Origin of the sequence: Parasedimentitalea maritima, assembly GCF_005771405.1 — a bacterium.
GTDB lineage: Bacteria > Pseudomonadota > Alphaproteobacteria > Rhodobacterales > Rhodobacteraceae > Parasedimentitalea > Parasedimentitalea maritima.
This window is the reverse complement of record NZ_VAUA01000011.1, coordinates 165788-220352: the sequence shown is the minus strand read 5'-3', so window position 1 is coordinate 220352 and position 54565 is coordinate 165788. Positions and strand designations below refer to the sequence as shown.

Below are 54565 nucleotides of genomic sequence, written 5' to 3'. Positions count from 1 at the left end.
TCTGCGTATCGCAGTATCCGCAGCTTACGTTGAATCTCGCGTTGATCCTTGTTCATGAACATCTCCTTCTTCCCAAATCTGGGAGGTTAAAGGAAATGTCCCGCGAGTAACGGCATTTCTACAGGTTCATCTTGGCGATTAAGACAATTTAAGAGACTTGTTTTTCTCTGTATACTTTGGCCCGACGGTATACTCTGGCAGGTCGAGCGAAGCATCCGGCATAGACGTCGTGAAAATAATCTGATGTTCACATTCTGTTCGTTTGCTTAGTTTGAGTATTAGACGTTGGAAATTTTTACTCCGAGATTCTGTCATACCTTTGTCTTCAATGTTGTCCATCAACAGGAATTTTGGATATTTCATCCTTGAATCCCTGCAAGACGCGAAAAGAATTGCAAGATGAAATGCATTCTTGATAACGGTTCGGGAGCTAGCTGAATAACCACGCTTTTCATTTACTACCACTTCGTTATCCCCGAAATGGAAATTCACCGATTCTTGAGTAACTGCTTCAATGTCGCTTTGTAGAAATGCCGTTACTCGCGGCAGAACGCCTGCGCGCGGCTGGATTGCGCCCAGCAATTGTTGATGTCGATGTCCATCACGGCAACGGAACTCAGGGCATTTTTTATGAACGCGACGATGTGCTGACAGCATCAATTCATGCCGATCCAGATCGGTTCTATCCGTTCTTTTGGGGACATGCGCAGGAACGCGGCGAGGGTCGTGGACTTGGTTGTAATCTCAATCTGCCTTTGGCGCGCGGTACCGATGACGAGGGTTTTCTAAAGGCGCTTGGAACCGCGCTTGAGCGGGTGTCGATGCATGGTGCGGATGTACTGGTTGTTGCATTGGGGCTGGACGCCTCGGTTGATGATCCTTTTCAAGGGTTGGCGGTGACGCAAGACGGTTTTGCCCGCATTGGGGCTGCATTGGCGGGTCATGGTCTACCAGTGCTGTTTGTGCAAGAAGGTGGCTATCTCAGTGATAGTCTGGGGATCAATCTGACGCGTGTTTTGGACGGATACCAAACCACTGTTTAAGGTTTCAGGACGTGAAAGGATAACACATGGCATTTGCCCTGTTGGATGAACAGATTACCCAATTGGTCGCGTTGCGCCGTGCCTTGCACCAAAAGCCTGAAGTGTCGGGAGAAGAAGAACAAACAGCAGCCCGCATTGTGCAAGAGCTTGAGCGGGCAGGGGCTGACCACATCTGGACTGGGCTTGGTGGTCACGGAGTTGCTGCGGCGTTGATTGGGGCGCAAGGCGGTCCAACTGTCATGATACGTTGTGAGCTGGATGGTTTGCCCATTCAGGAGGTGTCAGATGTGCTTTATCAATCAAAGGTTGAGGGTAAGGGACACCTTTGCGGTCATGACGGGCACATGGCGATGGTACTCGGCGTAGCCTTGGCCTTGGCAAAGCGCCCTAAACGAGGGCGGGTGATCCTGCTGTTTCAGCCAGCCGAAGAAACGGGAGCAGGGGCCGCAGCAGTGCTCGCCGATCCGCGCTGGCCTGAGATCAAGCCTGACTATGCATTTGCCTATCACAACGTTCCGGGCCGTCCCTTGGGGCAGATTGGCTTGTGCAGGGGGACTAGCAATTGCGCGTCGCGGGGACTGAAGATTGCATTCACTGGTCGGACCTCGCACGCAGCTGCGCCCGAAGATGGTGTATCGCCTGCGTCTGCGATGGCGGAACTGATGCAAACATTGCCAGAGATCGGAACGGGGGGCGAAATGCATGCCGATTTCGCTCTGGCAACACTGACACATGCCAGCTTGGGTGAACCAAGCTTTGGTATTTCCCCGGGCTCCGGCGAGTTGCGCGTTACACTGCGCAGTCAAACAGATCGACGCATGGAACGGATGGTCTCTGATGTGGAAACACGGGTTGCTGCAGCGCTCGACAGGCTGAGCGTTCTCTCTGCGGACACCTCCTGCCATGAGGTGTTTCTGGCAACTGTAAATACAGACGAGGCAGTCGAAATCGCAGCACAGTCTGCAACAGAGTTGGGCTTGGAACAGTGCGAGATGATCACCCCAATGCGCTGGTCCGAGGACTTTGGTCGCTTCGGGCTGGACGGTGCAAAGTCGGCGATGCTCTTTATCGGATCGGGGGAAGATCAGCCACAGTTGCACAACCCAGATTTTGACTTTGCTGACGCGCTTATCCCAATTGGAGTTTCGCTGTTTGTCGAGATTGTCGACCAGATCCTTTCAGATCCTAGTCAAGCCAACATTTCGCCAAATGGCTGACGCGGCAATTGAGAGTTCTTGGTGTGAGATTTCGGTACCAAAAATTGCAGGAAACCTGCTGAGCACCCTCAAGCGAATGCCAGACAACACACAGCTTTGTGCCGTCGTTAAGTCGGATGCCTACGGGCATGGGATTGAAAATGTGGTGCCGTTGCTGATGGAACAAAATATCGGCTACATTGGAATTTCCTCAAACGCCGAAGCGCGTGCCGTACGTAATGCTGGTTTTGTAGGTAGATTGTTACGGTTGCGGACGGCCACGCCGCAGGAAATTAAGAGCGCCTTAGGTGATCGCATAGAGGAAATGTTTGGGGGGGCAGCAGCTGTGCGGTCGCTGATTGAGACCTTGGGTCAAGAGGCTCTTCCAAAGTTGCATATCTCATTGAACGCGGGTGGTATGTCCCGCGACGGGCTAGAGCTTTCAACGGCACGTGGCCGTGCAGGCTTTTTTGAGATTTTGGAACTGGTTCCCGATCAGATTGTTGGATTGTGCACACATTTCCCGTCAAATGAACCAGTAGAGCTGGCTGAAAGCATTCAGCGCTTTCATGATGACCAAGCTTGGATATTCTCCAATAGCGATCTGCGACGACAAGATATTCTGGTTCATGCCGGTAGCACGCTAACGCTACACTCAGGGCAGGACCCAAAAGCTGATATGATGCGATGCGGGGCTATCTTGTATGGCATCGCGGGCCCGCGCCCCGATTTCCAATCGGCTCTCGTTTTGAAATCCCGGGTGGTCAGCATCGGGGATTACCCTAAGGGGAGTACTATAGGCTATGACCGGTCCTGTTGCCTGAGCGAGGACAAGGTGCTGGCCAGTATCGCATTGGGTTATGCAAACGGGTATTCGCGCCGGTTTTCAGGCGGCGGCGAGGTCCTGATCAGGGGGCAACGCTTACCGGTGATGGGCAAAATTTCAATAAATACGATAGTCGCAGATGTCACCAGCCTACCTGCAATTGATGTTGGAGATGAGGTGGTTGCCTTTGGCCAGCAGGGGGATCAGGTGATCAGCTCTGTCGCAATTGAAGACCTTGCTGGGACAATTATGGCCGACCTATTCGTTGATTGGGGCCAGCGAAATGCACGTGTCGTCACCCAGAACTAGCGGTCGGAGCCCGGCTCAGTTTAGGGCACTTTCTGAACCATCTCTCGTTCCATATGTGTGGCTCCCATTCCGCAAATTGCTGCGAAGCCAGATCGCGCTCGGCTGAAACGTTTAGCGCCCACTTGCCCAATAGGATGGCTGCTCGTTGCGGGCTTGGCTGTAGATTGCTTTGTGGAATGGTGGATGAAGCGTTTGGGTTGGTGATTTGTGTGCGACGGTTCACACATGTGCACAATACATATTTACTTCTCAATTCGTAAGGTTCAGAAGTCGAAGTAAGTTGCTGTGATGCCAATGCGAGAAGAACTATGAGTTTGGATGAAACTGACACGGCGTTTCAGGCGCTAACGATGGAAATTCGTGCTATTTTGGGCGTTTTTGCACTCTACGGGAAGTTGGACGACAGCATCGAAAAGATGAATGACGATCCAAAACTTGCCAAAATGGAGCGTCGCATGATCATCCGGTTGGACCGTCCCAGACGTATGGGGTTGCTTGCACAGATGATGTTGACCGTTCCGTCTGCAGTGACTGCCTCGGCTGATAGCCTTGAAGCAAAGGGTCATTTACAGCGGAGACGGGATCCAAGTGACAAGAGGGCCTGGCTGCTGGAGTTGACTGACAGTGGCGAGGACATACGTCGCGAGATGGAACAGATGGCGGGCGTGATGTTCCGAGAAGCCTCCGGGTTGAACGAAGAAGAAATACAGATCTTTTCGGTGCTGGCCGGAAAAATCTATGACAACGTAATTAAAACTGGCCTGCCGGAAGGACTAAAAGCATGCGATTGATGACAACCCTGTCGGCGGTTCTGGCGGCGACATTGATGGCCGCGCCTGTGATGTCTGTGGCCGAAGCGCTTCCAAAACCGGTAAAGCTGATGACCACGGAAACTGGGGAAGCCCATCTGGAACGCCAGTTTTTTGGACAAGTTGCGGCCAAACAAACGGTCGATCTGGCATTTCAAGTTAGTGGTCAAATCCTCAAGTTTCCGGTGGCTGAAGGAATTATTGTGCCGACCGGCGCATTGATTGCCGAGCTGGATTTAGAGCAGTTCGAACTAAAACTGGAACAGGCGAGGCTGCAAAAAGAACAGGCAGATCGTACGGTTACTCGGATGGCCAAGCTGGAAGGTACTGTAAGCAAAGTCGCAAGTGATGATGCTATTACACAGGCAGGGTTGGCGGCGATTGCGGTACGAGACGCCGAGTACGCGTTGCGGCAGGCGACGATGAGGGCCCCATTTGACGCATTAGTTTCCAGCCGGGAAGTAGCGTTGTTTACCACCGTCAACGCGGGCACACCAATTGTCCGCATGCATGACATGTCCGAATTGCACATCGAGGTGGATGTCCCCGAAATCCTATTTCAGAAATCTGAAGAAGGTGATGTCTTGGAAATTACCGCAACATTTCCCGGGCGCGATGATGAATTCCCACTGCAAATTCTAGAATTCGATGCCGAGGCAAGTAATGTCGGACAAACCTATAAGGTAACCTTTTTGTTTGAGCCGCCAAAAGACATGCAAGTGTTCCCAGGGGCCTCGACCACGGTAAAGGTCGTGGCGGATGCAGGAGAGGACATCATTTCACTGCCTGCAACGGCGCTGGTCAGCAATCCGTCGGGTCAAGTTGGCGCAATGGTGTTTTCCCCAAAGGGTGCAGATGAAGGGCGCGTGACATGGACACCGGTTGATATTGAACCCACGCAATTTGGGAATTTCCGAGTGTTGTCGGGTCTTCAAGGGGGCGAAGAGATTGTCCTTACTGGTGGGGGCGCTTTGACCGATGGCCAATCGGTGCGCCGGTTCACCGGCTTTGCGAACTGAGGGCGGCGGTATGAACATCGCACGTGCATCAATCGACAGGCCACTGTACACGTGGCTGATCATGCTGATTGCCCTATTGGGTGGGATCTGGGGGTTCACATCACTGGGGCGGCTTGAAGATCCGGCCTTTACGATCAAGCAGGTCATCATTGCCACCCAATACCCCGGTGCAACCGCTGAACAGGTGGCACTTGAGGTGTCCGAGCCTCTGGAATCGGCCATTCAAAAGATGGCCGAAGTGAAGCTGATAACCTCGATCAACCAGCCTGGGTCGTCGCTGATCGAAGTGGAAATGCAGGACATTTATGATGGTACCGAGCTGCCTGAAATCTGGACCAAGCTCCGCGCCCGGATACGGGATGCATCACGAGGATTGCCTGACGGTGTTGGGCAACCCTATGTGAATGACAATTTTGGTGATGTATTCGGCTTGTTCTACGCGGTCACGGCAGAGGGTTTTACCGATGCTGAAAAGCATGAACTGGCCACATTTTTGCGCCGTGAACTGTTGGCTGTGAATGGTGTCGCGGATGTTGAGGTCTCTGGCCTGCCAAACGAGGCGATTTTTGTTGAGCTGGATCTGGCGATTTCTGTCAACCAGAACGTCCCGATGTCTGCGATGGCAAATGCCATTGCCACCTCCAATTCGGTACGTGCTGCCGGGACCTTGGATGCGGGACCAAGTGAAACGCGCCTACTGGCGCCAGCCGGGTCCGATAGTGTGTCTGAAATTGCCGGCCTGTCTGTTGGTGCGCAGGGGGAAGTTGTCAACATCTTTGACATGGCGGCGGTGCATCGCGGTCGGACAACTGACCCGGATCTGATCATTCGCTTTAACGGTACCGAAGCGTTTTCATTTGGGATCGCTGGACTAGCGACCGAAAACATTGTCGAAGTTGGGAAGCGTGTTGATGCCAGATTGGCTGAACTGGATGCAGATATCCCTTACGGGGTTCAACTGGAACCAATCTATCAGCAGCATGTGGTGGTTGAAAAAGCGTCAAACGATTTTCTGGTCAACTTGGCCATGTCTGTGGCCATCGTAATTGCGGTTCTGGCGATCTTCATGGGATGGCGCGCTGCCATTGTTGTGGGGACCACGCTGCTGTTGACGGTTGTTGGCACACTGTTGTTCATGAAATTGTTTTCGATCTCAATGGAACGGATTTCACTGGGCGCGCTGATCATTGCTATGGGCATGTTGGTGGACAACGCAATTGTTGTGGCCGAAGGCATGCAAATCTCGATGTTGCGAGGCAAGTCTTCGCGTGATGCAGCGGATGAAGCTTCTGCCAAAACGCAAATTCCACTGCTGGGGGCAACAGTGATTGGCATCATGGCCTTTGCTGGTATTGGCTTGAGTCCGGATTCCGCGGGTGAATTCCTGTTTTCATTGTTTGCGGTTATCGCAATATCCCTGCTGCTCAGCTGGTTGCTGGCCCTGACCGCTACACCACTTCTGGGTCACTACTTCTTTAAGCAGGGGAAAGAGGGCGGCATCGATGCTTATAGCGGGCTACTGTTCCGCGCCTATGGCGGCACCTTACGGCTGGCGCTAAAGCTGCGCTGGTTGGTTGTTGTTGGTTTGGTTGCGGTCACGGTTGTTTGTTTCATTGGCTTTGGCCAGGTCAAACAACAGTTTTTCCCGAACTCGAACACACCTCTCTTCTTCGTCCATTACAAGCTGCCTCAGGGGACATCAATCCATACCACATCGGATCATTTGAAGGTATTCGAGGAGTGGTTGGCCAAGCGGGAAGATGTAGTGTCGGTGACCAGTTTTGTAGGCCAGGGGGCCTCGCGGTTCATGCTGACCTATCAGGCCGAGAAACCCAATCTCAGCTATGGCCATCTGATTATCAGGGCTCCCAGCTTGGAAGAAATTCCGGCAATTCAGGCCGATCTTGAAGCCTTTGGTCAGGCGCAATTCCCCGAAGGGGAATTTCGAACCAAGCGGCTGGTTTTTGGCCCGGGCGGAGGTGATCCGATTGAGGTGCGGTTCTCAGGGCCTGACGCAAAGATCTTGCGTCAGTTAGGGGAAGATGCCGCTGAGCGCTTGACGAAAGCATCTCCTAACATTCTGAGTGTGCGCAACAATTGGCGTGAACAAGAGCTTGTGTTGAAGCCGATATATGCCACTGACCGGGCCCAGACGGCTGGCGTTAGTCGCGAGGATATTGCCGACACTTTGATGTTCTCGACCGATGGCATCGTTGGCGGCATGTTTCGTGAACGTGAACGTTTGATCCCTATCATTCTACGGCGTCCGCTGGACGGAGCCTATAACCTGATGGATCAAGTGGTCTATTCCAGTTCAACCGGAAAATTCGTTCCGCTGGAACAGATGATTGATGGTGTTGATGTCGAAGTACAGAACACACTGGTTCACCGCCGCGACCGAGTGCCAACGTTGACCGTCAGCGCAGATATTCCCGCAGATATGACTGCTGCAACAGTGTTCAATGAGATCCACGAAGTGATTGAGGCGATGGATCTACCGCCTGGCTATAAGTTGGAGTGGGGCGGAGAACACGAGAGTGCGGCGGATGCCAATGCCAGTTTGGGTGGGCAACTGCCGCTGTCCGGACTGATCATGGTGCTGATCTCGGTGTTGCTGTTCAATGCCATTCGGCAGCCGGTCATTATCTGGCTTTTGGTGCCAATGTCGGTGAATGGTGTGGTGATTGGTCTGCTAGGTACAGGTCTGCCATTCACTTTCACCGCATTGCTGGGACTGCTTAGCCTGTCGGGAATGCTGATCAAGAACGGCATTGTGTTGGTCGAAGAGATTGATCTGGTCCGGGCCGAAGGTAAGATGATGCGCGACGCTATTGTTGAGGCCTCGGTGTCGCGCCTACGTCCGGTTATGCTGGCGGCGGTGACAACCGTACTTGGCATGGTGCCCTTACTTGGCGATGCGTTCTTTAAGTCGATGGCGGTGACCATCATGGGCGGCCTGACCTTTGCCACCGTCCTGACCCTGATCGCTGCGCCTGTGTTCTACCTGATCTTTTTTGGTCGCGAGGCCAGACGTGAAGCAAAGGCGATATGAACGAAATCAGTCAGGTGGGTCTAGTTTGTTTTGTCTTCGAAATTCTCCCGGGGTCCTGAGTGTCCACCGCTTGAATGCGCGGTAGAAGTTTGCCGATGAAGCAAATCCGATGTCTTGGGATATGGCTTCGATGCTTTTGGTGCCGTGCGCCAGATCACGGATGGCGATGTCACGGCGCAGGCCGTCTTTGATGGCCTGAAAAGATGTTCCTTCCGCGTCCAGCCGTCGCATCAGCGTGCGGGGCGCGAGGTTCAGCGTCTGAGCCGTGCTTTCAAGATGCCCTTCCAGGTGTTCGGACAGGAGCAGGATTTCGCGGACGCGCAGCAGGATGGCGTGTTCACGGAAGCTGGTGAAAATCCAGTCTCGCGGCGCCCTGAGAAGAAAATCCTGCATCTCGGCCTCGCTGCGTGAGACGGGTAGACTGCCCAAGCGGCTATCAAAGGCGATGGATGAATTTTCCTGGGCAAAGCGTATCGGAGCGGGGAAGAGGATGGGATAATCCTCTGCAAATGCCGGTCGGTCAAACGCGAAACCCACTTCGGACAAAGGCAATTCTCGGCCCACCAGCCAGGATGAAATTCCATGCGCCAGTTTCAGCAGCAGCATGTGGCCAAACCGCTGTGGCTCCTGGGCACCGCGCGGGGACAGACGCAGGTGCAAAGTCGCGTCCTCTTTTTCGAGAGTCATGTGATGGTCGTCGAGCAGTAGGTTCCAGAAGGTGGTAAAGCGGTACAGTGCTGCCGAAAGGGAGGAGGCGCCTCGCACCGTGGTGCAGAGATGTTTGAGTGCGCCGGTCCGGATCGGGCGGCTCCAAAGCCCCATCATCTCATCACCTGTTTCGACCGCGACCAACTGGTAAAGCCGGACAATCTGGTCATGGGTGACACGGGCACTGGGGGGCTCGGTCTCGGACAGACCAGTTTGGTCCAGGAACCCTGCCAGTTGTGACGCTGGGCAATGGCGATGCAGAACCGTGAGCCAATCGGCAAGAAAGGCATGTGAAACGGTTGGCAGAATGGGGGTGTTTAGGGTGGAGGTCATCGTCACCCTCATATGCCCGATTTTGTCACTTTAGGCAAGTTTTGGGTCTGTTGTGGCGATTGCTGAGTTGAGGTGAAGTTGTCTATAGACGTTTGGTGAACCTTCAGCGTGGAGACAGCAACGTGAGTTTTGAGGCACCTACCAAAGACATGCTTTTCAATATTGAGCACCTTTCGGGGTGGTCCCGGGTGAGCAGCCTGCCGGGCCATGACGCTCTGGAACTTGGCGATGTTGCCGCCATTCTTGAGGAGCTTGGGCGCTTCTGTGTGGAAGAGATCGCCCCATTGAATGCGCCCGGGGATCGGGTCGGGTCGCAGTTTGACGCCGGGCGTGTGACCTTACCGGCCGGGTTTAAAGAGGCCTATGCGCAGTTTGTCGACATGGGGTGGCAGAGCCTGCAGCATCCGGAAGAGTTTGGTGGTCAGGGGCTGCCACGCTCGGTTGGCGCGGCCGCCACAGAGATACTCAACGCTGCAAACATGAGCTTTGCGCTGTGTCCGCTGTTGACAGATGGGGCGATTGAGGCGCTGCTGACGGCGGGGTCGGATGCAACCAAAGCCAGCTATCTGGCCAATCTTGTGTCGGGCAAATGGACCGGCACGATGAACCTGACAGAACCGCAGGCAGGCAGCGATCTGGCGCTGTTGCGGACGCGGGCTGACCCACAGGATGATGGAACCTATCGGATCACCGGCACTAAAATCTTCATCACCTATGGGGAGCACGAGCTGTCGGAAAACACCATCCATTTGGTGCTGGCCCGCACGCCGGACGCCCCGGTAGGCGTGAAAGGGATCAGTCTTTTCCTGGTTCCTAAGTTCCTTGTGACGGCGGAGGGGGCGCTGGGGGACCGCAACGCCGTTCACTGCGTCAGCATCGAACACAAGCTGGGTATTACCGCCAGCCCGACAGCTGTTCTGGACTATGAGGGGGCCACTGGCTTTTTGCTGGGCGCAGAAAACTCCGGTCTGGAGTATATGTTTGAGATGATGAACGCAGCCCGCTTTGCTGTGGGTTTGCAGGGAGTTGCCCTGGGCGAGCGCGCCTATCAACAGGCGCTTGCCTTTGCAAAGGAGCGGGTGCAAAGCCGCCCGGTTGATGGCTCCTCGCGTGAGGCCGTTGCTATTATCAACCATCCTGATGTGCGCCGGATGCTGATGCGCATGCGGGCCCTGACCGAAGGAGGGCGGGCGCTCTCTGCGTTTGCAGCGGGATGGCAGGATCTGGCGCGCCATGCTGAAACCGCCGGGGACCGTGCCGAGGCGACCGCCTTCTCGGAGTTTCTGATCCCGTTGGTCAAAGGCTTCTGTACCGAAAATGGCGTTGAAATTGCCTCAACCGGCGTTCAGATCCATGGCGGCATGGGCTTTATCGAAGAAACCGGCGCGGCGCAGCACTACCGGGATGCCCGCATTCTGCCGATCTATGAGGGCACAACAGCGATCCAGGCCAACGATCTGATTGGCCGTAAAACCCTGCGTGATGGTGGCGAAACTGCGCTGCGTTTTGCAGCGTTGATCGAGCAGACCGAGCAAGAGCTGTTGCGTGGCTCGACAACCGCGCAGACGATGGCTGCACGGCTGAGCGGTGCCCGCGAGGCCTTCTTGTCTGCAGTCAGCTATGTGCTGCAGGTCGGCAAACAGGATGCCAACGCAGCCTTTGCGGGCGGTGTTCCGTATCTGATGTTGGCGGGGAACCTGATGGCGGGGTGGCAGCTGGCCCGCTCCCTGCTGGTGGCCGAAGCAGCCCTGGCGCGTGGAGAAGATCCCGCGTTTATGACAGCCAAGATTGCCACCGCCCGGTTCTATGGTGATCACATCCTGCCTGAGACGGCTGTCCAGCGTGACCGTATTGTAGAGGGCGCTGACAGCCTGCTTTCGGCGGTGCTCTGATCGAAACATCTTCTGTCACCTGGGGATAGAAGCAGGGCGCCTCTGACGGCAGGGCACCCCTGCCAAAAACGGCCCTATGCATGTCGCCGCGAACACCTATCTGACTTCCTGTTTCCTCGAAAGGACCAAACCATGGCCGCTCATATTGATGTCTCCCGTTTTACCAATCTTGCTGTTGAGGCCCAGGATGATGGCGTCTGGGTGGTGACGCTGAACCGCCCGACAAAGCGAAACGCGCTGGATATCGACACCATCGAAGAGCTGGTAGAGTTCTTCTCTGTCGCCCCGCGTGCCGGGGTAAAGGCGGTGGTCCTTGCTGGTGCTGGCGATCATTTTTGCGCCGGTCTGGACCTGATTGAACACCATGATGCCGACCGCAGCCCGGCGGACTTCATGCATGTCTGCCTGCGCTGGCACGAGGCCTTTAACAAGATGGAATACGGTGGGGTGCCGGTGATTGCAGCCCTGCAGGGGGCGGTTGTTGGGGGTGGCTTGGAGCTGGCCAGTTCAGCCCATGTCCGGGTGATGGACCAAAGCGCCTATTTTGCCCTGCCCGAAGGGCAACGCGGTCTGTTCACTGGTGGTGGGGCAACCATCCGGGTGACGGATCTGGTAGGCAAATCGCGGATGATCGACATGATGCTGACCGGGCGGGTGTATCAGGGTCAGGAGGCGGTCGATCTTGGTCTGGCCCAGTATATCGTTGACGGATCCAGCCTGGACAAAGCCATGGAACTGGCCCGCCGGGTGGCCGAGAACCTGCCACTGTCGAACTTTGCCATCTGTTCCGCCGTCAGCCATATGCAGAACATGTCAGCGATGGATGCCGCCTATGCCGAAGCCGTGGTGGCCGGTGTGGTGAACACCCAACCCGAAGCCCGCGCCCGCCTCGCCGCCTTCGCCGACAAAAGCGCAGCCCGCGTGCGGCGCAACGACTAAGCCAATAAAGAGCGCGGCAAAACAGCCGCGCTCAACATCAAATGGGTGAACAGAGGGCAACCTGCGCGTCGAAGTTCATGAGAGCCCGCCCAGAATATCCAATAGTTTTTTGGTTTGCTCATCGCCAAGTTGCTGTAGAATTTGATCATCCTGATCCTGGATCTCGGCTCTTATTTGGATCATTCGTTTTTGACCCAATGCGGTGATCAGCAGGTTCACCTGCCGGTGGTCGTTCTGCGCAGATTGGCGATGCACAAAACCATTTGAAACCATGCGGTCCACCAACTTACTGAGGGCAGGTGGATTGATCAGTGCGATTTGGGCCAGCTCTCCCATCGTCAGCCGCCGGCCAGTATCCAATATTTCCATGATCCGCCAGGCTTCGATCTGGACGCCGTGTTTTTTCAGTCGTGCGACCAGGGACCGATTCACCGCCCGGTGCGCCGCCGCCAAGGCATAAGAAACGTAGTCTTCAATCGGGTTTTGAAGTTCACTCATGTTCGACACCACCAAAGTTACAAACCAGAATTTAATTGACTTGGAAACTAAATTCAATTGCTATGTGTTAGCTTCCTTAATCCACTTGGACAGGAAGCAGGGGGGGTGAGGGTGTTATTGTCTGACAGTTTGATACCGGCCGAGTTGGCTGACTTGCGCGACGGACCGTTGGCGCGTTCACGAGAGGCCTACCGCATTGCCCTGCTCATTCCGATGTGCGGTTCAGCAGGCATTTGGGCGCCATCGTGTATTTCAAGTGCCCAGGTTGCCGTCGAAGAATTGAATCGGGGGAATGGGATTTGCGGGCGTAAGGTGCAATTGATCATGATCGATTCTGCACTGGAGGCCAGCGTGCCAATCGAGGAGGTGGTCAATGATCTGATAGAAAGCAGGTCAATAGATGCTATCGTTGGCATGCATATTAGCGCAATTCGACAGCGGCTGAGCAAGGTGGTGCGACAGCGGGTACCCTACATCTATACGCCGCTATATGAGGGTGGCGAGCGGACCGCCGGTTTGTTTGCCATTGGAGAAACTCCGCAAGAACAACTAGGACCCTCGATGGAGTTGTTGCAAAATAAGTATCGACCAAAGAGCTGGGCTCTGATCGGCAATGACTACGTTTGGCCAAGAACTTCACATTCCTATGCAAAGTCGAAACTGGCTGAAATGTCGGTGGATCTGGCTTATGAAAAATACGTTCCATTTGGTCTGAAGAAAATGGACCAGTTTGTTGATGAAATCGACCGGTCGGGTGCAGGAGCGGTGTTGCTGTCTTTGGTGGGGCAAGACGCCATTGCCTTTAACAGGGCATTTGGTAGGGCAGGTTTGCACGACCGGGTCCTGCGTCTGTCTTGCGCTATGGAAGAAAACGGCCTGTTGGCCTGCGGTGCCAAAAACCTGAAGCGGCTGTTTGCAGCGACGGCCTATTTTGGCAACCTGCCAACCGAGGCGAACGGTGCGTTCAAGGAGCGGTACTATGGCCTACATGGGGATCAGGCACCTGTCCTAAATGCCATCGGGCAATCGACCTATGAAGGTGTGCAATACCTGGCTGGCCTGATGCAGGGGCATGCTTCCCGCTGGCGCCACCAAAACAGCCTAGATGCGCTGCAAGTGAATTACAAAAGTGGCCGGATTAGTCCCAATGATCGCATTGGTGAACGGGCGAAAATATACCTCGCTCGCGCCGATGGGGTTAGGTTTGAAGTAATAGAAGCTTTTAATTCAACGGGTTAAAAGTAAATATTTTCCATTTCAAATATTTACTTGAAATGGAAATCAATTTCCCTCACGGTTGAGGCCAAAGGGTCATTGTTGGGTAGCCAACAATTGACTGGACACGCGGCTTTGGGGGGATCTGGCCTTGATCTGGACAATTTCACTGTTTTCTCTGGCATTGCTTTCGCTGGTTGGGATTTGGTTTCTACACCGATATTTTGCCAAGGCGACGTTAGACAGCGCGCTGGTGCGCACCGGATTTGGCGGGTGTCGTGTGGTCATGGACGGAGGCTGTCTGTCGCTGCCGTTTCTGCACCAGATCCACAAAGTCTCGATGGGGGCTTTGACGTTTTCAACTTCCCGAAAAGGCCAGGACGCCCTGTTGACCCGCGATCAGATGCGCGCGGATGTCGAGGTTGAATTCGAACTACGGGTTGCTCCTAGCGTTGAGGGTATCTCAACCGCAGCGCAGGCCCTGGGGCCGCGGATCGCGCGCAACGGAGACGCGGTTCAAGAGGTCCTGTCCGGCGCGCTGGTGGGTGCAATCCAGAATGCGGCCGCGACCCGTACACTTGAGGAGATCCACCTGGATCGTGCTGGGTTTACCAACGACATTTCCACAGCTGTAGAGGCGCAGGCTGCAAAACTGGGACTAACATTGGTCTCTGCGTCGCTTGTCTCAGTCGATCAAAGTGATCTGAGCCAGATGAACGAAAACAACGCCTTTAATGCGCAGGGCATGCGACGATTGGCTGAACTGGTGGCTGAACAGCGCAAAGCCCGAGTGGCGGTCGAAACCCAGGCTGAAATCTCGGTGCGGGAAAGCCGGTTGGCGCAAAACCAGCGACAGATCGAAATTCAACAAGCCGAACGTGCGGCTGAAATCGCCAACCAGGAACATCTGGCAGCCCTAGAAGCAGACGCAAAATCACGCCAAGATATCACCCGCGCCGAAGCGCAGTTGGCTGCGGAAACAAACCGCATCGAGAGCGACCAGAAGGCCAAGGCGGCTCAAATTGAAAGTGACGAAGCCCTGCGTCAGGTGGAAATGAGAGCCATCCGGGTGCTCGAGGAAGCCAAGATTGCCAACGACATTCTTTTGGCCCGCAAACGTGCTGAAGAAGCAGAAGTGAAGGCCCTAGAAGAGGAAGCGCGAGCGCAGGTCCTATTGGCTGCAGAGAATGTTCAGGCCCAAAAAGACCGGGCTGTGGCAGAACGGGAACGTGACACCGCCCGCCTGGTACAGCAAAAGAATATCGAACTGGAAGACGCGCGCGTCAAAAGCGAAGTCGACATTCTGCTGGCACGAGCCAAGGCCGAAGCGGCCGTTGCAACCAGCAATGCCCAAGCTGAAAAAGCCCGCATGGAAGCCACCGCTGCTGGCCAGTCGGCCCTGAATTCTGCCGAAAACACCCTGAGTGACGCAGTGATCCGCATGCGTCTGGAAGAGCGCAGGCTGGACCGAATGCCCGAGATCATGACGCAGATGATGAAGCCAGTCGAGAAAATCGACTCGATCCGCATCAATCAGGTCGGTGGGCTGGGCGGGACCAAATCTGGTGAAGGTGTCGAAGGAGCCTTTGGTGCGGCGATGGATCAAATACTGGGCATGGCCGTGCAGCTGCCCGCGATGAAGCAGATGGGCGAAGAAATCGGGTTGGATTTTGACGCCAATCTGGCCGGCCGAACAGCCGACTACGCCAACCGGATCAAAGCCAAAGAGTGACGGACAAAACCGTCGCCATACCCAACTGAACTGACAATAGGGAGGAAAACTAATGTCACTTGACCGACGCGCATTCCTAGGCAGAACAGCGACCATGACAGGGGCGGCAATGTTGCCAAGCTTCGCCAGCGCCGCAGATACCATCAAACTAGGCTCTATCCTAGATACGTCCGGCATTTTTGATGCCTACGGCAAGCCAATGGACATGGCGATGCGACTGGCCGTGGACGAGATCAACGCCTCTGGCGGATTGCTGAGCAAACAGGTCGAAGTTTCGGGTTATGACACCCAATCCGACATGGCGCTTTATTCGCAATACGCCCAACAGCTGACCCGCCAAGACCGAGTTGATGTGGTGCATGGTGGCATCCTGTCAGCGTCACGTGAGGCGATCCGCCAGACCATGCGCAAGACAAAGACTCTGTACTTCTACAACGTGCTGTACGAAGGCGGCGTTTGTGACCGCAACATCTTTATCAACGGTGTGACACCGGCCCAGCAGGTCGAAGCCCTGGTGCCATACGCGATGAAAAAGGCGGGCAAGAAGGTCTATATTCTGGCGGCCGATTACAACTACGGTCAAATCACCGCCCGTTGGATCCAGAAATTTGTCGCGGACAATGGCGGTGAAACCGTAGGTCTGGACTTCTTCCCGCTGGATGTCAGCGACTTTGGCTCGACAATTGCAAAAATCCAAACCGCTGCTCCGGATCTGGTGATTGCCCCATTGGTTGGCGGTGCACATCTGTCGTTTTTCCGTCAGTGGGCGGCGGCGGGAATGAAAGACCGTATCCCTCTGGCATCCACGACTTTGGGTGTGGGCAACGAACAATTGGTTCTGACACCGGAAGAGGGCAACGGGATCATGGTTGCCTACAACTATTCGCAACAGCTCGACACCCCTGCAAATGCAGCGTTCAAGGCGTCCTGGCTGGCGGCTTTTGGTGACAACTCCAATATCCATGAGACAGCGGTATCGACTTATCAAGGCGTCATGACATGGGCCAAGGCCGTGGAAATGGCTGGATCTCTGGATCGTGACAGCATCATTGATGCACTGGAAACCGGCATTTCGATCGAAGGACCTGGTGGCAAAGTAACGGTTGATCCCAAAACCCACCACGCGGTTCTGGATGTGCATCTGATGGAGTTTGAAGACCAGCGGATGAAGGTGATTGAAACACTGCCGCAGCGGCAGCCCATTGACACCCAATCCGTCTGTGATCTGGCCACGAGTCCAAACGACAACACACAGTACGAAATCCAGATCTAATCTGATCATAAAACAAAACTGGGGCGGCGACTGCCGCCTCAACCTCTGGCCGGGGAACACCCCCGGCTTGTCAAGCGAAGTTGGGGAAACATGGATCTCTCTATCGTCATACTTGTCGAGATGCTCTACGCGGTTGCCTCTCTGGTGCTGATCAGCGCCGGGCTGGCCGTGGTGTTCGGCATGATGAAAGTCATCAACCTGGCCCATGGCGAGTTCATGATGATGGGTGGATACGCCACCATCACCGCCGTTAATCTGGGCGCGAATGTTTTTGTGGCCATGCTGGTCGTGGCCCCGATCACCGTTGGACTGATTGGCCTTGTGGTCGAACGACTGGTGATCCGCCATCTTTATGGCCGGTTGGTTGACACCATGCTGGCAACCTGGGGGCTAAGCCTGTTTTTCATCGGGGTGGCCACGATGATTTTTGGCAATACCACCACGGGCATCTCTACTCCGATCCCTGGCTTTTCAGTCGGCGACTATCAGATTAACGGATATAACTTCTTCATCATCCTTGTCGCGATCGCCCTGGTGGTCGGCATGCTGGTGATACTAAAATCTACGCGGGCTGGGTTGATCGCGCGTGGTACCATGCAACGGTCCGACATCGCCGCCGCTTTAGGCTACAGCCCCGACCGTATCTACATGGCGACTTTTTTCTGTGGCTCGGCCCTGTCCGGTTTGGCGGGCGCAGTGCTGGCGCCGCTGGTGGGCTTGGTGCCCACATCCGGCGGCGCATACATCGCCAAGGCCTTTATCACAGTAATCGCAGGCGGTCCGTCGCTGGTTGCCGGATTGCTCAGCAGTGCCGGTCTGTTTGGCCTGGTCAACCAGATTTTCACCTTCGCCATCTCGCCGGTGATCGGAGACGTCGCATTGCTGGTGGCGGCTGTCGTCCTGCTGCGGCTGTTGCCCCAAGGCGTGACCGGTAAATTCTTCAAGGGAAAGTTGTGATGCAAGATCGAATGGGCAAAGACGTCATGACGACGCTTGTCGTGGCAGGGGGGCTGATATGGCTGCTGCCGCAATTGGTTAGCACCTACACACTGACCGTGTTGATCATCTACGGGATGCTAGGGTTCAGCCTTGGCTTGATCTGGGGGTTTGGCGGCATCTTGTGCTTTGGCCAGGCTGCGTTCTTTGGCCTGGGCGCCTACACCTATGCAATCGCCGCCATCAACATTGGCGAAAGCACCCTGCCGATGCTCATCGCCATTCTGGTGCCCGCCATCGCGGCTCTGCTGCTGGGTGCTATGATGTTCTATGGTCGGTTGACCGATGTTTATCTTGGGGTGATCACACTGGTGGTCACGCTGATCCTGTTCAAGTTCATCAATTCCACCGCAGGCCCGCAATTCGTGATTGGCACGGCGCGACTGGGCGGATTCAACGGTATTCCAGGCTTTCAGACGCTGAATGTACCGGGCGATCCAGATGCCTATATCTGGGGCGACGCCTACTACTATGTCTGCGCAGTCATGATGGTGCTGGTCTATCTGCTGGTGTCGGCACTGCTGCGGTCCAGCTTTGGCCGGATCGCCGTTGGCATTCGCGAAAATGAAACCCGGATGTCACTTATGGGCTATGACGTCGCCGCCCGCAAAACCATCCTGTTTGCCATTGGCGCCGCCATCGCCGGGCTGGCCGGGGCGCTGTTTGCCAACTGGGGCGAAATCGTAACTCCAGGGCTATTCTCGCTGGGGCAGTCAGCCGAAATTATCATCTGGTGCATCGTGGGCGGCCTGGGCACCCGGTTCGGTCCCATATTGGGTGCTGCCGGGCTGGCTTATCTCAAATTTGCCTTGGGCCAGCAGAGCCTGATCGACAACACGTTGATCACCGGGCTGATCCTGGTGCTGTTTGTACTGTTCCTGCCCAAGGGCCTGGTGCCTGCAATTTCAAGCCTATGGAAGGTAAGTTTCGCGCGCCGCTCACCCAGCCGGGTGCATCAGGCCCGACGAATGCGCAATAGGGGGCGGGCCAATGGCTGAAGTGGTTCTGGAAACTCAGGCTCTGACAATGCGCTTTGGTGGAGTTGTGGCCTCAGACAATGTGAACTTCAAACTGCGCGCCCGTGAGCTGCGCTGTCTGATCGGCCCCAATGGGGCAGGGAAGTCCACATTCTTTAAATGTGTGACTGGGCTGCTGACACCAACCGAGGGTCAGGTGTTCATGCGGGGTCAGGAAACCACCGGTTGGATGCCGCATCAGATTGCCTCGCTCGGCGTGGGGATCAAAACCCAGACGCCCAATGTGATGGATAACCTCAGCGTGTTTGAAAACATCTGGCTGGCAGCGCGACGGTTCCATTCGGTGGATGAGGCCAAGCACAAAGCCGAAGCTGTCATAGAACGGCTGGCGCTGAACTCCATTGCCCGCTCGGATTTGGGCAACCTGGCCCATGGCGAACGGCAGCGGGTGGAACTGGGACTGGTGGCTGTGGGCGATCCCTGGCTGGTGTTGCTGGATGAACCCGCAGCCGGCATGAGCGCCGAAGACGTCGAACGCATGACCGAAATCATTCACGAACTAACCAAAACAGCCGCTGTGGTGATTGTTGAGCATGACATGCAGTTCATTCGCTCGATCGCCCAAACAGTAACCGTTTTCCATCAGGGCGCGGTGCTGATGGAGGACCACGTGGACAAGGTTATGTCCGACGAAACTGTACGTAATGTTTATCTTGGAAAGAAGGCTGGATGATGCCTGAGGACATGAACGATATCCTGGAAATCAAGGGCCTGTCTGGGGGCTATGGCAAGGTGCCAATCCTGCATGGTATCGATTTTGCCGTGGGCGAAAACGAAGTGGTTGGCATCCTGGGCCACAATGGCATGGGCAAGACCACGCTGCTGAAAACGGTGATGGGGTTCCAGCCAGCCAGTTCGGGTCGGTTGCAATTTTACAATACCGACATCACCCGCATGTCCCCCAACGAGCGGGCCGGGCTGGGGTTGGGATATGTACCGCAGGGCAGGGGGATCTTCCCGCAACTTTCAGTACGCGACAACCTGCGATTTGCTTGGCACGACTATTCTGGCGGCCCCGAGCAAGAGGTAATGGACGCGGTCCTAGAGGATTTCCCGCGTCTGACCCGATTGCTGAACCGGATGGGTGGGGCACTGTCTGGCGGCGAGCAACAGTTGCTGGCTCTGGCACGTTGCCTGATGGGGGACCCGGATTTTCTGTTGTTGGACGAACCAACCGAAGGCATCCAGCCGTCAATCATCGAAGAAATGGCCGAAACGCTTTTGCAACTGCGCGAACGGCGCGGGCTCTCGATCCTGTTGGTCGAGCAGAATTTTGACTTCATTTCGGACCTTTCTGACCGGGTCCTGGTTCTTGAACGCGGCCGGATCACTGGCGAACTGAGCCGCAATGACCTGAGCGATCAAGCCAAAGTCGACCAGTTTTTGGGCTTTGGCGCAGCACGGTCAACACGCGGTCAGGCCAGCCCAACTGCCTCTCAATCCAACACACCACAACAGTCGCAGCCCAGATCCTCGGCAGCGGAACCCATTTTCCCAACGGTGACCAACATGACAATCAAACGCCCGACTCTTACCCAGATGCGCGACATGGCCACGCGATTTGGCATGAACCTGACGGATGCAGAGCTGACTGAATATTCTGAGCTGATGGAGCCCTATATTCAAGCCTATGATCGGCTGGATGCCACCCCAGATAACCTGCCGCCAGTGCGCTACCCACGCTCGCCCGGCCGGTTTCCGGACTTAAGCGAAAACCCCCTAAACGCCTGGTATGTGAAAACCGAAGTATGCGGTGCAGCTGATGGCCCGCTGCGCGGCAAACGCATTGTACTGAAAGACACCGTATGTCTGGCTGGTGTGCCAATGATGAACGGGTCTTCGATAATGGAGGGCTATACGCCAGAGATTGATGCCACCATTGTGACCCGAATGCTGGACGCCGGCGCGACGATTGTTGGCAAAGCCCATAATGAGAATTTCTGCCTGTCAGGCGGGTCTCACACCAACGCCAAGGGGCCGGTCCATAACCCATGGAAACATGGTTACATGGCCGGGGGCTCCTCCAGTGGCTCAGCTGCATTGGTGGCTGCTGGCGAAGTGGACATGGCCATTGCCGGCGATCAGGGTGGATCCATCCGCATCCCGTCGTCAAACTGTGGCGTTTACGGCATGAAACCAACCCACGGTTTGGTGCCCTATACCGGCGTTATGCCGGTCGAGCAGACCATCGATCACGTTGGACCAGTGACCAATACCGTTGCTGACAATGCGCTGCTGCTAGAGGTCTTGGCAGGCGAAGACGGTCTGGACCCACGCCAATATAATCCGCAAGTGTTCCGCTATACCGAAGCCTTGGGTCGTGGTGCGCAGGGACTGCGTATTGGCATCCTGAAACAGGGTTTCCACCGCCCCGAAAGCGAGGCAGACGTGGACCAAAAAGTTCTGGCCGCCGCAGACCGTTTCCGCGCGCTGGGCGCGCTGGTTGACGAAGTATCCGTACCGGAACACCAGCTTGCCGTCGATTGCTGGACGGCGATCACTCTTGAAGGCCTGCAAGATCATATGATGCACGGCAATTCAGCCGGAACCAATTACCGCGGGCTGTTCTTGCCCTCGATGATCGACCACATGGCGCAGTGGCGCAATCGTGCGGATGAGCTGAGCCATTCGCTAAAGGTCAGTATGTTCACCGGCGAGTTTTTTCAGGAACAATACCGTGGCCGGTTCTATGGCAAAGCCCAAAACCTGATGCGCAAAGTGAACGAGAAATACGCAGCCGCCTTGCAGCAATATGATGTGCTGCTGATGCCCACGGTACCGATGAAGCCACAAAAGATCCCGACCGCTGACTGCTCGATCACTGAATACGTGCAGCGCGCCTTTGAAATGATCGGCAATACCGCACCGTTTAATGGTGGCCTGCCCGCAATGAACGTTCCCTGCGGGCTAAGCGAGGGGCTGCCAATCGGCATGATGCTGGTGGGGGCTAAATATGGCGAGTTGAAAATATACCAGGCAGCGCACGCATTTGAGCAAAGCGGTGACTGGCGGAACATGTAGGTGAGATGGCAATGTCAATTTTGAACGAAAGCTTGGCAGGCAAAATTCTGGACCTTGGCCAGAATGTCGAGAGCAACTGCGAGACATCCGCCCCGCAAAACGGACAGTCTTATCTGCGGGGGGCAAATGAACCGCCACTGGTCTATGCCACCATTCCCCAGCTTCTGCGCGAGGCCGTGTCGCGGTTTGGTCCCCGCGACGCCATGATCTTTGCCGAACAAGGCATCCGGATGAGCTATTACGAGCTCGACCGGGCCGTGGATGAGCTGGCTTCTGGCTTGCTGGCACTGGGCCTGACCAAAGGCGACAGGGTTGGCATATGGTCACCCAACCGCTGCGAATGGGTGCTGACGCAATTTGCCACCGCGCGGATCGGAGTTGTTCTGGTCAATATCAACCCAGCCTACCGGCTGAACGAGCTGGAATACGCGCTGAACAAAGTAGGGTGCAAAGCCCTAGTCACGGCGCGAGCCTTCAAATCTTCCAACTATCTGGACATGATCCGACAGTTGGCCCCTGAGCTTGAAACTTGCAAACCAGGGCAATTGCGGGCGGCTAGGGTGCCTGACTTGCGCAGTGTGGTTGTGATGGGGCCGGATACAGACCCGGGTGTCTATTCGTTTGATCAAGTCTGTAAACTAGGCGGTCCCGCGCAGCAGTTGCGGCTGCCAACAATCGACAAAACGCTGAACCCGGATGACGCAATCAACATTCAATTCACCTCCGGCACCACCGGCGCGCCCAAGGGCGCTACCCTGTCGCATTACAACATCGTTAACAACGCGCGGTTTTCGACCAACCGGATCAATCTAACTGAAAGCGACCGCTTGGCGATCCCTGTGCCGCTTTACCATTGCTTTGGGATGGTGCTCGGCTCGCTTGGCGCGGTCAGCACAGGCGCAGCCATGGTGTTCCCGGGTGAGGCCTTTGAGGCCGGGCAAACCCTGGACGTGTTGTCCAACGAACGCTGCACCGCTGTTTACGGCGTGCCGACCATGTTTGTCGCCATGCTCGAGGATCTGATGGCAAAGCCCCGCGATCTCAGCAGCCTGCGCACCGGCATCATGGCAGGCGCCCCCTGTCCAGTGGATGTGATGCAACGGGTCAACAGCGATATGAACATGAAAGAGGTGACAATCTGCTACGGCATGACCGAAACCTCGCCCGTGTCCTTCCAAAGCTTTGTGACCGATACGACGCAGAAACGGTGTGAAACCGTTGGTCGGGTCCATCCGCATCTAGAGGCCAAAATTGTCGCCAAAACCGGCGAGATTGTTCCAGTGGGCGAGCAAGGTGAGCTTTGCACCCGCGGTTATTCGGTGATGAAGGGCTATTGGGACGACGCGGACAAAACCGCTGACAGCATCGTTGATGGCTGGATGCACACCGGCGACCTGGCAGTGTTTGACACCGAAGGATTCTGTTCAATTGTCGGCCGCGTAAAAGACATGATTATCCGTGGTGGTGAAAACATCTATCCACGTGAAATCGAAGAGTTTCTATTTACCCACCCTAGCATCAGCGAGGTACAGGTGTTCGGCATCCCGGATAAACGCCTAGGCGAAGATGTCTGCGCCTGGGCCGTTGCCAAACCCGGTGCCGAATTGACCGAGGAGGATCTTAAAGCTTTCTGCAAAGGGCAAATAGCACATTACAAAATCCCCCGTCACATCCGCATCGTTTCAGACTTGCCTATGACAATCACCGGCAAACCACAGAAATTCGTCATGCGCGACAAAATGATAGAAATGTTGAAGGAACACGGTGGTCAGGTCTAACTCCCGTTCCTGTAAATGCTTCGCAGACACAAGGTGTCCCAAACACCTGCAAAGCTTCTTAAAGTGGTTACTCTGCCGCGTCTTGGTTCCGCCCGCTTCCGAGAAACAGCTTCTGGATATCCACAAATGGACCATCGGTTAACTGCGCTTCTATACCGCCCCATTGATCTCGCGCATTTTCAACACTGAAATAGGCTTCTTTGCTGACGGCCATGAACTCCAATGCTTCCTCTGACTCCGCCCGAACCCAGGCAAGTTCAAGGTTTTCATCGGAAACAGACGTTACCCGAAGCTCCACACCAATGTCGAAATGGGCTCCCGGCATACGACGCAGCAGATCCATCTTCATCATTTCGACAATTATGTCGTCGAGACCGGCAATCCGAAGTACCAGTTTTTCGCGCGCGGCAAGCCAGCCAAAAGTCAGACGACACGTCAAGTTATCTCCAACAGTTTGAGCAGCGTCAGGAGCATCAGCACCGTAAGATGTTCCGAACAAGGCCGTGGTCTTGTCTTCGTTCTCGATGTAGTCCGCAACGCCAGCTGCAGGCATTGCAAGGATCCACAACCCATTTTCCACATCCAGGTAGTTGAACTCAGGCTGCAGTCGAAACTCGGTATCGCAATTGGCGCACTTTATGATTTGAAACTGGTCTTCTAAGATTTCCTCCCTTAGATCCGGCCGCCTGTCCGCATTTACGCTGCCTACTGCATCCATTGTATTGGTGTGATCGCATTCAGGGCAATCAACATGCATTGAAACAAACAATGACATTACAAAACTCCTATTGCGGCTTCTTCTTGGGTGAGATCTTGGATAGCCAATCTACTGCAGGATGCTGGTCGCCCAGCTTGTCGCAATGGTAGGCTGCGTAGAGCTCAGAAAACCATTCAGCCGGGGCTCTGAATTGATATCCAGTGATCGCCTCTGATCGGGCAGAGGCGTCGTAGCTTACCCACCTGCCTACATATGCCTCATGGAATATCCGATCAGTTCCGCCATCTTTTACGGCCAGTTTTTTCGCGCCCGAAGCACTCATCCATGGGTTTCCTGAAGCGCGGCAATCATCCACATGAGATATAAGCCGTACACGGTTTCGCTCCCAAGTTTCGGGTTCGACTTTTTCTGGCGCCCTAGGTGTGGGTGGATCTGTATTCCCGGAAATATAGGCGAGTGCATAGGAATAGTCATAGGAGTAATGTTTCGCGATCGCCTTGGCCACGGGTGTGAAATCACCAAAGTGGAACTCCCACCCAGCTAGTTTCTTCCCGTTTTTCTCCATATACTTCTGGTTGTCATCAACGGCGTGCCCGACCTCGTGAATGGTGTTCCAATCCAGCGCTTCGACGGGGTCGGTGTTCTTGGGTACACATTTTGGATCGACTTCGCCGACTTCATATTCGTCACCAAAACCGTAATCCCACGAGTACTTGGTATTACCCTCGCGTACCTTCGCCATTTTGGTCGCCCCATTGAAGGATGACCCGCCACCTTTGTCGGAAGTCCAGTATTCCATAAGGCTGTCGTTTACATTGGTATCTGACGGCGGCAATTGGCTCATCGTCTCATACATGCGCGCGAGATTGGGCCCTTTACCTTCTAAATCGGCCCAGTGTGTCATCTCTTTGTTTGTCACAACCAGTTTGCAACCGAACCGTGCTTCGAACGCCGCCTTAATGACCTTTCTCTTGGTGGCTTCATCCAGACCTTCGCTGGTTTTGGTGCCTTTCACGATTTCGTCTAGTTTTTCCATGCCATCGTCACGCTTCATCAAGGCCTTCAATTGATTGGCGTCTGGCGGCTCGTTGTTGCGCATCTTGACTTCGATTTCTGCGTCGAGCAGGGCTGTCTCGACCTTGTCGAGGTTCTTTTTAGCTTCGGGGAATTTGTCTAACGATGCGTCCCCTGCAGCCTGTGCCAGGTTGGTCCGGATTTTATCCAAGGATTCCTTAATGGCGTACCGGTGCGGATGTTTGTCCAGAACCAGCAACCGGGCATCGAATAGGTCTGCTCGGTCTTTGTATTCCCTGAAACCACCGCGAAGCGCCATAACCCGGATAATGTCGGCAAATATGACTTCGGCTGCTGCAAAACCAGCTTCGGTCTTGCCTGACGCAATTGCGTCCACTTTCAGAGCGGCAATGCGGAGCTTGATTTTAGCAGCTTCTTCGGCGACATGCTCTTTCCCGGTGTGGTTTTCTTCCAGTGGTTCGAACCGTTTCTCAGCACGCCCGGCAACCGTTTTGAGCTGATCGAAATGCCAAAGCCCAGTCTGGAGTGTTTTGCAGGAGGCAATCACGGCTTCCAGCAGCTTCGTCGCAGCGACGCCATCAGTGTCGGCCTTTTCTTCAGCCGCTTTCAAGCCCTTGTTGACGGGGATCAACCCTGGAAGAACAAATGCATTATCTGGCGAAGTTGAGAGCTGCTCAACCAGCTCGCGTGCTTTGGCAATTGATTTCTTAATCGCCTCACCATCGTCCTTATCCAACGTCGTCAGTTCATCGGAAAGCTCACCAAGGGCGGCATTTTTGTTGTCAACCAACAGAGCTTTGGCCACATCATCGGGGATTTGATCAGCCAGCCGTTTTGCGCCAGCGTAGTCTTTTTCAGTGGCCCGGCCTTGTGCATTTTTAAGCTTTTGGTCGACACGATCCATAAGCATTTTGACTTGGTCTTTGTCATTAAGCTTTGCGATTTCTTGTTCGGCTGTTTTCTTGGATTCAGCAAAGGCCTTGAACAACCCTGCGGCAGTGACCAGAGCAGCAGACTGGTCGGCAATCGGTTCAACAATTTTGCAGGCTTCTTTGTATTTGAACTCCTTTGCCGTGGCGTCGGCAGAGGTCAGCAATTTGTTCAACTTGTCCAAGTCGTCGGTAACGGCGTCGTTCTTTACGTCGTCAACATCTTTGATTTTAGCAACGGCTGTTACCCGGGCTACTTTCCAGGGGTCCAGAGTTTTCTGGTGCCCCATGCAGCTCCAGATTTCCATTTTGATATTGAAGCATAACCTAATGGCGCCCTTGAAATCATGCGCAAGCATGAGCTTCTTATAGGCCTCTTCCAGGCCGGCAATTTTGTCTTTTCTCTCATCTTTTACGACTTGATCATACGCATTATACGTGACCTTCATCGGACCGACTTTGTTTGTATATTCGTCCAAGACATCTTCGTAGGCTTTAACCTTGTTCCAAACCGGTTCGCCTATTTTCAGGCTCTCTTTGGCGACCTCATAGGCTTTTTCGTAATCACCAGCTTTTTTGTGGTCTTCGATCTCTTTGATGTGGCCACTTAGCAGCTTGATTTCTTTGTCAAACAGCGCCGCACCATTTGGTTTTGCCTTCATGTCGGCAACGTTCTTTACAGGCCCATATTGATCGTCGAGTACAGCTTTGATTTTTGGATTAATCTCGGCCTTTTTGCGCGCATCACGCCCCTTGCGCAGGGCGTCGTTCATCAAGGCTTCGCCGGTTTGGAAATCGAAGTCTGGTGATTTCACCGCTTCTTTGGCCTCCGCAACCAGCTTCTCCATCGCCTCCCAATCATCTTTGGCAGCCGGTTTCTGATCGCCAGGGAGGGCTTTGAGATCGGTGATCTCTTGTTCGACCTTAGCCAACGTTGTTTTATAGATTTGGGCGCGATCGCCTTTCAGGACCAACGGTTTGAGAATGTCGATGGCAGCCTGCAGATCCTTGGCCATCTGTTTTGGGTCCGCATCCTTTTGATCTTTTACATCACTGGCTTTTTTCGCTTCAGCTTCGGCGCGCTGCACCTCGGACTGAAAAACATTGTCCTTGTCGCCACTTGTAACCAAGCCTTTCAGGTCGGTGAATACCTTGAAAGCACTGTCAAACTCGGTGTCGATCTTTCCAAGCTTGTCGTCGCTGCCTTCTAGGGCCTCTTTGGATTTGGCGTCTTTTTCCTTAAGCGTTTTGACATATTCGATCAGTTTTTCAGCTGACTCAAGTTCGGTTTTGGCGCGTTTGTAATCTTTGGCCACCCGAGCATCAGCCGCCGCATTCATTGTATCGGCCAAATCCGCGGCATCGAAGAAGGTATTGGAATCCCAGTCGAGATCTTTGACCTGCTCTTCAAATTTCGGGTTAACCACGTCGTACTTGTCTTTGTACGCCTTGTAATCTTTGCCAAGCTGATCCCAAGTGGCCCACTTGCCCTCAGTCACTTTCAGCAATTTTTCGGCCAGACCAAACTTGAATTTCTTGGCAGCCTCCTGTGCCCCCTTCAAGTCACGCCCCATGAGATCCACGTATTCTCTGATCCCTTCAATCCCGGGGTGGGTTTTCAGGTTCAGCGGGCCCTTGGCATACGCTTTGTCGAAATTCTCGAGTGCCGTCACATAGTTTTTGGCAGCTGCTTTCCTAGGGTACAGAATACGATACAAGATACCGAGATCACGCCCCATTTTTTCATGTGCGGCGCGATAGCCGATCTTTGCGACCGTCGCATCGGTATATGTTGTTTCAAGTGGCGCGGCTAATTTGGTTAAACCCAATTCCACCGAACTGTTCGCGCCCTCAACAGCTTCTGCGTTGGTTTTGAGTGTCCCCAACCCGTTCAAGAGGCCGTCTAAATCAGTCCGGAATTGGACACGTCGCGAATTGTATTTGCCATGAAGAACATGAAGTTTGACATAGTCTTCGTGGGCTGTTCGCATTTCGTTTAATTTGGCCACACCCTCTTTAAATTTGCCTGCCCCCTTATGAACTTCGGCTTCGGCCCAGACGGATTTGGCTTTGGCCAATGCGTCCACAAGTGACTGGTGCGCTCCACCAGGTGCGGCCCCGGGCAAGGCATCGAACAGGATTTTTCTGCCCTTCGCAATTTCTGTGTAATGAGACAGTTCATCGGCATAGATCTCGGCCTTGTCTGCAAGATCACGCAGACGTGCGAGTTCTTTCTTGCCTGCCACATATTTGCGTTCTGTTTTTGCGGCGGTTTCAGCGGCTGCCAGCGCATCAGTGATTTCTTTGATTTTGCCTGCGATGGGCTCAATCGCGTGCATGGCGTGGCTGCTTAGGATCTTCATGCGTTCCTTGAAAACAGCAAGTTCCTTCAGCCAGATCTCGCGCTCAGCCATGGCCGCGCCCATATCCGCAAGCACACCTTCGGTCTTGTTTTCAGCGTCTTTGATAGCCGCCTTAATTTCATTGTCTTCGGCCGTGTCCGGTATTTCATTTAATGCCTTGGTTGCCCCATCCAGGATCGTTGCCCATTCCCCTGATGGCGTGTCCGGGAATTTCCCTATTTCCTGTTTGGCTGCTGCAACGGTTTTGACGGCAGCGCCTATGTCTTGGAACATCAGAGATTTGGCTTTGAGCTTTTCTGGCTCTGGTTTATCAGCGGCCTCGACGGGTGGCTTGGCCAGAACAGCATTGATGCGCTTTAGGTAGTCCAGCGCAGTTGCATATTCGCCGTTTACCGCTTTGTCCTGTGCAATCATCCAAGCTTGACGAAGCTTGTCGTTGCCTTCGGCTTTCATAGCCAAGCGTTTTTCGATTGCAGGGCGCATACGGGCGACACTGATGTCGCATTCAGTTTTGAGCTTATCGACGCGTTCCCCGGCGTCCTCCTTGCGCGCTTCAGCTGCGACCTGGGTTTCGGACTTGGTTTCGGAGCGTGCTTCGGCAATTAGACTGGCTAATGGCACCAAAGCTTTGAGTGCGGCAGCGAAATTGGGCTTGTCTCCATCAGCCTTTTCATTGGCAAAGGCCCAGACAGCGCGAATTTTTGACGTTTTACTGGTATTGAGTTTTAGGGCTTCAAGAACATGAGGTTCCATCTTATCGCGCGCGGCGATCCATTTGGCTGCATTTGGACCCGCCTCGGCCTCTTCGCCAGCGCCATCTTCAGGAGGCTCGGGTGGCTTTTGTGCTTGCTCTTCTGCTCCCTCCGGAGCCTTTAGTTTATCCAAAGCCTGGGTAACCTTTTCGATCCCAGCCTCGACGCGGGCGCTGTCGCCTTCCTTCAGGAACGCGGCCAGTTGTTTGTACAGCTTTACGAAGGGACCACTAACACCGGCTTCAAGCCCTTGAATGCGCTGCGCCAAGGCCTTGAGTTGTGCTGTTAGTTCACTCATTTCCGGTGCTGATGGCTCAGATGGCTCAGACGGAGCTGATGGCGCTGGTGGTGCAGGTTCGGATTCGTCTGGTAGGCTTTCGTCTATGTCAGACTCGAGTACTGAGCCGCCTTCATCGAGAATTTCAACATTCAAAGAGACTTTTTCAGACTTCAGATATTTCTTCAGCTTTTTGGCAATTGAAGGGACGACGCGTAGGCAGGTCAAAGACATTACTTTGCCATCAACTGTCACAGTGCCAAAAGCAGCTTTTTTCCCGACGCCTTCATCTAGGGCTGCTTTACCAACGGTTTTCGGGGGTTTTCGCTTATCAAGACCAAAATAGTCATCCTTTGGACCTGTACCGGGATTGTAACCAAAAGGGATCGATTGCTTGCGTGCAAGTTTGATCATTTTCTTTAGTTCGGGGCCTCTAACGTCATACTCACCCATGGCGAATATCCTCCGAATGCGAGTCCTTTAACCGCTGATATGGTAGTGCGGACTTGTTTATTGCAGGTTTGTGAGGGGGGGGAGGGACATTAGAACAAAAATCTGTTGGCGAGCACTCGTTACCACAATCTGGTAAGTCGGCTAACACCGCGTGATTGCGCCAAAACCTTTTCATATACCCTAACCTCACTATTTATCTTAAAATATCTCATTTCTGGTTTAGCTCTGAGCCGGGGGACCGTGGAAATTACCGGAGCTCAAACATTCTCCCCAAAGTGGAGCGCCCAAGATAAACATCACGCGAAAGGGGAGTTTTTGCAACCCCGGCGACTTTACTGATATCAGGACGCTTCAAATTTCAATGTTTGGGTCCAATACTGTTGGGTCGTGCCCATACAGAAACCATGTGTATCAATCCTACCATCCGTCAATGCATTGGACGTAAGAAAACAGTTTGAACGATCCAACTGTTGTCAGGCACCTTGGCAGGTTGCGCAATGTGGCGGTTACTCACTGGCTACAAAGCAGCAGAATGGGGCCCGTTCTGCATTTGGGATGATTGCAGCCCCATTTGTACCAAACGGTATGTTTTTAATCATCGGATGATGGATCGGTGTCATTGAATAGTTGGCTGGCAAGCAGAACAACTATTGCGCAATCGACCAGTGTTAATGAACTTGTACGACGGGTTCAGCGTTTGTTTACTGATGAGGTGGCGGAGACACGGGGGGTGGATTCAGACCAGGTAGACTGTTGGTGCCGGTCTGCCGTTTTTTGTCGGCTTTTGCTTGGCTACATAGCCGGGTATATGCATGTTTTACAGCCTTCCACTGTTTGTGGCAGTCAGCCGTTGTTTTGTTGGTAGTTGTTCTGTTTGAAGTTGAGGGACCATAGAGACCACGACCAACCTGGGTCAGAGCTTGTTCAATTTCACAACATTGGGATGGTGTGAGGGAGGGGAAATGGTCTCCCCAAGTCGCAAGCTTGGCTTGAAGTTGCCACAAGTCCTCAGACTTGATGGACTGTTGCACCGCCCTGCGCGCAAAGAGCTCTGAACTCATCCAACGTGTTTTCAATATCTGTATGTAATTGTGCAGTCTGGGTCTAAAGCTGTGCAACACCAATACAGCCAAGGCTAAGAAAGCTAATGCTGTAGCCAATTGTAGAGCGCGCTCACTGGGGGCACGACGAGCCTCCGGTGGTTTCGCCACCTGAACCGTTAAGGCGTCCAATCGCGCAGTTTCGACTGTTCCCATATCGATGTTGAACCATTCAATTTCGATTGAGGGCAGGGTTGCCGATCCTCCCACTTGAGCCAAATAACTAACTTCTTCTATGCGGTTTCCTGACAGGGATCCTCTTTCGACGCTCTCTTCTATGGTTGGATCCTTTGGATAACCACGCAGAGAGCTAAGTTGTTCTTCACCCGTTTCGGATGTCGACTGGATAGGAGTTGGGATCAGAGATGGAATTAAGATTGCGGTGGTGCCCTCAATCTGCGCTATCACACGGCGTGTCAGCGCATCACCAACATTCAATTCCTCCAGTTCAGAGAACTCTTGGTCCAAGGAGAAGTCCGAGGCAACGATAACGGGTGGTTCCATCATCTCAGCGCCTTTTGGCAACTCGGCGGTGAATGAAATAGCTTCCAGCTGATGTTCAGTTTTAACCGGTTGGGCTGATGGACCGGCAGAGGTGATTTGCACGGATTGGCTAGGTATCCGGAATGCCCCCAACTCCAAAGGGTAGAGCTGATAGGTGCGTGACGTTCCTGACCAGGTCTCTCCCGAGATTGTCTCGCTGACCGGATGCGTTGATCGTTCGGGGAGCCGTATCAACAAATTGGGCTGTTCAAAACTTGGGTAGACAGGAGGAGTTGGCATCCATGTCGGGACTAGAATTTTGACACGTAGGGTAATTGGTTGCCCAACTATATACGGCCCATCGGACAATGTAACGCTTAGGCGCGGGCTGCCAGCCTGAGGCGGACGTTCCTGCGCAGCGACATGGAATCCCATAAGAGCGAAGATCAACATCGAAAAAATCAGCCGCAAAGTCATGGCTTCCTCATTGACTGTTCCAACAGGAACCTGCTGCGCAAGAAGTCTCCCATGTTGGTATCGATTGCCGAGATCCACTGTTCGCTGGTTAGGGGCGCAGCATTTTCTTTAGGTGCTACAATTCTGCTGTCCGCGCCTTGACCCGCCTCATTGTCAAACACCATGTCATCAGCGCCAATCCCGGTATCTTCACCGGTGTCGGACTGCGCACGGGTTGTTTCAACATAGTCCAGAATGGCTCGGGCAATTTCCAGGTTCGTTTCCGCTTCGGGGTAATCGGTGCGGCGCTCAATCGCGACTTCAAACGCTGCAATTGCAGGCCGATACTGTCGGTTCCGAATGAGTGCCATGCCTTCTGCCAAGGCTGCCTCTGGCGTGTCAATTGTGGCAAACACTTGTGCTGCATCAGCATACTGACCCGCCCTAAATTTGGCATACCCTCTCCAATATGGGGCAATGAACAGATCCCCGGCACGGGAAAACTCCAGATTGTTGTATGCTATTTGGCCTTGCTGGTCGGATGTCAAAAACCAATCTATCCAGCCTTCTGCATTTGCAGTTTTCGGGGACGTCGCTCCAAGCAGAATGCCTGCAAACATTGCCCATCGCATTGTCCAACCCGGACGGAACCAAATCAGAACCAGTAAGGCCACTGGCCAAGCAAGCAGCCAACCGCGATCTTGCCAGCGCAAGCGTTCATCGCCCGCCAGGGCAGCGATATAAACAGCATTTAGTCGGCGGTTGATTTGGTTCAGGTCCCTGTCGTCTACTGTTAAGCGAATAACGTCAGAGTTGGGGACCCGATCCAGTTGAGGTAAAGCAAGGCCGCTTGGCGCGGTGACCAGAAAAATTACCGGAGAGCGCGGCGAGTCCTTTTGACTTCTAAAACTAGCTAGGTCGGACGGGTCAAAATCATCGAATAAAAATAGAATGGCACCTGGGGTGCTAGATTTGTCTAAAATCTCTTCGGCCAGTGCGAGAGCTGCACCAGCATCATTGCCTGATATGGGCATGACTTCTGGTGCAAGGCCGTCCAGTAGGGGGCGCAATATATTGGCATCTTCGGTCAGTGGGGAGACGCGGTGTGCTGATCCGGAATAGGCGATCACCGCAGTTCGTGCACCGGCGCGCTTAGTTATCAAGTCCTGTAGCTTGAACCTTGCGCGATCCAGACGGGTAGGTGCCAAATCACCGTTCAGCATACTGTCCGTCACTTTGAGAGCCACCACCAGCGGCGCAGAGTTTTCTAGCAACGGGTTTGGTTCGCGGGTCCATGTCGGGCCCGCCACTGCCAATGCTAAAAGGCATGCGGCGAGTAGAACTCCGTCGATGGGTAGGAGTTTGCGCGGGGCAGAGCCACCGACTTGCAATGCAGTCAGCAGATGGGGCGCGATCGCGTCAGCCTGAAGTCTAGAGCTTTGCCGTGGTCGCCATCTGATCCAGACCCAGAGGGCTGTCACCACTGGGAGCGCCAGCAACCACAATGGGCGCAGGAAGTGAAAGTAGCTGAACGTCTCGATCACAGTCTGGTCCCCCCGTGTTGCTGCAGGCTGCGCAGGTGGAGAAAAATTAGGCTGATGAGGATGAGCAACAAAGCGGTTGCAAGTGGGATATGTGCCAGACTTTTTCGCGGGCGAAACGACTGGGTTTGTGTTTCGCGAGGGTTTTGTGCATCGATCTGCGCATAGATCTGTTCTAACCCGGCCTGATCATCAGCAAAAAAGTAGTGACCACCCGTTCGCTTGGCGATGTCTTCCAGCGCTGCAAGGTCGACCCGTCCCTCTCCACTTGCCTCTGGATCACCAACACCAATGGTTGAAATTGTTACCCCCTTTTGCGCGGCAAAGCTGGCGGCATTCACCGGTGTCATTCTGCTGGAGGTATCTGCACCATCGCTCAGTAGGATAACCAACCGTTGGTCAACCTTGCTGGTTTCAAAACTGCGGATTGCAAGCCCGATGGCGTCACCAAGTGCGGTCTGTGGACCCGCCATGCCAACCACAGTCTGATCCAGAAATCCAATCAGGCTGTCCAAATCCTCAGTGAACGGGGCCTGTACAAAGGCGCGCGAGCCAAAAATGATCAATGACATGCGGTCTGCATCCCGCTCGGCAATAAACTGCGCCATGACATCTTTGACCGCATCCAGCCGTTGTCTGGGTTGGCCTTCAGGGGTCCGAAAGTCTCTTTCATCCATTGACCCGGAAATATCCAGCGCCAGCACAATGTCCCGGGCAGAGCTTGTGATTACAATTGGTTCCCCCAGTTGTTCCGGGCGCGCAAGTCCCAACACCACCAACACCCAAACCATAACCGCAGCGATCATTTGAATTGGCTTTCGTCCAAGCACCACCGAGCCTGGTTCCGGAGTTAACCTTGCTGCCTCTGTTACCCGCCGAAAAAAGGGAACGCGCAGAGCAGATGTTCGGTCGCGCCAAGGGGGCATGAAACGCCAAGCCAGCCAGGGCAGGGGCAACAGGATCAGGGCCCAGGGAAACGCCAGCGTTAGCATGGTTCACCGCTATGCCGCTGGTGCTTGCAAATCCAGTCGCGAGCCAATGCCGTCAACGCTGGATCAGGTGCAACGGGCCGCCAAGGTGCTGTCGCCAGGAGGCGGCCCGGCCCAGTGCTAAACCCATCGCCGGGGAAATGTGCGTCCAGAAACCGTAGCCATCTGTCACCGTGCAAGCTGGCCACCTGTTCGCGTGGGTAGGCAGCCAAAGCTGTGCGACGTAGTAAAACAGAAATTTCAGCAGGGCTTTCACCGGTTGTGATCAGAAGTTCCAGCTCAGCCAAGGCAGCCCTGCGGTATGCGTTAGACCGGTAGCGTCGGAGCTGATATCTTGTGGCCCACAGCATTAAGCTGAGCGTCAGCACTGCCAAAACAATCCACCCCGGCGTCTGGGGTGCCATGGAAATTGGTATGGGTTGTGGAACCGGCTCAAGCAGATCCAACAATTCAACCAGGTTCAATCCGTCTAGGTGCTGGCTCATCCTATGCCACCTCGCAGGCCAAACAATCGCATCAATTGATCTAACGCCGGGACCTGCGTCCCCAAAGGTGCCAACGGAAATCCATAACGTTGCGACCAATGCTCCAGATCTTTCACTCGGTCGAGAAATGTCGCCTTGATCCGAGCGCGAAGGGCAGGGTTTCGGGCATCAAAATCGGCCTGCAAATTGCCGTCGGAAATTGCCGCCCGCATGGTTGGAGGTAGCTGTTTTGCTAGTGCATCGGTGACGGGAAACAGGATCAGATCATTTGCTGCCGACAGTTTGCGTATCAGCTGTTCGCTCTGCGTGTTCAGCCCGTCAAAATCAGAGAACACAAGGACCAGCGCATTGCTCCCAACAATTCGAGACGCTTTTTGAAGGACGTCGTTCAGTTCGATTGAGCCTTGTGGGCGCAGATCTGCATTCAGCATATTATTTGCTTTGGCAACCGAGCTAAGAAACTGGTTTAAGGCGACAGCACGGCGCTGGGGGCGGTGTTCGGCAATGCTATCATCCCCAAATACAAATCCACCAACCCGATCTCCCTGTGCCAGCACTCGTTGCGCGACAAGTGCCGCAGCTTCGGCGGCAACTACTGATTTCATGTAGACCTGAGAGCCAAAGAACATCGACACCCTTTGATCGACCAACAGAAGTGTCTGACGGTCCCGTTCTTCGGTATAGACTCGTACATGAGGCTCGCCGGTGCGGGCGGTCACTTTCCAGTCTATGGTACGCACATCGTCGCCGGGCATGTAGTGACGCAGCTCCTCGAAATCCAATCCACGGCCTCGTAGACGCGAGGCGTGTCGTCCATTCAGTACTGATCGGGCAGGTTGACGAGCCAGCAGGGTGAGCGAACGGGCGCGGGGGCCCAGCCTTCGCAGTTGCTCGGCAGAGACATAGATACGGGGATCCTGAGTGGAGTTGTCATGCTGCGACATGCAGACCTCGTCTCTTAGGGCAGGGCCACCAGCTTGATAATTTCATCCACGACGTCATCAGGCTGCTTGCCATCGCCTTGTGCCTCAAAACTGAGCGTCAAACGGTGGCGCAGCACATTGTGCACCACTGCGCGCAGATCCTGCGGATCAACATAGTCACGCTGGTGCAGCCAAGCATGGGCACGGCTACATTTATCCAGCGCCAGCGACGCACGTGGGCTAGAGCCAATTTCAATCCAACGCGCCAGATCATCACTAACAGCACCGGGCGTTCGGGTCGCTTGCACCAGATCTGCCATATAACGATCCATTTCATCCGAGACGTGGATTTGACCAATTTCCGCCCGCGCGGTGAATACCGCCTCTTGTGAAATGGCAGGCGGTTTTTCTTTCTTTGGCTTGTTGCCTTTGCGGCCGTCTAATGCGGCGATCTCTTCTCTTCGCACCAAACGGATCACTTCAACCTCATCTTCCACCGGTGGATAGGTGATATTGACGTGCATCAGAAAGCGATCCATCTGCGCCTCGGGCAGCGGATAGGTGCCCTCCTGTTCGATGGGGTTCTGGGTTGCCATCACCGTGAACAGCGGTTCCATTTTGTGGGTAGTGCCAGCGACTGTCACCTGACGCTCTTCCATCGCCTCTAGCAAGGCGGCCTGCACCTTGGCCGGGGCGCGGTTGATTTCATCCGCCAACACAATGTTGGCAAAGATAGGACCCGGATCAAACCGAAAGCTGCCACCCTCGGCGGTCTGGGTATAAACCTCGGTTCCGGTTACATCCGACGGCAACAGATCCGGGGTGAACTGAATGCGCGAGAACTGAGCATCCAGATTTTTCGCAAGAGCCTTGATCGCCCGTGTTTTGGCTAAACCTGGCAAGCCCTCGACCAGTAGGTTACCATTGGCCAAAACACCAATAACCAAACTCTCAACCACCGCTTTTTGGCCAATGATCGACTGGGCAATGCGGTTTTGCAGGGCTAAAATATCGTTATGTGCGTTCATCTAGAACCTCGCCAAAGGTGTGGTGTTTTGCAGAACTATTCGAAGACTTCAACAAGCGGCACGCCGGATACGCCAGACGGCAGCTTGGTGCCAAGATAAGTGGTGATTGTCGGGGCAATGTCGACTGTTTCAACCCGGCGCACCACGGTTTTTGCCTTGATGCCCGGCCCAGCAAAAATCAGCGGCACATGACTGTCATAGCTCCACGGAGACCCATGTGCCGCTGCAACGCTTAGCCCATCCAGATCGCCAATGAACCAATGCGGTTCAAACACCACATAGATGTCGCCCGATCTATCCGGGTGAAAATTGCGCAGCACCGATTGGCTGATCGACGTGTCCGCCACCTGTCCACGCCGCAGGGCAGAACTTGAAACGGCAAAGGCAATACCGGGTAGTTGCTGAAGCTCTTGCGCCACCGCGCGCTCCACCTCATCTGCGTCCAATCCCCGTTCTGCAATTAGCGTTTGATCAAGATAGACATAGGGCGCCGAGAAATTCTGGATCAGCTCTCGGCCAACCCCAAATGCATCCTTCAAACGCTGCGCACCCGGTGTTGTATCAAGGCTATCAAAGCTGAACATCTGCGCCTCAATCCCCAATGTTTCCAGGTACCCGGGGTTTTCGGCTCCGCCATGATCCGCGGATAAGATAACCAACGTATTGCGTAACCCAACCCGCGCATCGACGTAGGAAAGTAGGTCAGCAAGCTGCCCATCCAACTGCTTTAGATTGTCCTCAGACTCCAGGCTTGAGGGGCCAAAAATATGGCCGACGTAATCCGTCGATGACAGGCTGATTGATAGATAATCGGTGACCTCATCCGCGCCGACCTGTTCGACATCAATCAGGGTTTTGGCGAAATCCACAGTCAGTGCATCGCCGGCTGGGCTAAGGGTTAGAAACGTGGTGAAATACGGATTGTCCGCTGGGCCGTATTCATGAGGGAACACAGTTCCCCATCCAGGTAGATCCGTTTCCCAGGGCTGATCATCAAGCTCGGCAAATCGGTAGGTCTCAGCTGGTTGGGACAGTGTCCATTGTGTGCCAGCATAGGATTCAACCAATCCCTTATCCTGCCAGGCCCCTACCCAGTCTGGATAGGCATCGCGATAATAGGTGCTGGTGACAAACCGCCCTTCGGACTTGGAAAACCAATAGGCTGTCCCGGCATGGCCCGCCATTGAAATGGCACCACGATCTTTGACCGAGACACCAAACACCTTGGCATCCGGGCCAAAGAAATCAGCGATTTCATCGGAAACGGTCGTGGTCAAAATCGCGCGTGGCGATCGTCCATCTGTCGTAGCCGCCCGTTGGGTTGGGTCAATCTCGTCGTCTTGGTCCACACCATGCGCGCCCAGTAGCGGGAATTCTTCGTCCTGCACATTGTAGTACTGCCGTCCCGCTTTGCGGTCATACCAAAGATTGGCCACCATGCCATGAATCGCAGGGTCTGCGCCGGTGGCCAGTGTGGTATGGCCAACAATGGTTTCGGTATTGGCGTGACGGTGATGGGCGTTCTGATACACAGCACCATTGCGCAGGAGGTAGTTAAAACCGCCGTCACCATATCCCTGAGAATATCGTGCAATAAGATCGGCGCGCAGTTGATCAACGGTAATTTGTAAGACCAAACGTGGCGGGGAAGAGGTGGTTTGGGCGGTTCCGGCAGTCGGCATCGCAAGGCCCGCAGCAATCAAGGCCGAATAGAATTTCACAGACTGTTGCAGCATAGAAAACCTCTTTATGTGCGGCGAAAGACCCACGCCAAGGGGGACTGAAACTGTCGCGCTTAAAACTGATAAATGAAATGGCGCCGATGAAAGATCCCCCGGCGCCGTAAGTGCCCCCAAGCAATTGGGGACACCGTGGTTTAGTTGCTGCCCAGATTGGAGGTCATTTTCTCCATCACTTGCGACAGTGAGAAAGAGGCCGCTTTTTGGCGAGGTGGGAATTCTTCGAATGTCGCAAGGAACTGACCCACATAAGCCTGCGCAGGTACCAGCAGATAGACGCGATCAATCACCCAATCCCAATATGTATTGGACGTCCGATATGCGCGCTCATATGGGTCGCGACGCAGGTTAAAGATCAGCGGAACACGCAATTCGGTCCAGGGTTCAACCCAAGCACGCAAGGTGGTGTAGGCTTTTTGCTCCAGGAAAATCATCTTCCAGTCTTCATAGCGCAGTGCTGTCAGGTCTCCGTCGTCCGAGAAGTAGAAAATCTCTTTGCGCGGTCCCTCTTCTTGCTCTCCGGTCAAAACTGGCAAGAAATTGTAGCCGTCCAAATGAACGTTGTACTCACGACCAATAGCCTGAACTCCGCCTTCTTTCAGCTGAGCCTTGATGTCGGGGTTGCCCGCAGCCGCCATAAAGGTCGGCAACCAGTCCATGTGGTGCATGATTTCATTGCTAACGGAACCGGCTTCGATTTTTCCGGGCCAGCGCACAATCGACGGCACCCGCCAGCCACCTTCCCAGTTGGTGTTTTTCTCACCAAAGAATGGGGTCATTCCCGCATCCGGCCAAGTGTTCATGTGCACGCCGTTGTCGGTCGAATAATGCACGATGGTATTATCGGCGATGCCCAGCTCGTCCACTTTGTCCAGCAACTGACCAACATGCATGTCGTGTTCTACCATGCCATCAGAATATTCATCCTGACCGGAAATGCCGCGCAGCTCGTCCTTTACGTGGGTACGGAAGTGCATCCGTGTGCCGTTCCACCAGACATAAAACGGTTTTTCCTGATCAACCGCGCGCTGCATGAAATCCAGCGCCGCGGCGACGGTTTCATCATCCACAGTTTCCATGCGCTTCTTGGTCAGTGGGCCGGTGTCTTCAACGGTGCCGTCCGCGGCGGAGCGGATCACGCCGCGTGGCCCAAAGGCTTCGCGGAAGGTGCGTCCGTCGGCCAGAACCACGTCAGTAGGATAGTCTTCGTTCTCGGGCTCTTCTTCTGCGTTCAGGTGGTACAGATTGCCAAAAAACTCATCAAAGCCGTGATTGGTTGGCAGCATTTCATCCAGATCGCCAAGGTGGTTCTTACCAAACTGACCCGTCACATACCCTTCGGCCTTTAGCAGGCCCGCAATGGTCGGATCTTCAACCCGCATGCCCTCTTTGGCGCCGGGAAGGCCAACCTTGGACAGGCCGGTACGGAACACACTTTGGCCCATGATGTACGACGAACGGCCGGCCGTGCAGGACTGCTCACCATAGTAGTCGGTAAAGATCATGCCTTCGGCAGCAATTCTGTCGATACTGGGTGTCCGGTATCCCATCAGCCCCATTGTGTAGGCTGAGATGTTGGACTGGCCGATATCATCGCCCCAGATTACCAGAATGTTTGGCTTATCCTGCGCCATTGCCGGGGCTGCTGCCAAAGCTGCCACAGCCGTCAACGCGCCTATGCCCAGTAAAAGGCCGGTCCCTTTGTCACGAATGTCTTTGATCATTTTCAACTCCCTAAAATTGGGTTTTTGCGCAATTGCCAACACAAGTCGTGCGGACAGCGATTAATCGTAAGAATTAGGTCAGCTATGTTTAATCAAACCGGATACACTTCATCCAAAATCACCAACACATTGCAATTGCTGGATGAATATTAAAGCTCACCTTCCACCAAACCCAACATAAGCATTCCATGGTCCTCGGGTCTAGGAGTTTTTTTGGTGACGTTGATGCCAGCAGGTTATCCGCCGATATCGGCCCGCATCAGGTTGAGTTGCACATCATTCGGGTTCTTTTCCAAAGCGTTGTGAACTGTTTCAATCGCCGCCTGCCGATCACCCAACGCATCATGAATGCGGATCATCATGACCCAGGCCTGGGTCAATTGCGGATCCATTTCCACAGCCTCGCCAAAGGCATTCAACGCAACATCCATCCGCCGCGTGGTCAGCCCAATGCCAGCCAGCACCAGCTGCGCCTCGGGGAAATCCGCCTTGGCTGCCAGTGACGTCTGCCATTCGCCCATTGCAACATTCAGATCCTGGTTCATCTTCTCGGGCATATAGGCAATCCGCATCCCCAAAAAACCACGCGCTGCAGCAATACGCACGGCCTTTACTGGATCCCCCAACAGGCCAACAAGGCGGGCTGATCGTTCCGTCTCGGGGGCGCCGCGCTGAATGGAAATGGCTGCAACCCGGATCAACGGTTCGGGGTTGGACAACAGCGGCTCCAGTCTTGTCGCCAACGCCGGATTGGTCAGCGGCACAAGCATATCCAACGCGGTGGCTCGCACGATGGCGGGCAATGCATCATATTCTGCCAAACCAACTAACGCCTCGCCCTGACCACGCAGGTCGTTGCGACCCTTAGCCAGAATTTGCGAAAAATGCGGTCCGCGTTTGGCGCTATTTGGATACCAACTGGCAACCGCATCCGCTGCCCAACCGTAGGTCTGATCGTCGTGGCAGTCATTGCAGGCATTCGGAGCCTGTGTTTGCAGGCTCAGATCTGGACGTGGGATACGGAATGAATGATCGCGGCGACCATCAACGCCCATATAGGTGCGCTCAATCATGTGGCAGCTTTTGCATTCGGCACCGGTGCTGCCTTCGGCATGAAACGTATGCGAGGGATCGTCGTATTCTTTCAATGCAAGGCTCGGAAAATCCGGGTTTCCGGCTGGCGAATGACATTGCCCACATAGGGCATTCCCTTCCAGCTTTACCTCGGCGGTATGGGGGTTGTGGCAATTGGTACAGGTGACGCCATTGGCATACATCTTGGATTGCAGGAACGACCCATAAGCATAGACCTCATCCTCAATCTGCCCGTCCGGGTGATACAGACCTTCCCGGAGGTTGCTTAGTCGATAGGCATCGTGAAACGGCGTGCCGGGGAGCGGGTTACCACCTTCAAACGGTTCACGGCGCGAGTGGCACCCGGCACATTGCTGGATCTGTGTTTCTGTTTGGCTTAACCGGCTAAGCCGCTGCTGCGTTCCGGCCAAATATCCACGTAATTCAGCCTCAGCAGAGTCATCCGAAGGCAAATTGATCAGCAACCCAATATCATTGGTTCCTGCCCATTTGGTCACATCCACAGGCACCCCTGTTTCCGCCCACTCAACATGCGCCTGGGCCGGGCCATGACAAGCTTCACACCCAACGCCGATCTCTACTTGTCGACTTTGATACATCTCGGTTTTGGGGTCGTAATTCTTTTCAAACCCGGTGGCGTGGCATTCTGCACAGCGGGCATTCCAATTCTTATATGGACCACTCCAATGCAGCCCATCATCAGCTGTAAGTTCCTGATCAGGATAGAGATGAAACCAGCGGTTCTGCTCCACATCCCATACCACATCAAAGGATTGCAGGCGCCCAGGTTCAGTTTCAACGATGTACTGCTGAAGCGGTTCGATCCCAGCTACACCAACAACTTCGTATTGCTGTGGTCCGCCTTTGACATCGCTTGTGTCGATTAAAAACCGCCCATCTTCTTTGGAAAACCGAGAGGTGGTGCCCTGATGTGAAAAAGACCTGCCATCGAAGAGACCAACAACTGTTTCATCGCTGGGGGCGGTCCAAGCAAGGGCATGATGCGAGCCCTTCCAATCTTCAGCCGCCTCTGCATGACAGGACGTACAGGTTTCAGAGCCTACGTACTCTGGGGGCTTGGGAAGGCTGTCTTCAGCTTGCGCAAATGGGCTGAGCCAAAGGAAAACGATAATAAAGAGAAATAGGTGATGGGGCTTCAATGCTGCACGGTTCAAAACGGTCCTCGTCTGCTTGGCCATTGAACAATGAATATGCAGACTAACTCGTTGCAGCAACAGTATTGTTGTCTGTTGTGCACTGGAAACTGTCTTATTTACATGAGCCAATTTCAAAACCACCCATGAAGTGCGGTGGATTACCAACTGAAACTCAGGGCCGGGAGCCCAAAGTGGTCTCCCGGCCCTGAGTTTTATTTAGATATCAAACACGATCCCTTGAGCCAAAGGCAGCTCGCGGGAATAATTCACGGTGCTTGTTTGACGGCGCATGTAGGATTTCCACGCGTCAGATCCACTTTCACGACCGCCGCCGGTTTCCTTTTCACCACCGAACGCACCACCGATTTCAGCACCTGAGGGGCCAATGTTGACGTTGGCAATGCCACAGTCAGAGCCAACCGCCGACAGGAACTCTTCTGTTTCTCGAACGTCAGTCGAGAAGATGCAGGAGGACAGGCCTTGAGGGACCGCATTTTGCAGTGCGATAGCGTCGTCCAGATCGGAGTATTTCACTGCATACAGGATTGGCGCGAAGGTTTCAGTGTGCATGATCGCGGATTGCGCAGGCATCTCAACAATCGCAGGTGAAACGTAGGCCGCTTCTGGATAGTCTGCGGTCAATGTCTGACCGCCACCGTGAACTTTGCCGCCTTCAACCTTGGCCTGTTCAAGCGCTTTGTTCATCTGGTTCATGGAACCCTGGTCGATTAGCGGGCCAACCAGAGTTGTGGGTGCCAGTGGGCTGCCAACCTTAAGGCCAGCATAGACTTTGATCAGGCGCGGCATCAGGTCGTCATAGATGTCTTCGTGTACAACCAAGCGGCGCAGCGAGGTGCAGCGCTGACCAGCGGTACCAACAGCCGAGAACACGATGGCGCGAAGGGCCATGTCGAGGTCAGCAGACGGCGCAACGATCATCGCGTTGTTGCCGCCCAGCTCCAGAATGGTTTTGCCCAGACGTTTGGACATGTCCGCAGCAACGGCCTTGCCCATTGGAACAGAGCCGGTTGCTGAGATGATGGCAACATCTTTGGAAGCTGTCAGAGCCTGTCCTACTTCACGCTCACCGATCAGGGACTGGATCAGGCCTTCTGGCGCATCTGAGCCGAACTTAGCCATCGCACGGTCACAGATTTTCTGGACGGCCAATTGGGTCAGTGGGGTCTTCTCAGATGGCTTGGCGATAACCGGATCACCACAGACCAGAGCCAATGCAGCGTTCCAGCACCATGGGGCGACGGGGAAGTTGAAGGCGGTGATAATGCCGCAAATGCCGCTTGGATGCCAAGTTTCACGCATGGTGTGACCGGGGCGCTCGGATGCGATGGTCAGACCATACAACTGGCGTGACAAGCCAACGGCGAAGTCACAGATGTCGATCATTTCCTGAACTTCGCCCAGACCTTCTTGGTAGATCTTGCCGCATTCCAAAGTCACCAGACGACCAAGGTTTTCTTTCTCGGCGCGCAGTTCTTCACCCAGCAAGCGGACCAGTTCGCCGCGACGCGGGGCAGGGACCTTGCGCCAGGCTTTAAACGCTTCAACGCCTTTGGCGATCATTGCGTCTGCATCTTCAACAGAATGGACGTGAACGTTTGCGATGACGCTGCCATCAACAGGTGTGGTTACGGCCAGCGCGCCGCCAGTTGTCTCTTCGGGGCTCAACTGACAAGCCGAGATGATGTCCTGATGGCTTGAGGTGATTGTGTCTTGTACGGTCATTTTTTCTACCCTTTTTGTTACTTTGAGGTGGCGTGCTGGGTGGTTAGGCCGCGGTTGCCAAAAGAAGTGGTTTGATTTTGCGAAGACCGTTCAGGACGGTATCCGCCAATTGATCGATTTCAGCTTGGGTCATTGCGGTCGATAATAGCCCCGAGCAGGTCTCGATCATGATCAGCCCGTTATCGAACATGTGATCCAGCAACGCACTGATGCAGGCTTGCTCGTCGGGCCCAACAAAGGCGTTGCGGTAGGTTGTTGGCGCCTGTTCTTTCATGTGGATACGGAACATTGATCCGCGCCCGGTTACGCAGGCCGGGACATCTGCAATGCGAATGGCCTCTGCCAGAGCGGCGCGGGCTTTGTCCGCCAGCGCATTTAAGTTGGTTACGGCGGATTGATCGAACATCCCCATCGTAACTGATCCAGCGGTCATGGTGATCGGGTTGGCGTTAAATGTCCCGTAGTGTGGAAAGGCCGCTGGGCCGTTTGTTGGGTCCATCACATCCATCACATCTGCACGACCAGCGATGGCTCCAACCGGGAAACCACCACCAATCATCTTACCCATCGCGGTAAGGTCGGATTTGATGTTGTAGCTTTCCTGAGCGCCGCCAAAATTGGTGCGGAAAGTGATCACTTCGTCGATGATCATCAGTACTCCATTGGCGGTTGCCCAATTGCGCAAAGCCTCGACAAAGGCGGGTTGCGCAGGGATGACGCCAATCCGGTGGGGCAGCAGATCAATCACGATGCCAGCGATCTCTGTCTTGTGCGCGTCCAAAATAGCAATCGCTCGCTCTGAGTCGTTGAACGGAATGACAACTACATCATCAAGCGCAGATTGCGGCGTGCCCTTGGCGACTGGCACGCTGTTGGGCGCGTCAGCGGCACCCCAACTGGCTGGCTTGGCAGTCTGGCTGACCTCGGCATAATCATAAAGTCCGTGATAGGAGCCTTCGACCTTGGCGATTTTGGCGCGTCCGGTGTAGGCGCGGGCTGCCTTGATGCAACTCATCACCGCTTCGGTGCCGGAATTCACAAAGCGAATTTTTTCAAAATTCGGGCTGCGGGCCACCATCTGTTCAGCATAGCTGACCTCAATTTCGGTCCCGAGCGTAAAGGCGGAGCCATTCGCCAGTTGCGCGTTCACCGCCTGCACAATGCGCGGGTGGGCGTGGCCGTGGATCAGCGAGGCGACGTTATTGGCAAAGTCGATACGCTTGACGCCTTCGATGTCAGTGACAAAGCAGCCTTTGCCCTTGGCGGCGTAGATCGGATGCGGTTTGCGCAGTATTGTGTTGCGGCTACAGCCACCGGGCATGACCTGCTTGGCGCGGTCATACAATGCGGCGCTTTTCGATTGTTCAGACATGTTCAGCCCTCTGGCACCGATTTATCCAAGTGTTCCAGTTTGCCTGCTACACCGTCCCATTTGGCTGCATCGGGCAGTGGGTCTTTCTGGTCCGTGATTTGCGGCCAGATCTGTGCCAGCTCCTCGTTCAGGGCGAGGAAGTGCTTCTTGTCCTCGGGCAGGTCGTCCTCGTTAAAGATCGCGTTTGCCGGGCAGACGTCGACGCAGTCATCGCAGTCGATGCATTCACCCGGGTGGATCACCAGGAAGTTGGGGCCTTCATAGAAGCACTCAACGGGACAGACCTCGACACAATCCGTGTATTTGCATTGGATGCAGTTGTCGGTGACAACATAAGTCATGGGATTAACCTTGGCAGTTGTGCGCGCCCCCAAAAGGGTGGGCGCGAAAGGGTTACTCGGCAGCAATGGCCGTGAGCGGCTGGATGTCGTACATGGAAAAAAGCTCTGCCTCATCCATGATCACACGATCATCATAGCCGCTGAACCAAATGGCTTCTTCGTTGCGACCCACAATGGTCACCTTGCAGCGATCCGGCGCATCCGCAGCCGAGCGCAGCAGCTTGAAGATCACCACACCGTTTTCGCCACCTTTGACGCCCGGGAAAAGTGTGTTGGTGACAGCGGCTACTTCGGTCTTGCCCTTGTAGTGGGTGATCGACAGGCGCGCGTGGGCTTCGACCCCTGATAGGCCTTTTTGCGACTCGTTCAGGATGTGCCAAGCTTTTTCGATCGGCACGTTGAACGCCTTGTGGCCAACGATGTCGCGACCGCAGAAGAAATAGTGGTTTTCAACTCCGTTGCGCTTTAGCTCACGCTGCATGATGCGCAGGGCGTCACTGTCATCGTTGATGCCCGCAATGATCGGCGACTGGTTGTCGATGTTAATCCAAGAGCGACGGGCAAATTCTTTGACCGAGGCACGTGTGGCGGGGATCCACTCGAGGCCACCTTGGGCGTGTTCGATGTAGTTGCCGTCAGGGTCTTTTGCCAGAAATTCGTCGGGGTGGTTAAAGTGCACCATCATTCGAAGATTGGTTTGTGGATAGGCTTCGTGAAAAGCGTCCAGCATGGCAAAGAACGTCTCGTCAAAGCGCTCAGGATAGAAAGCGAGTTCTTTGGTGCCGATGCGGATGCTTTCAATGCCGGCCTCGGACAGAGCGCCGAGCCACTGGGCAATGTTCTTGTTGCCCAGAACCATCGGGTCGCCACCGGACATGAGGATTTCACGCAGGCGTTCGCGGTTGGTTTCCGGGTGGCGACCACTGTTTTCATCGACCAGTCGGTTATGCTCGAGCACATAGTCAACGATATCTTTGATCTTCGCCAAACCTTTGGCGGCTACTGTGCCGTCTTCACGGGTGATCTCTTTCTTGGCGATCAGCTCTTCGCGGTAGCAGAACCGGCAGTGCGCAGAACAGGTTGAGGCCACATAGATCAGACCCAGCTCATACTTGTGGATCAGACCTTCGACCGGGCTGTAGGACATTTGCTTGCCGGGATCTTCGGCTCCATCTAAGTCGTAAGTTTCCTTGGGGCTTGCCTTGACCAGGGTTTGAATAGCTTTGGATTTCAGCGCCTGTTCAAAGTAATGCCGAGTGATTTTTACCGGCATACGGGCTTGGAGGTCCTTATCCGTGCCGTCCAATTCCATGATGGCGTCGAGTTCTTCCTTGGAATAGAAACCCTGCATATCCTGAGGGACGGAACCATCGACAAATTTCTTTAGTCCGGTGATGATCTCGCGATCATACTTCCCGTTGGTGACCGTCGACAAAAACGCTTTTTCGGTTTCGGACGGGATGTATTTTTCCTTAGGTGCCATTTTCGGTTCCTCATGGAGCAGCAGGACTGGTGTTCAGGTTTGCGATATTGATCGTTGATGTTGACCCTGGCGACAAACCATGGTTATTCATCAACACATTCCTAAAACTCATGTAGAGGCTGATTTGTCGGCAATTTTCTCACGCAAATCACATCTACACACTTGAAGAGGTTCTGTTGCACAGTACTCCCCGTCGCATTCTTCCGTCACATTCTGTGCTACGCAGTTTCGAAGCGGCAGCTCGACATTGTAGTTTCACCTTGGCCGCAGAGGAGCTTCACCTGACGCAAAGCGCGATCAGTCGACAGGTTAAGGAGTTGGAGCAGACAATTGGCACACCGCTTTTTCGTCGGGTCGGGCGTCGCGTTGTGTTGACACAGGCCGGAGAAAGCCTGGCCAAGGAACTGACAATTGATTTGGAGAACATTCGGCGCACAATGATGCGCGCCATTGCCGGTGGCGCAAAAGGAACCGCATTGCGTGTGGCCTGCTTGCCAGCCTTTGCGAGCCGATGGTTGATCCCACGCTTGCCGTTGTTCAGCGAACAACACCCGGACATCGAAATTAACCTGTCAACGCGATTGAAGCCTTTCGATCTGGATGTTGAACATTTCGACCTCGCAATTCACTTTGGCCGAGATGACTGGCCAAATACTGATATGGCTCCGTTTTGTTCGGAAACAATGGTTGCAGTTTCTTCCCCAGATCTCATGAAGCGACATCAAATGGATACCGTTGAGAAATTTGCAGCGGCCCCTTTGTTGCACATGACCACCCGCCCCACAGCATGGGAAGCCTATTTTGATCTTGCGGGCTTGCCGCAAACATCGGTGCTGGTCGGAAAGTACTTTGATCAGTTTTCGATGATCATCGCTGGGGCAGTGGCCTCGCTTGGTGTTGGGTTGCTGCCAACATATTTAATCGAAGAGGAGCTTGCCAACGGCAAGTTGGTGCTGCTGAACGCGCAAACGCTGGTGACGAAAAACCAGTACTTTCTGGTCACGCCAAGTAACCAAGTGAACTCAAACGTGTCGGTTTTTTGTGACTGGATGCATCAGTGTATTTCAACAAGATAAAACGTTCATCTTGTCTTGCTTGCTGAATTTCTTTCGTTTTCCATATACCTAAGGTGATCGCTAAAACGGTCTCAACGATCACCTGTAGAGACTAAAGGTCAAGTACCAAAGTGCTGCTTCCTTGGGCCGGAACTGCGCAACAGATGAGAACATCATCGGTTGCGACCTTGGCAGTTGGTAGCGTTCGATAGGCGACTTCACCTGACAGTTTTTTGACAGCACAACTTCCACAAGATCCTGCCCGACACGAAAAATCTGGGGTCAAACCATGGGCCTCAGCTGTTTCAAGCAGGGTTCCATCGCCCGTTTCCCATTGTTGCTCAAAGCCAGATTTTTCAAATTTAACTACCGCCATCTCAGCTTCCGGTGGTTGTGTTGGCAGTTGCTCTTGTGCATCCACCCTTCGGCTCAGAACTGCTGGGCCAAATGACTCTGCGAAAATTCGAGCATCGGCAACACCGAGGTCGCGCAAAAGGTCGTACATCGCCTGCATGAAAGACGAAGGACCACAAAGGAAAAAGTCATAATCATCAAGCACCAGATATGCGCGTAATGTATCTACATCAATGCGCCCTGATGCATCAAAATCCTCGCCCGCAACCTCAGCTTCGGTGGGGTGTCCGATCACCGAAACATAGCGGATTTTCCCAGTGGATTCAGCCTCAGCTGCGCGAAACTCTTGTGCGAATGCGCGCTGCTCTGTCGTCTGCGCTGCATGGAAGACAGTTAGTGGGCGTAGGTATCGTTTACGAACGCCCTCGTTTAGGACATGGCGGGTCATTGCCATCATAGGCGTGATCCCGACACCGCCAGCGAGTAGAACAGCCGGGCGGTTTTCCAGCGCATCAATGTAGAACGCGCCTTTGGGGGCCTTGATTTCAATAGTGTCTCCGACGATGAGATTGTCATGCAAGTGCTTAGACACGATGCCGCTGGGTTCGCGCTTTACGGAAATTCTATAGGCCGGATCTGCCGGGGCTGAAGACAGGGTATATGTCCGGACTTGCGGTCCAGTCCCATCAGGGCGTACGCGAATAGTTAAAAACTGCCCAGCCTCATAAGAAAGCAACGGCTGGTCGTCAGTGGCTTCAAGATAGAACGAGCGGATGGCGCTGCTTTCATCTTCAATTTTGGCCACGCGCAGAGTTCGCCATGCTTTGCGCTGCTCTTCGACCTTTGCGCGTGCATCAGACGTGGCCCAGTCATCGGCCAGTAGAGAATTAGGTGACCATTCCCCAAACTGTGCGCGAAACGGCAGCGCATCAGAGAGGTGCAGCCCGTGGTCGAGGGTGAATCGCCACCCCCGCTCAGCACCTTTGAATGCAATGACCTCTGGATGATCCTCCCACAGTAATTCGACCGTACCAGTCAACATCAGCAGGTCACCGGTTTCGAAGTCCGGAAAGATGAGGCCTGCCTTGGGGTTGACCAAAAAGTTGCCAATGGTGTTGAAAAAGTTATTGCCGGAGTAATCCGGGATGGTCAGCGTGTTGCCGTCGACTTTGACAAATCCCGCTCTGCCACCACGGTGTGATACGTCGACCCCTTCAGCCGTCAGGCCATTGGTAGGGCTGATAAAACTGGACACAAAAAACGTGTCTGAGCCTTCAATGAAATCGATGGCGGCTTGGTCCAAATCGGTAAATTTGTTGGGGGCAGACCACTCTGTTGGTGCTGCTGGATCGCGAATGAATTCAATATCTCGGGTCTGGATATATTGTGGGCAATTGCCAAAAGACTGCGTCACACCAAGAGAAAAGCCGCCGTCGGTTTTCTCAATTACCTGCGCGTTCATCCGGTTGCGACGGCGGCTGGGGATCTCGATCCCCAGCAGGCCAATGGGCGCACCGTTTTTTAGGGAGGCCTGCAATGGATCACCGGGAATCGGCCTGGCAACAAGGTCAAGGCGCTTGCTGTTGGGCGACCTTACAAACCCGTTGCCCCCGGTCAGAATGGAGGCCCAAGGCCACCCCTGTTCATCAACGCTGCCTAGAACAACAAACGGGAGCTGTTCAAAAAATGTCCGGTGCTGATCCGGCATGAATGGGCGGATCGCTACTTTACCAAAGGCCTCCATAGAGGCGCGTTTGCCGACACGATCCTGTGCCTCTTGTTCACCAGCATGAAATGGCGATTGCGGGAATGGAGCCTGATCGGTCATGGCTGGCCTCATAGAGAAACTGGAAGGGGGGCCCGGCCAAAATAAGATCGGCCGGGCAGATGGGTCAGGCCGCAGAGGAGGCGCGTAGTCCCACTGGTGTAGTCGGCATCGGGATAAACCCTTCAAGGGCCTCGATATTGGCCAGCAGACGACGAACATTTGGATAGGGCTCCAAAGTAATCCCGCCTTCTGGGGCATGAGCGGTGTAGCTATAGATTGCTACGTCAGCAATTGTTGGCGTGTCGCCAACCAAGAAGTCACGGCCCTGCAAATGGGTTTCGAGCTTTCCGAGAACTTTGGCTGCAGTCGCATGGGTGAAATCGACATCTAAGGGTGCCTTGAAGACGTTAATCAACCGTGCTGCAGCTGGACCAAAGGCCAGTTCACCCGCTGCAAGGGTCAGAAATTTTTGAACGGCAGCTTCTTCTGCTGGATCATTCGGAATGTAAGAGGGGGCATATCTACGAGCCAAGTAAACCAAGATGGCGTTGCTGTCGCTGATTACGGTTTCACCATCTTCAATTACGGGCACCTGACCTGCAGGGTTTTTGGCCAGAAAGTCGTCCTTCTTGTGGGCTCCATTGGCGAGGTCAACAGTCAGCACCTCGTGGTTGATCCCTGCAAGGTTGGCAAACAGCACAACACGGTGAGAGTGGCCGGAAAGAGGGAAGCCGTGAATACGTATGGCGTTAGACATGTGTTCGTCCTTTGTCGGTGCCAGGGCCTGTCCCCGGCGATGACATAGGTCTAGCTTGAATTCGTTGTGGCGATAATATACTTACTTGTTCAATATTTGTGAACGTGGTGGCGATAATGGATACCGTGCAAGGCATGCGGACTTTTGCGGCGGTTGCGGCAAACCAGTCCTTTACTGAAGGGGCCAGACGAGTGGGGATCAGTACCAAGCTGGCCAGCAAATACGTGGCACAACTCGAAGAACGGCTTGGTGCGCAGCTATTCAATCGAACAACACGTAGCGTCACTCTGACTGAAACAGGGCGCGCATATTACGACCGATGTGTGCCGTTGCTGGAGCAGTTCGATGAACTAGAAGGGTTGGTGCAGGTAAAACAATCTGAACTGGCCGGGCGTATCAGGATTACAGCGCCAACCGGCTTTGGATCTTCGCAACTGGTGCGGATGTTGAAGCCATTTCAGGCTGCGCATCCAAAAGTCTTTATAGAACTGCATTTGTCAGACCATCATGTTTCTATCATCGAAGAAGGATATGACCTCGCTGTACGCTTTGGCGATCTGAAAGATTCGAGCCTTGTTGCACGTCGACTGTTGGACATGCGGATTGTTTGCTGCGCGTCCCCAGACTACTTAGACCAGCATGGTGAGCCAAAAAGCCCTGCCGCACTGGCGACACATAATTGCCTGCTACGGACATTCGCCAGCACCAACGATAGTTGGGAGTTTAAGACCGGGAGCGGCATCCAGGCGATCCCGGTATCAGGCAGTTTTCGTGCAAACTCTCCGCTGGCAGTTGCCAATATGGCCGCAGATGGGCTCGGAATTGGGCGTATCCCATACTACACCGTTTTGCCATTCTTGGAGACTGGTAAACTGAAGATCCTATTTGAAAAGGAAGAAGCCAGAGTCGTGGGCTTGTATGCCGTTTATCCCCCAAGCAGACATCTGACGGCTCGCATCCGCGCGTTGATTGATCATTTGGCAGCACATGTTTGAACGCGCAATTTGTGATCTGGGAATGCATCCTATGGACAAGGCGGGTCAGTCGTAGGACCAAATTTCCTGCCCCAGCGCTTCAATCGCTGCCGAAATACGTTCAAAGCTGTTTCTTGCCCGACCGACTGTGTGGCGGGCGCGCAAGAAACCATGGATCAAACCCGGCTCATTGATCCAGTGGGCGCGGCCCCCGGCTGCCAGCAACTTTTCACAATACTGGCGTGCGTCGTCACGCACGGGATCACAATCGGCACTGATCAACACTGTTGGTGGGAGATCTGAAAAATCACTGTCCTGCAGCGGGGCACTGGTAGGGTCGTTCTCGGGGACCGGTCCGTCAAACCGTAACTGTTGATAATACATGCATTCGTCACGGGTTAGCATCGGGGCCTGTGCATGTTGGTGGTACGAACCAGAAACAAGATCACCGCCAAGCCCGGGGTAAATGAGAACCTGACCCAACACCTCGCTAAGACGCCCGCGTGCATGTTGGGCTACGGCTGCGGCCAGATTGCCGCCAGCGCTGTCGCCCACCAAGACCAAACCATCGTTAAACTGGTTGGCTGCCCACTGTGTGCTAGTCCAGGCGTCGTCAAAACTGGCAGGGTGTTTATGCTCCGGGATCAATCGGTAATCAGCTGAAATCACCCGATAGCCGGTCTGCGCACAGATCTCGGCGCAGATGTCATCATGGCTCTCCAACCCTCCAACGACAAGGCCACCACCGTGAAAATACATGACGGTGCGGGTCGGGTCGCCAGCCCAGTAGTGCCGGACCGGTACGCCGTCTGCTAACAGATCTTCGGTCTGGACTATCGCCGGACGTGCGACGTGAAAGTCGCGGCACATTGCGTCATACACATCTCGTTGCTCTGCAATGCTTAGCTCAACAGCATCATCTGCATAGCTCTCACCTGTCTTTCGGATAAATGCCCAGGTCTCGGCATCTATCAATCGCTCATAATCCATCTCAGATCCCCTGCTGAGTTTGTTCGAGCCTAGAACAAGTTGTGCAAAAACGCGAAACAAAGAAAGCGCCCCAGAGCGCTTTTCGTTGTTGGTGAATTCAGAGCCTTATTCTACAGGAATCACGTCCCATGGGCGTGTAAAGCCCCCCAGTACCTGTGAAATTTTGGCTTGATCAATGCCGTTGGCCTCGACCTGAGCCACCAGACCACGCTTTTTGTCATCAACTACGTTTTCAACGCGCGCAGCCAGACCGGCCTTTAGCAGGGCATCGTTGTAAACGCGGATAATCGCATGACGTCGCAGATCTGGTTTGAAAATTTTGCCAACTGCCGTTTTGGGCAACTCATCCATAATTGTCATATGTTTAGGAATAGCGGCGCGCTCATGCACATGGAGCTTGCAGAACTCGAGCAATTCCTCGGGGCTGACACTTGCACCATCCACAAGTTCAACAAAGGCACAGGGTAATTCACCTGAATGGGCATCCGGTTGTCCAATGGCGCCGGCAAAGGCCACAGATTCGTGCCCCAACAGAGCTTCTTCGATCTCGGCGGGATCGATGTTGTGCCCGCCACGTATAATCAGATCTTTGGCGCGGCCGGTGATCCACAAATACCCATCCGGGTCAATTCGACCCAAATCGCCGGTGCGCAGGTATTTGTCGAAGTAATACAGGTCCACGTTTTTTGCGGCTTCGGTATAAGTATTGCCCGGATAGACGCCGGGGTTGGAGACACAAATCTCGCCGATCTCATCCACAGTTGCCTCGATCGGGCCATCAGCTGTTCCCTTGACGATCTTCACA

General features: G+C 54.2%; 37 protein-coding genes and 2 pseudogenes (1 of these 39 only partly in view). 18 read left to right on the top strand and 21 right to left on the bottom strand.

Annotated elements, in window-relative coordinates; genetic code table 11:
- Window positions 1-539: 539 nt before the first annotated feature.
- The 6 genes and pseudogenes from FEE96_RS20065 to FEE96_RS20040 all read left to right on the top strand — a co-directional run.
- Window positions 540-1043, top strand: a pseudogene (locus FEE96_RS20065) (arginase family protein); the annotation flags it as partial.
- A 26-nt stretch (window positions 1044-1069) separates the two neighbouring features.
- Entirely contained in the window at window positions 1070-2260 is a 1191-nt protein-coding gene (locus tag FEE96_RS20060; RefSeq protein ID WP_138164901.1) for an amidohydrolase, read from the top strand.
- Window positions 2253-3374: an alanine racemase C-terminal domain-containing protein gene (locus FEE96_RS20055; RefSeq protein WP_138164900.1), complete on the top strand. Its 1122-nt coding sequence runs from the start codon at window positions 2253-2255 to the stop codon at window positions 3372-3374. Before FEE96_RS20060 ends, FEE96_RS20055 begins: the two co-directional genes overlap by 8 nt.
- 308 nt (window positions 3375-3682) lie before the next feature.
- Complete coding sequence (locus FEE96_RS20050) at window positions 3683-4165, top strand: MarR family winged helix-turn-helix transcriptional regulator (protein WP_138164899.1); 483 nt, start codon at window positions 3683-3685, stop codon at window positions 4163-4165.
- Window positions 4156-5202 carry an efflux RND transporter periplasmic adaptor subunit gene (locus FEE96_RS20045; protein ID WP_138164898.1) on the top strand — a complete coding sequence of 349 codons (1047 nt, stop codon included), beginning with the start codon at window positions 4156-4158 and terminating at the stop codon, window positions 5200-5202. Before FEE96_RS20050 ends, FEE96_RS20045 begins: the two co-directional genes overlap by 10 nt.
- Window positions 5203-5212: 10 nt before the next feature.
- Window positions 5213-8254, top strand: coding sequence for an efflux RND transporter permease subunit (locus FEE96_RS20040; protein WP_138164897.1), 3042 nt, complete (start codon window positions 5213-5215; stop codon window positions 8252-8254).
- Window positions 8255-8260: 6 nt separating this feature from the next.
- On the opposite strand, the gene FEE96_RS20035 is transcribed toward FEE96_RS20040, so the two are convergent.
- Window positions 8261-9295, bottom strand: coding sequence for an AraC family transcriptional regulator (locus tag FEE96_RS20035; RefSeq protein ID WP_138164896.1), 1035 nt, complete (start codon window positions 9293-9295; stop codon window positions 8261-8263).
- A 188-nt stretch (window positions 9296-9483) separates the two neighbouring features.
- Here FEE96_RS20035 and FEE96_RS20030 point away from each other — a divergent pair, with 188 nt between their 5' ends.
- Both FEE96_RS20030 and FEE96_RS20025 read left to right on the top strand, forming a co-directional pair.
- Window positions 9484-11187, top strand: coding sequence for an acyl-CoA dehydrogenase family protein (locus tag FEE96_RS20030; protein WP_342770987.1), 1704 nt, complete (start codon window positions 9484-9486; stop codon window positions 11185-11187).
- Between the two features lie 132 nt (window positions 11188-11319).
- Window positions 11320-12126, top strand: a complete 807-nt coding sequence (locus tag FEE96_RS20025) for a crotonase/enoyl-CoA hydratase family protein (RefSeq protein WP_138164894.1) — start codon at window positions 11320-11322, stop codon at window positions 12124-12126.
- Between the two features lie 75 nt (window positions 12127-12201).
- Here the strand turns inward: FEE96_RS20025 and FEE96_RS20020 are convergent, their stop codons facing one another.
- Window positions 12202-12624: a MarR family winged helix-turn-helix transcriptional regulator gene (locus FEE96_RS20020; RefSeq protein ID WP_138164893.1), complete on the bottom strand. Its 423-nt coding sequence runs from the start codon at window positions 12622-12624 to the stop codon at window positions 12202-12204.
- A gap of 111 nt (window positions 12625-12735) precedes the next feature.
- Here FEE96_RS20020 and FEE96_RS20015 point away from each other — a divergent pair, with 111 nt between their 5' ends.
- The 8 genes from FEE96_RS20015 (at window position 12736) to FEE96_RS19980 (ending at window position 23676) form a co-directional block, all read left to right on the top strand.
- A complete protein-coding gene (locus tag FEE96_RS20015; protein WP_246079526.1) occupies window positions 12736-13863 on the top strand; it encodes a substrate-binding domain-containing protein in 1128 nt (375 codons plus the stop codon).
- A 127-nt stretch (window positions 13864-13990) separates the two neighbouring features.
- Window positions 13991-15571, top strand: a complete 1581-nt coding sequence (locus FEE96_RS20010; RefSeq protein WP_138164892.1) for a flotillin family protein — start codon at window positions 13991-13993, stop codon at window positions 15569-15571.
- Window positions 15572-15623: 52 nt separating this feature from the next.
- The gene (locus tag FEE96_RS20005) at window positions 15624-16844 is read left to right on the top strand and encodes an urea ABC transporter substrate-binding protein (RefSeq protein ID WP_138164891.1); all 1221 of its coding nucleotides are present in this window, start codon (window positions 15624-15626) and stop codon (window positions 16842-16844) included.
- Between the two features lie 90 nt (window positions 16845-16934).
- Window positions 16935-17801 (top strand): ABC transporter permease subunit, encoded by an 867-nt coding sequence (locus FEE96_RS20000; RefSeq protein ID WP_138164890.1) that lies wholly within the window; start codon window positions 16935-16937, stop codon window positions 17799-17801.
- The gene (locus FEE96_RS19995) at window positions 17801-18838 is read left to right on the top strand and encodes a branched-chain amino acid ABC transporter permease (RefSeq protein WP_246079525.1); all 1038 of its coding nucleotides are present in this window, start codon (window positions 17801-17803) and stop codon (window positions 18836-18838) included. The genes FEE96_RS20000 and FEE96_RS19995 overlap by 1 nt, the downstream gene beginning before the upstream one ends.
- Entirely contained in the window at window positions 18831-19550 is a 720-nt protein-coding gene (locus tag FEE96_RS19990) for an ABC transporter ATP-binding protein (RefSeq protein ID WP_138164889.1), read from the top strand. The genes FEE96_RS19995 and FEE96_RS19990 overlap by 8 nt, the downstream gene beginning before the upstream one ends.
- Window positions 19551-19561: 11 nt before the next feature.
- Complete coding sequence (locus FEE96_RS19985; protein WP_342770986.1) at window positions 19562-21898, top strand: amidase; 2337 nt, start codon at window positions 19562-19564, stop codon at window positions 21896-21898.
- Between the two features lie 11 nt (window positions 21899-21909).
- Window positions 21910-23676 (top strand): AMP-binding protein, encoded by a 1767-nt coding sequence (locus FEE96_RS19980; protein WP_138164888.1) that lies wholly within the window; start codon window positions 21910-21912, stop codon window positions 23674-23676.
- 67 nt (window positions 23677-23743) lie between these two features.
- Here FEE96_RS19980 and FEE96_RS19975 read toward each other — a convergent pair whose 3' ends face one another.
- The 15 genes from FEE96_RS19975 to FEE96_RS19905 all read right to left on the bottom strand — a co-directional run bounded on the left by FEE96_RS19975 (window position 23744) and on the right by FEE96_RS19905 (window position 47862).
- Window positions 23744-24451 carry a CpXC domain-containing protein gene (locus FEE96_RS19975; RefSeq protein ID WP_246079524.1) on the bottom strand — a complete coding sequence of 236 codons (708 nt, stop codon included), beginning with the start codon at window positions 24449-24451 and terminating at the stop codon, window positions 23744-23746.
- Window positions 24452-24461: 10 nt separating this feature from the next.
- On the bottom strand, window positions 24462-30203 hold the full coding sequence (locus tag FEE96_RS19970) for a hypothetical protein (RefSeq protein WP_138164887.1): 5742 nt from the start codon (window positions 30201-30203) through the stop codon (window positions 24462-24464).
- Window positions 30204-30904: 701 nt separating this feature from the next.
- The gene (locus tag FEE96_RS19965) at window positions 30905-32263 is read right to left on the bottom strand and encodes a BatD family protein (RefSeq protein ID WP_138164886.1); all 1359 of its coding nucleotides are present in this window, start codon (window positions 32261-32263) and stop codon (window positions 30905-30907) included.
- Complete coding sequence (locus tag FEE96_RS19960; RefSeq protein ID WP_138164885.1) at window positions 32260-33786, bottom strand: VWA domain-containing protein; 1527 nt, start codon at window positions 33784-33786, stop codon at window positions 32260-32262. Before FEE96_RS19960 ends, FEE96_RS19965 begins: the two co-directional genes overlap by 4 nt.
- Entirely contained in the window at window positions 33783-34775 is a 993-nt protein-coding gene (locus tag FEE96_RS19955) for a vWA domain-containing protein (RefSeq protein ID WP_138164884.1), read from the bottom strand. Before FEE96_RS19955 ends, FEE96_RS19960 begins: the two co-directional genes overlap by 4 nt.
- Window positions 34769-35257 carry a DUF4381 domain-containing protein gene (locus FEE96_RS19950; protein ID WP_138164883.1) on the bottom strand — a complete coding sequence of 163 codons (489 nt, stop codon included), beginning with the start codon at window positions 35255-35257 and terminating at the stop codon, window positions 34769-34771. Before FEE96_RS19950 ends, FEE96_RS19955 begins: the two co-directional genes overlap by 7 nt.
- Window positions 35254-36201 carry a DUF58 domain-containing protein gene (locus FEE96_RS19945; protein ID WP_138164882.1) on the bottom strand — a complete coding sequence of 316 codons (948 nt, stop codon included), beginning with the start codon at window positions 36199-36201 and terminating at the stop codon, window positions 35254-35256. Before FEE96_RS19945 ends, FEE96_RS19950 begins: the two co-directional genes overlap by 4 nt.
- A 14-nt stretch (window positions 36202-36215) precedes the next feature.
- The gene (locus tag FEE96_RS19940) at window positions 36216-37208 is read right to left on the bottom strand and encodes an AAA family ATPase (RefSeq protein ID WP_138164881.1); all 993 of its coding nucleotides are present in this window, start codon (window positions 37206-37208) and stop codon (window positions 36216-36218) included.
- 35 nt (window positions 37209-37243) lie between these two features.
- Entirely contained in the window at window positions 37244-38944 is a 1701-nt protein-coding gene (locus FEE96_RS19935; RefSeq protein WP_138164880.1) for an alkaline phosphatase family protein, read from the bottom strand.
- A gap of 140 nt (window positions 38945-39084) precedes the next feature.
- Window positions 39085-40581, bottom strand: a complete 1497-nt coding sequence (locus tag FEE96_RS19930; RefSeq protein ID WP_246079527.1) for an arylsulfatase — start codon at window positions 40579-40581, stop codon at window positions 39085-39087.
- A 326-nt stretch (window positions 40582-40907) separates the two neighbouring features.
- Window positions 40908-42941 carry a multiheme c-type cytochrome gene (locus tag FEE96_RS19925; RefSeq protein WP_246079523.1) on the bottom strand — a complete coding sequence of 678 codons (2034 nt, stop codon included), beginning with the start codon at window positions 42939-42941 and terminating at the stop codon, window positions 40908-40910.
- Window positions 42942-43139: 198 nt separating this feature from the next.
- Window positions 43140-44666 (bottom strand): L-piperidine-6-carboxylate dehydrogenase, encoded by a 1527-nt coding sequence (gene amaB / locus FEE96_RS19920; RefSeq protein ID WP_138164877.1) that lies wholly within the window; start codon window positions 44664-44666, stop codon window positions 43140-43142.
- Between the two features lie 43 nt (window positions 44667-44709).
- A complete protein-coding gene (locus FEE96_RS19915) occupies window positions 44710-46038 on the bottom strand; it encodes an aspartate aminotransferase family protein (RefSeq protein ID WP_138164876.1) in 1329 nt (442 codons plus the stop codon).
- 2 nt (window positions 46039-46040) lie between these two features.
- The gene (gene fdxA, locus FEE96_RS19910) at window positions 46041-46379 is read right to left on the bottom strand and encodes a ferredoxin FdxA (protein ID WP_138164875.1); all 339 of its coding nucleotides are present in this window, start codon (window positions 46377-46379) and stop codon (window positions 46041-46043) included.
- 52 nt (window positions 46380-46431) lie between these two features.
- Entirely contained in the window at window positions 46432-47862 is a 1431-nt protein-coding gene (locus FEE96_RS19905) for a KamA family radical SAM protein (RefSeq protein ID WP_138164874.1), read from the bottom strand.
- A gap of 176 nt (window positions 47863-48038) precedes the next feature.
- Here FEE96_RS19905 and FEE96_RS19900 point away from each other — a divergent pair, with 176 nt between their 5' ends.
- The gene (locus FEE96_RS19900; protein WP_138164873.1) at window positions 48039-48938 is read left to right on the top strand and encodes a LysR substrate-binding domain-containing protein; all 900 of its coding nucleotides are present in this window, start codon (window positions 48039-48041) and stop codon (window positions 48936-48938) included.
- 91 nt (window positions 48939-49029) lie between these two features.
- Here the strand turns inward: FEE96_RS19900 and FEE96_RS19895 are convergent, their stop codons facing one another.
- Window positions 49030-51099 (bottom strand): FAD-binding oxidoreductase, encoded by a 2070-nt coding sequence (locus tag FEE96_RS19895; RefSeq protein WP_138164872.1) that lies wholly within the window; start codon window positions 51097-51099, stop codon window positions 49030-49032.
- 64 nt (window positions 51100-51163) lie between these two features.
- On the bottom strand, window positions 51164-51796 hold the full coding sequence (locus FEE96_RS19890; RefSeq protein WP_138164871.1) for a glutathione S-transferase family protein: 633 nt from the start codon (window positions 51794-51796) through the stop codon (window positions 51164-51166).
- 116 nt (window positions 51797-51912) lie between these two features.
- On the opposite strand from FEE96_RS19890, the gene FEE96_RS19885 reads away from it, so the two are divergent.
- Window positions 51913-52791, top strand: coding sequence for a LysR family transcriptional regulator (locus tag FEE96_RS19885; protein WP_138164870.1), 879 nt, complete (start codon window positions 51913-51915; stop codon window positions 52789-52791).
- A gap of 45 nt (window positions 52792-52836) precedes the next feature.
- Here FEE96_RS19885 and FEE96_RS19880 read toward each other — a convergent pair whose 3' ends face one another.
- Together FEE96_RS19880 and FEE96_RS19875 are read right to left on the bottom strand one after the other, a co-directional pair.
- Window positions 52837-53760 (bottom strand): alpha/beta hydrolase, encoded by a 924-nt coding sequence (locus FEE96_RS19880; protein WP_138164869.1) that lies wholly within the window; start codon window positions 53758-53760, stop codon window positions 52837-52839.
- 105 nt (window positions 53761-53865) lie between these two features.
- Window positions 53866-54565: pseudogene (locus tag FEE96_RS19875) on the bottom strand (acyl-CoA synthetase) (it continues 1196 nt past the right edge of the window).

Excerpts from the sequence above, each read along its gene's own strand:
- FEE96_RS20060 (WP_138164901.1), top strand. The coding sequence starts at position 1,070 with ATGGCATTTGCCCTGTTGGATGAACAGATTACCCAATTGGTCGCGTTG.
- FEE96_RS20055 (WP_138164900.1), top strand. The coding sequence starts at position 2,253 with ATGGCTGACGCGGCAATTGAGAGTTCTTGGTGTGAGATTTCGGTACCA.
- FEE96_RS20050 (WP_138164899.1), top strand. The coding sequence starts at position 3,683 with ATGAGTTTGGATGAAACTGACACGGCGTTTCAGGCGCTAACGATGGAA.
- FEE96_RS20045 (WP_138164898.1), top strand. The coding sequence starts at position 4,156 with ATGCGATTGATGACAACCCTGTCGGCGGTTCTGGCGGCGACATTGATG.
- FEE96_RS20040 (WP_138164897.1), top strand. The coding sequence starts at position 5,213 with ATGAACATCGCACGTGCATCAATCGACAGGCCACTGTACACGTGGCTG.
- FEE96_RS20035 (WP_138164896.1), bottom strand. The coding sequence starts at position 9,295 with ATGACCTCCACCCTAAACACCCCCATTCTGCCAACCGTTTCACATGCC.
- FEE96_RS20025 (WP_138164894.1), top strand. The coding sequence starts at position 11,320 with ATGGCCGCTCATATTGATGTCTCCCGTTTTACCAATCTTGCTGTTGAG.
- FEE96_RS20020 (WP_138164893.1), bottom strand. The coding sequence starts at position 12,624 with ATGAGTGAACTTCAAAACCCGATTGAAGACTACGTTTCTTATGCCTTG.
- FEE96_RS20005 (WP_138164891.1), top strand. The coding sequence starts at position 15,624 with ATGTCACTTGACCGACGCGCATTCCTAGGCAGAACAGCGACCATGACA.
- FEE96_RS20000 (WP_138164890.1), top strand. The coding sequence starts at position 16,935 with ATGGATCTCTCTATCGTCATACTTGTCGAGATGCTCTACGCGGTTGCC.
- FEE96_RS19995 (WP_246079525.1), top strand. The coding sequence starts at position 17,801 with ATGCAAGATCGAATGGGCAAAGACGTCATGACGACGCTTGTCGTGGCA.
- FEE96_RS19990 (WP_138164889.1), top strand. The coding sequence starts at position 18,831 with ATGGCTGAAGTGGTTCTGGAAACTCAGGCTCTGACAATGCGCTTTGGT.
- FEE96_RS19985 (WP_342770986.1), top strand. The coding sequence starts at position 19,562 with ATGAACGATATCCTGGAAATCAAGGGCCTGTCTGGGGGCTATGGCAAG.
- FEE96_RS19980 (WP_138164888.1), top strand. The coding sequence starts at position 21,910 with ATGTCAATTTTGAACGAAAGCTTGGCAGGCAAAATTCTGGACCTTGGC.
- FEE96_RS19975 (WP_246079524.1), bottom strand. The coding sequence starts at position 24,451 with ATGTCATTGTTTGTTTCAATGCATGTTGATTGCCCTGAATGCGATCAC.
- FEE96_RS19970 (WP_138164887.1), bottom strand. The coding sequence starts at position 30,203 with ATGGGTGAGTATGACGTTAGAGGCCCCGAACTAAAGAAAATGATCAAA.
- FEE96_RS19965 (WP_138164886.1), bottom strand. The coding sequence starts at position 32,263 with ATGACTTTGCGGCTGATTTTTTCGATGTTGATCTTCGCTCTTATGGGA.
- FEE96_RS19955 (WP_138164884.1), bottom strand. The coding sequence starts at position 34,775 with ATGCTAACGCTGGCGTTTCCCTGGGCCCTGATCCTGTTGCCCCTGCCC.
- FEE96_RS19950 (WP_138164883.1), bottom strand. The coding sequence starts at position 35,257 with ATGAGCCAGCACCTAGACGGATTGAACCTGGTTGAATTGTTGGATCTG.
- FEE96_RS19945 (WP_138164882.1), bottom strand. The coding sequence starts at position 36,201 with ATGTCGCAGCATGACAACTCCACTCAGGATCCCCGTATCTATGTCTCT.
- FEE96_RS19940 (WP_138164881.1), bottom strand. The coding sequence starts at position 37,208 with ATGAACGCACATAACGATATTTTAGCCCTGCAAAACCGCATTGCCCAG.
- FEE96_RS19935 (WP_138164880.1), bottom strand. The coding sequence starts at position 38,944 with ATGCTGCAACAGTCTGTGAAATTCTATTCGGCCTTGATTGCTGCGGGC.
- FEE96_RS19930 (WP_246079527.1), bottom strand. The coding sequence starts at position 40,581 with ATGGCGCAGGATAAGCCAAACATTCTGGTAATCTGGGGCGATGATATC.
- amaB (WP_138164877.1), bottom strand. The coding sequence starts at position 44,666 with ATGACCGTACAAGACACAATCACCTCAAGCCATCAGGACATCATCTCG.
- FEE96_RS19915 (WP_138164876.1), bottom strand. The coding sequence starts at position 46,038 with ATGTCTGAACAATCGAAAAGCGCCGCATTGTATGACCGCGCCAAGCAG.
- fdxA (WP_138164875.1), bottom strand. The coding sequence starts at position 46,379 with ATGACTTATGTTGTCACCGACAACTGCATCCAATGCAAATACACGGAT.
- FEE96_RS19905 (WP_138164874.1), bottom strand. The coding sequence starts at position 47,862 with ATGGCACCTAAGGAAAAATACATCCCGTCCGAAACCGAAAAAGCGTTT.
- FEE96_RS19895 (WP_138164872.1), bottom strand. The coding sequence starts at position 51,099 with ATGACCGATCAGGCTCCATTCCCGCAATCGCCATTTCATGCTGGTGAA.
- FEE96_RS19890 (WP_138164871.1), bottom strand. The coding sequence starts at position 51,796 with ATGTCTAACGCCATACGTATTCACGGCTTCCCTCTTTCCGGCCACTCT.
- FEE96_RS19885 (WP_138164870.1), top strand. The coding sequence starts at position 51,913 with ATGGATACCGTGCAAGGCATGCGGACTTTTGCGGCGGTTGCGGCAAAC.
- FEE96_RS19880 (WP_138164869.1), bottom strand. The coding sequence starts at position 53,760 with ATGGATTATGAGCGATTGATAGATGCCGAGACCTGGGCATTTATCCGA.